The sequence below is a fragment of the Comamonas sp. genome, from assembly GCF_009360615.1.
Classification (GTDB): Bacteria; Pseudomonadota; Gammaproteobacteria; order Burkholderiales; family Burkholderiaceae_C; genus Comamonas.
On record NZ_SPEY01000084.1, the window covers coordinates 1 to 49412 of the forward strand.

Annotated in this window: 44 protein-coding genes and 1 pseudogene; 14 read left to right on the forward strand and 31 right to left on the reverse strand. The window is 63.8% G+C overall.

What is annotated here, in order from left to right:
• A partial coding sequence (locus E2583_RS19795) for a hypothetical protein (RefSeq protein WP_291597940.1) occupies positions 1-419 on the forward strand: 419 nt, incomplete at its 5' end.
• A 35-nt stretch (positions 420-454) separates the two neighbouring features.
• Here the strand turns inward: E2583_RS19795 and E2583_RS19800 are convergent.
• A complete protein-coding gene (locus tag E2583_RS19800) occupies positions 455-703 on the reverse strand; it encodes a hypothetical protein (RefSeq protein ID WP_291597941.1) in 249 nt (82 codons plus the stop codon).
• Positions 704-938: 235 nt separating this feature from the next.
• Between E2583_RS19800 and fusA the strand changes: the two genes are divergently transcribed.
• On the forward strand, positions 939-3071 hold the full coding sequence (fusA, locus tag E2583_RS19805; protein WP_291597943.1) for an elongation factor G: 2133 nt from the start codon (positions 939-941) through the stop codon (positions 3069-3071).
• Between the two features lie 64 nt (positions 3072-3135).
• Here fusA and E2583_RS19810 read toward each other — a convergent pair whose 3' ends face one another.
• The 10 genes from E2583_RS19810 to E2583_RS19855 all read right to left on the reverse strand — a co-directional run bounded on the left by E2583_RS19810 (position 3136) and on the right by E2583_RS19855 (position 13105).
• A complete protein-coding gene (locus tag E2583_RS19810) occupies positions 3136-3501 on the reverse strand; it encodes an STAS/SEC14 domain-containing protein (RefSeq protein WP_291597944.1) in 366 nt (121 codons plus the stop codon).
• Between the two features lie 122 nt (positions 3502-3623).
• On the reverse strand, positions 3624-5423 hold the full coding sequence (locus tag E2583_RS19815; protein ID WP_291597945.1) for a hypothetical protein: 1800 nt from the start codon (positions 5421-5423) through the stop codon (positions 3624-3626).
• Positions 5420-5875, reverse strand: a complete 456-nt coding sequence (locus tag E2583_RS19820) for a hypothetical protein (RefSeq protein ID WP_291597946.1) — start codon at positions 5873-5875, stop codon at positions 5420-5422. Before E2583_RS19820 ends, E2583_RS19815 begins: the two co-directional genes overlap by 4 nt.
• Positions 5876-6032: 157 nt before the next feature.
• Positions 6033-7082: an LD-carboxypeptidase gene (locus E2583_RS19825; protein ID WP_291597984.1), complete on the reverse strand. Its 1050-nt coding sequence runs from the start codon at positions 7080-7082 to the stop codon at positions 6033-6035.
• Positions 7083-7360: 278 nt separating this feature from the next.
• A complete protein-coding gene (gene tadA / locus E2583_RS19830) occupies positions 7361-8752 on the reverse strand; it encodes a tRNA adenosine(34) deaminase TadA (RefSeq protein WP_291597947.1) in 1392 nt (463 codons plus the stop codon).
• Between the two features lie 59 nt (positions 8753-8811).
• Entirely contained in the window at positions 8812-9999 is a 1188-nt protein-coding gene (locus tag E2583_RS19835) for a branched-chain amino acid ABC transporter substrate-binding protein (RefSeq protein WP_291597948.1), read from the reverse strand.
• A 460-nt stretch (positions 10000-10459) separates the two neighbouring features.
• Positions 10460-11371, reverse strand: a complete 912-nt coding sequence (locus E2583_RS19840) for an ADP-ribosylglycohydrolase family protein (protein ID WP_291597949.1) — start codon at positions 11369-11371, stop codon at positions 10460-10462.
• Positions 11368-11937 (reverse strand): NADAR family protein, encoded by a 570-nt coding sequence (locus E2583_RS19845; protein WP_291597950.1) that lies wholly within the window; start codon positions 11935-11937, stop codon positions 11368-11370. Before E2583_RS19845 ends, E2583_RS19840 begins: the two co-directional genes overlap by 4 nt.
• Positions 11934-12557: an HAD family hydrolase gene (locus tag E2583_RS19850; RefSeq protein WP_291597951.1), complete on the reverse strand. Its 624-nt coding sequence runs from the start codon at positions 12555-12557 to the stop codon at positions 11934-11936. The genes E2583_RS19845 and E2583_RS19850 overlap by 4 nt, the downstream gene beginning before the upstream one ends.
• Positions 12554-13105, reverse strand: coding sequence for an RNA 2'-phosphotransferase (locus tag E2583_RS19855; RefSeq protein ID WP_291597952.1), 552 nt, complete (start codon positions 13103-13105; stop codon positions 12554-12556). Before E2583_RS19855 ends, E2583_RS19850 begins: the two co-directional genes overlap by 4 nt.
• Positions 13106-13345: 240 nt before the next feature.
• Here E2583_RS19855 and E2583_RS19860 point away from each other — a divergent pair, with 240 nt between their 5' ends.
• Both E2583_RS19860 and E2583_RS19865 read left to right on the forward strand, forming a co-directional pair.
• Complete coding sequence (locus tag E2583_RS19860; protein ID WP_291597953.1) at positions 13346-14080, forward strand: NUDIX domain-containing protein; 735 nt, start codon at positions 13346-13348, stop codon at positions 14078-14080.
• Positions 14081-14139: 59 nt separating this feature from the next.
• On the forward strand, positions 14140-16146 hold the full coding sequence (locus E2583_RS19865; RefSeq protein ID WP_291597954.1) for a U32 family peptidase: 2007 nt from the start codon (positions 14140-14142) through the stop codon (positions 16144-16146).
• A 257-nt stretch (positions 16147-16403) separates the two neighbouring features.
• Here E2583_RS19865 and E2583_RS19870 read toward each other — a convergent pair whose 3' ends face one another.
• Genes E2583_RS19870 through E2583_RS19880 form a run of 3 tightly spaced genes read right to left on the reverse strand, consistent with a single transcriptional unit; the run spans position 16404 to position 19624 of the window.
• A complete protein-coding gene (locus E2583_RS19870) occupies positions 16404-17345 on the reverse strand; it encodes an alpha/beta hydrolase (protein ID WP_291597955.1) in 942 nt (313 codons plus the stop codon).
• A gap of 56 nt (positions 17346-17401) precedes the next feature.
• On the reverse strand, positions 17402-18865 hold the full coding sequence (locus E2583_RS19875) for an NAD(P)/FAD-dependent oxidoreductase (RefSeq protein ID WP_291597956.1): 1464 nt from the start codon (positions 18863-18865) through the stop codon (positions 17402-17404).
• A 9-nt stretch (positions 18866-18874) separates the two neighbouring features.
• Positions 18875-19624 (reverse strand): SDR family NAD(P)-dependent oxidoreductase, encoded by a 750-nt coding sequence (locus E2583_RS19880; RefSeq protein ID WP_291597957.1) that lies wholly within the window; start codon positions 19622-19624, stop codon positions 18875-18877.
• A 309-nt stretch (positions 19625-19933) separates the two neighbouring features.
• On the opposite strand from E2583_RS19880, the gene E2583_RS19885 reads away from it, so the two are divergent.
• On the forward strand, positions 19934-20731 hold the full coding sequence (locus tag E2583_RS19885; protein WP_291597958.1) for an SDR family oxidoreductase: 798 nt from the start codon (positions 19934-19936) through the stop codon (positions 20729-20731).
• A gap of 46 nt (positions 20732-20777) precedes the next feature.
• Here E2583_RS19885 and E2583_RS19890 read toward each other — a convergent pair whose 3' ends face one another.
• The 12 genes from E2583_RS19890 to E2583_RS19945 form a co-directional block, all read right to left on the reverse strand.
• Entirely contained in the window at positions 20778-22358 is a 1581-nt protein-coding gene (locus E2583_RS19890) for a class I adenylate-forming enzyme family protein (protein WP_291597959.1), read from the reverse strand.
• Between the two features lie 140 nt (positions 22359-22498).
• The gene (locus E2583_RS19895; protein WP_291597960.1) at positions 22499-22693 is read right to left on the reverse strand and encodes a hypothetical protein; all 195 of its coding nucleotides are present in this window, start codon (positions 22691-22693) and stop codon (positions 22499-22501) included.
• Between the two features lie 270 nt (positions 22694-22963).
• Positions 22964-24496 carry a class I adenylate-forming enzyme family protein gene (locus E2583_RS19900; RefSeq protein WP_291597961.1) on the reverse strand — a complete coding sequence of 511 codons (1533 nt, stop codon included), beginning with the start codon at positions 24494-24496 and terminating at the stop codon, positions 22964-22966.
• An 18-nt stretch (positions 24497-24514) separates the two neighbouring features.
• Positions 24515-25381, reverse strand: a complete 867-nt coding sequence (locus tag E2583_RS19905; protein ID WP_291597962.1) for a 3-keto-5-aminohexanoate cleavage protein — start codon at positions 25379-25381, stop codon at positions 24515-24517.
• A 101-nt stretch (positions 25382-25482) separates the two neighbouring features.
• Positions 25483-26625 carry an acyl-CoA dehydrogenase family protein gene (locus E2583_RS19910; RefSeq protein WP_291597963.1) on the reverse strand — a complete coding sequence of 381 codons (1143 nt, stop codon included), beginning with the start codon at positions 26623-26625 and terminating at the stop codon, positions 25483-25485.
• Positions 26622-28595, reverse strand: a complete 1974-nt coding sequence (locus E2583_RS19915; protein ID WP_291597964.1) for a biotin carboxylase N-terminal domain-containing protein — start codon at positions 28593-28595, stop codon at positions 26622-26624. The genes E2583_RS19910 and E2583_RS19915 overlap by 4 nt, the downstream gene beginning before the upstream one ends.
• Positions 28592-29425: an enoyl-CoA hydratase-related protein gene (locus tag E2583_RS19920; protein ID WP_291597965.1), complete on the reverse strand. Its 834-nt coding sequence runs from the start codon at positions 29423-29425 to the stop codon at positions 28592-28594. The genes E2583_RS19915 and E2583_RS19920 overlap by 4 nt, the downstream gene beginning before the upstream one ends.
• A gap of 10 nt (positions 29426-29435) precedes the next feature.
• Positions 29436-30614 (reverse strand): acyl-CoA dehydrogenase family protein, encoded by a 1179-nt coding sequence (locus E2583_RS19925; RefSeq protein ID WP_291597966.1) that lies wholly within the window; start codon positions 30612-30614, stop codon positions 29436-29438.
• Between the two features lie 53 nt (positions 30615-30667).
• Positions 30668-32311: an acyl-CoA carboxylase subunit beta gene (locus E2583_RS19930; protein ID WP_291597967.1), complete on the reverse strand. Its 1644-nt coding sequence runs from the start codon at positions 32309-32311 to the stop codon at positions 30668-30670.
• Positions 32308-33189 (reverse strand): SDR family oxidoreductase, encoded by an 882-nt coding sequence (locus E2583_RS19935; RefSeq protein WP_291597968.1) that lies wholly within the window; start codon positions 33187-33189, stop codon positions 32308-32310. Before E2583_RS19935 ends, E2583_RS19930 begins: the two co-directional genes overlap by 4 nt.
• A complete protein-coding gene (locus E2583_RS19940) occupies positions 33189-33836 on the reverse strand; it encodes a TetR/AcrR family transcriptional regulator (RefSeq protein ID WP_291597969.1) in 648 nt (215 codons plus the stop codon). The genes E2583_RS19935 and E2583_RS19940 overlap by 1 nt, the downstream gene beginning before the upstream one ends.
• 126 nt (positions 33837-33962) lie before the next feature.
• Positions 33963-34976, reverse strand: a complete 1014-nt coding sequence (locus tag E2583_RS19945) for an AraC family transcriptional regulator (RefSeq protein WP_291597970.1) — start codon at positions 34974-34976, stop codon at positions 33963-33965.
• A gap of 108 nt (positions 34977-35084) precedes the next feature.
• Between E2583_RS19945 and E2583_RS19950 the strand changes: the two genes are divergently transcribed.
• The 8 genes and pseudogenes from E2583_RS19950 to E2583_RS19985 all read left to right on the forward strand — a co-directional run bounded on the left by E2583_RS19950 (position 35085) and on the right by E2583_RS19985 (position 42318).
• The gene (locus tag E2583_RS19950; RefSeq protein WP_291597971.1) at positions 35085-36269 is read left to right on the forward strand and encodes a lipid-transfer protein; all 1185 of its coding nucleotides are present in this window, start codon (positions 35085-35087) and stop codon (positions 36267-36269) included.
• Positions 36270-36279: 10 nt separating this feature from the next.
• Positions 36280-36720: a MaoC family dehydratase N-terminal domain-containing protein gene (locus tag E2583_RS19955; protein ID WP_291597972.1), complete on the forward strand. Its 441-nt coding sequence runs from the start codon at positions 36280-36282 to the stop codon at positions 36718-36720.
• Positions 36721-36732: 12 nt separating this feature from the next.
• Positions 36733-37146 (forward strand): MaoC family dehydratase, encoded by a 414-nt coding sequence (locus E2583_RS19960; RefSeq protein ID WP_291597973.1) that lies wholly within the window; start codon positions 36733-36735, stop codon positions 37144-37146.
• Between the two features lie 19 nt (positions 37147-37165).
• A complete protein-coding gene (locus tag E2583_RS19965) occupies positions 37166-37996 on the forward strand; it encodes an SDR family oxidoreductase (protein ID WP_291597974.1) in 831 nt (276 codons plus the stop codon).
• Between the two features lie 2 nt (positions 37997-37998).
• Positions 37999-39150, forward strand: coding sequence for an acyl-CoA dehydrogenase family protein (locus tag E2583_RS19970; protein ID WP_291597975.1), 1152 nt, complete (start codon positions 37999-38001; stop codon positions 39148-39150).
• Between the two features lie 54 nt (positions 39151-39204).
• Positions 39205-40762 (forward strand): annotated as a pseudogene (locus E2583_RS19975) (long-chain fatty acid--CoA ligase).
• Entirely contained in the window at positions 40762-41544 is a 783-nt protein-coding gene (locus tag E2583_RS19980) for an enoyl-CoA hydratase/isomerase family protein (RefSeq protein WP_291597976.1), read from the forward strand. Before E2583_RS19975 ends, E2583_RS19980 begins: the two are co-directional and overlap by 1 nt.
• Before the next feature lie 129 nt (positions 41545-41673).
• The gene (locus E2583_RS19985; RefSeq protein WP_291597978.1) at positions 41674-42318 is read left to right on the forward strand and encodes a 3'-5' exonuclease; all 645 of its coding nucleotides are present in this window, start codon (positions 41674-41676) and stop codon (positions 42316-42318) included.
• A gap of 72 nt (positions 42319-42390) precedes the next feature.
• Here E2583_RS19985 and E2583_RS19990 read toward each other — a convergent pair whose 3' ends face one another.
• Positions 42391-43587 carry a diguanylate cyclase gene (locus E2583_RS19990; RefSeq protein WP_291597979.1) on the reverse strand — a complete coding sequence of 399 codons (1197 nt, stop codon included), beginning with the start codon at positions 43585-43587 and terminating at the stop codon, positions 42391-42393.
• Positions 43588-43799: 212 nt separating this feature from the next.
• On the opposite strand from E2583_RS19990, the gene E2583_RS19995 reads away from it, so the two are divergent.
• Entirely contained in the window at positions 43800-45077 is a 1278-nt protein-coding gene (locus E2583_RS19995) for an aminotransferase class V-fold PLP-dependent enzyme (protein ID WP_291597980.1), read from the forward strand.
• 27 nt (positions 45078-45104) lie between these two features.
• Here the strand turns inward: E2583_RS19995 and egtB are convergent, their stop codons facing one another.
• The 4 genes from egtB to E2583_RS20015 form a co-directional block, all read right to left on the reverse strand.
• On the reverse strand, positions 45105-46421 hold the full coding sequence (gene egtB, locus E2583_RS20000; protein ID WP_291597981.1) for an ergothioneine biosynthesis protein EgtB: 1317 nt from the start codon (positions 46419-46421) through the stop codon (positions 45105-45107).
• The gene (gene egtD / locus E2583_RS20005) at positions 46408-47286 is read right to left on the reverse strand and encodes an L-histidine N(alpha)-methyltransferase (RefSeq protein ID WP_291597985.1); all 879 of its coding nucleotides are present in this window, start codon (positions 47284-47286) and stop codon (positions 46408-46410) included. Before egtD ends, egtB begins: the two co-directional genes overlap by 14 nt.
• 814 nt (positions 47287-48100) lie before the next feature.
• A complete protein-coding gene (locus E2583_RS20010; protein ID WP_291597982.1) occupies positions 48101-48715 on the reverse strand; it encodes an OmpW family outer membrane protein in 615 nt (204 codons plus the stop codon).
• Positions 48716-48927: 212 nt separating this feature from the next.
• A partial coding sequence (locus tag E2583_RS20015) for a DUF808 family protein (RefSeq protein WP_291597983.1) occupies positions 48928-49412 on the reverse strand: 485 nt, incomplete at its 5' end.

The following is a 49412-nucleotide window of genomic DNA, read 5'->3' on the forward strand; positions in this document are numbered from 1 at the left end:
TGCGTCAGTCCCAAGGAATTCAACGCATGTGGCCCTTCAGTCTGTTCAAGAAACTCAGCCAGGACCCGGCCGTGGGTCAGCCCCGGGGCGACTATATCGGCTGCTATCTGCTGGGCACGCATACCAGCGGGCGCGACGATGACATCAGCTATATCTCGCTCGCGACTACGCGCGAGCAGCTGGAGCAGGATGCACGCCAGTATCTGCAGGAGTTCCTGGAGCAGCATCCGCAGCTGAACGAAGCGGAGCGCCTTGCCCTGCAAGACCTGCTGGAGCACTGGAATGCGCGCGCCGATGCCCACCTGGCCCAGGACGGCGGCAAGCCTGGCCAGCCCCTGGCCGTGCAAGGCGGCAGCGAGCTGTTCCTGCGCACCGGCATGCGGGCACGCAAGAAGGAAAAAGGCGTCTATCTGGAGTAGACGCCGAGGCGGCGGCCGCTGCCCGACGCCTGCCGCTACTGCGTGAAATTCATGTCGAAGCCGGCTTCGGTCAGGCGTACCTCGCCGCCTTCGGCTTTTTCCAGCCAGCCCTTGCCGACGGCCCAGTCCAACGCAGACTGGCGCTCGCCTTCACCGATGCCATGCTTTTGCAGGTCGGCGGCAAGCACTTGCTCGCTCATGCCTTCGCCGGCGCGCAAGCTTTGCTCCACCACGAGGATGTAGACCATTTTGTGGGCCGCTGTCTGAATGCTCTGCTCTGACATGTTCACAAGTCCTTTGTGCATAGGGTTTCCGATTCAGGGGCAAGCCCGGCGAGCTCCGGAATCGAGGCCCGGGGCCATGGCCTGCCGATGCTGTTGCATGCCCCACACCATACCCACGCTGGCAGTGAGCTTGTAGCCATCTCTCTAGTATTTCCCTTGGGTTTTCTCTGCCTGCCGGCACCGCAGCCGTGGTGCCGGCGTTTCAGTTTCAGAACTGTGTTTCAGGGAGGTCATCATGGCTCGCCACACGCCCATAGAACGCTATCGCAATATCGGCATCTCCGCGCATATCGATGCCGGCAAGACCACCACGACCGAGCGCATACTGTTCTACACCGGCGTCAACCACAAGCTGGGCGAAGTCCATGACGGCGCTGCCACCATGGACTGGATGGAGCAGGAACAGGAACGCGGCATCACCATCACCTCGGCAGCCACCACGGCTTTCTGGTCGGGCATGGAGCACAACTTCCCGGCCCACCGCATCAACATCATCGACACCCCCGGACACGTGGACTTCACCATCGAGGTCGAGCGTTCCATGCGCGTGCTCGACGGCGCTGTGATGGTCTACGACTCCGTGGGCGGCGTGCAGCCGCAGTCGGAGACCGTCTGGCGCCAGGCCAACAAGTACAAGGTGCCGCGCCTGGCCTTCGTCAACAAGATGGACCGCATAGGCGCCGACTTCTTTCGTGTGCGCCAGATGATGGTGGACCGTCTCAAGGCCCACCCTGTGCCCATCGTCATTCCCATCGGCACCGAGGCCGATTTTCACGGCCTCGTCGACCTCATCAGGATGAAAGCCATCTTCTGGGATGACGAGTCGCAGGGCGTGAAGTTCGAGTACCAGGAGATCCCCCCGGCACTGCTGGCCAGTGCCCAGGAATGGCGCCAGAAGATGGTGGAGGCTGCCGCCGAGGCCAATGAAGCACTGACCGAGAAATACCTGGACAGCGGCGACCTCGGCGCCGAGGACATCATCGCCGGCCTGAGGCTTCGCACGATAGCCACCGAAATTCAGCCCATGCTCTGCGGCTCGGCCTTCAAGAACCGGGGCGTTCAGCGTCTTCTCGACGCGATTGTCGAGCTGATGCCCTCTCCGCTCGATGTGCCTGCCGTCGAGGGCCATAGCGAAGACGACAGCGCCAGCACGATGCTGGTACGCCACGCCAGTGATGACGAAAGTTTCGCTGCCCTGGCGTTCAAGCTCATGACCGACCCCTTCGTGGGCCAGCTGACCTTTGTGCGCGTGTACTCCGGCGTATTGGCCAAAGGCGACCTGGTCTACAACCCGATTCGGGGCAAGAAGGAGCGCATCGGCCGCATCGTGCAGATGCATGCCAACGCCCGTCAGGAGATCGACGAGATCCGCGCCGGCGACATCGCGGCCTGCGTGGGCCTCAAGGATGTGAGCACCGGGGAGACGCTGTGCGATCCGCAGGCACCCATCGTGCTGGAAAAGATCTCCTTTCCCGAACCCGTGATCGCCCAGGCTGTGGAGCCCAGGAGCAAGGCAGATCAGGAAAAAATGGGACAGGCGCTGGCGCGCCTCGCCGCCGAAGACCCGTCCTTCAGAGTCACCAGCGACGAGGAGTCGGGCCAGACCATCATTGCCGGTATGGGCGAGCTGCACCTTGAAATCATCGTCGACCGTATGAGGCGCGAATTCAACGTGGCCGCCAACGTGGGCAAGCCCCAGGTGGCGTACCGCGAGACCATCCGCCAGACAGTCCGCGACGTGGACGCCAAGTTCGTGCGCCAGTCCGGCGGCAAGGGGCAGTACGGCCACGTGGTGCTCACCGTGGAGCCGCTGGAATCGGGCCAAGGCTTTGAGTTCGTGGACGAGATCAAGGGCGGCGTGATTCCGCGCGAATTCATCCCCGCCGTGGAAAAAGGTCTGCGCGAAGCCACGAACTCCGGCGTTCTGGCCGGCTACCCGGTGGTCGATGTCCGGGTGCGGCTGACCTTCGGCTCCTACCACGAGGTGGATTCGTCGGAGCAGGCCTTCCGCATGGCCGCCATCCTGGGCTTCAAGGATGCCTGCAAAAAGGCCCAGCCGGTGATCCTCGAGCCCATCATGGCCGTCGAGGTCGAAACGCCCGAGGAATACGCGGGTGCCGTGATGGGCAACCTGTCCTCGCGCCGCGGCACCGTGCAGGGCATGGACGATATGGCGGGCGAAGGCAAGACCATCAGGGCCGAGGTGCCGCTATCGGAAATGTTCGGCTATGCCACGCACCTTCGCTCCATGACGCAGGGCCGCGCCACCTACACCATGGAGTTCAAGCGCTACGCACAGGCCCCGCAGCAGGTAGCCGCCGGTGCGACTGCTTCGAGCGCGACAACCGGCCACCGAAAACAGGGCTAGGCTGATCCAGGCAACTCGGCCGCAGCTCGGCGGCAGAGTTGCCGGACTGGTTCAGACAGGCAGCTCAGGCTGCATGCAGCCACTGCATGGCCATGGCATCGTCGGTAAACGGGAAATGCCTGACCTCGGCATGCGTGAGATGCCTGCCGACGAATTCGGCCATGCCCGCCAGATGACTGTCGGTCACCAGAGCGATCTGCTCCACCTGATGACGATGCTCTCTGACAAAGCCCATGTGGGCGCTGAAGCCGGCCCAGTTTTCCCAGCCGGGGAAGTCCTTGGACTGAATCATCACGCCATGGAGTTTGGGGTGCTCGGCCAGGAAATCGTCCACGTCCTGGCTGACGCCGTCGAAATCCTGCTCGGTCAGGGGCCCATGGGGCTCCAGCAGCAAGATGCCTTCGGGTTTCATGAGGGAGTAATTGAGCATATGCAACTCCTGCAGCGAGACTTCACTGTACGCCTGCGCCCGACGGAATGCAGCCCAAGGCAGCACCCTCAGCACAGGTTTTCGCGGCTCCTGACCCCGCATCGGGCCGGCTGCGAGGTCGACTAGGGACAGCCCATGGCCCGGCTCAGGCCCTGCAGCTGCTCGCCCAGCGAGGCACGCAGATCGGCGCGCATGGCATCACGTGTCAGCAGTTCTTCGGCATAGAGAGCTGCCCAGTCGATCCCCACGCCCAGCACCACACCGGCAACCGCTCCCGCCACCGCGCCCACGGCCGTGCCGACACCAGGAACGACGGAGCCCACGGCCGCACCGGCTACCGCTGCCCCGGCCTTGCCCAGACCCTGCTTGGCAGCGGCCTTGGCCAGCACCTTGCCGGCGGCCTTCATCGAGGCCTTGGCCATGGCTTTGCCTGCAACGGCCGCGGCAAAAGCACCGCCCCCCGTGCCCACCAGGGCGCTGGCCGTCAGCCGCTGGCGTGCATCGCCCAGAAGCTCCAGCGCAGGCAGGCTGGCCACCTCGGCACGCACCAGACATTGCTCGGGACTCAGCGCCAGATGATGGCGCGCCAGGGTTTCCTCGATGCGCTGCTGGCCCTCGGCCAGAGCAGCGCCGCTGCTCAATGCCTGCTTTTGCAGAGTCTGCACCCAGCCCTCCAGACCTGGCGTGGCTCCCAGGGTTTCGCTGAGCTTGTTCTGCAGAAACTGGCTCACGTCGCCGGTGAGCAGACTGAGGATGCGGCCCCACTCCGCCCCCAGACTGAAATACCAGTCCAGATAGCGCTCGACGGCGGCATCCAGCTGCCGGCCCATCTCCGGGATGCTCTGGCACAGGGCCTGTCCGGCCTGGGCCCGGCCTAGCAGCTGCAGAACCTGCTGGCGTGTGGCGTCCAGCGTGCCGAGACTGTAGAGTTGCGGCCCAATGCGCTCGCACTCGGGCAGACGCCTGAGTGCCAGAGGACTGTCGTGTGCACGTGCCAGCCCGTCGAGACTGGCGGCGGTCTGCACCAGAATGCCCAGCACCAGCACTGCCAGCAGGGCCCGCAAAGGCGCTGCGGACGAAGACACGCCGTTGCACTCCGTCCCGGAGGGCCTGGCCTGCTGCAGGAGGGCCGAGGAAGCCGATGCCCCTTGCATGGCGCGCCCCAGGCACAGCAGCACGCCGACCGGGCCAAACAGCGCCAGCAACAACAGGCGCAGCACGGGCATCTGAGGCAGGTCGGCCATGGCCCCACTCGCCAGTTGCACGGCCAGAAGGGCATCCAGCCCCCAGCGCACCAGCCCCGAGGGCGCAGCATGAATCCGGGCCAGCGCAAGATCCAGCGATTCGGGCTCCATGCCGGCCGACAGCGCCCGCCCCAGATCCTGCTGACTCGCCATGCCATAGAGCCAGCCACCACCCAGCAACACCAGCAGCAGCCAGGTCGCAGCACGCTGGGTGAAGGCCCAGGCAAAGGCCGTCGATGAGAACTCTCGCTTCAGCCCCGCCTGCATGCCCGAGGCCAGCAAGACATGGAGCAAGGGAGCCAGTGCCAGCAGCCCCCACTCCCAGGGCGCCAAAAACCATGACTGCCAGAGTGCGCTGGTGCACAACAGCAAGGCCAGCGCCAATGCCTTGCAGCCTGACCACCAGCCCCCGGACAGCCAGCGGCCCATATGCCCGTGTGGCGCAAACTGCAGGCGCAGCAGCTTTTTGCGCAGCATCAAGAGCAGCCAGTGTCCCCAGGCGGGCAGCAGCACCAGCAGCAGGACGGCGAGCAGCCAGGCCCAGGGCGGCAGGCGCGTCAGCCAGTGGGAAAAGCCCGCAAGCACCGCCAGCCATACCCAGCCCAGCAATACCGCGCGCAGAGGGGTCTGCGGCCATGTCGGCCCCGGCCCGGAGGCCGGTGCGCCAGCGAAGCTCATGGCTCGCGGCGCTTGCCGGCTCCCCGGCCCGCAGCCGCGATCCCTCGGGCGATGCGAGCGTTGTAGACCGTCAGGCGGCTCAGGCCCAGTTGCTCGGCAATCCTGGCATCGGACGCGGTGCCCAGCAAGGCCACCGCCTCGTCGCACCAGTCAAAAGCACTGCTGGCAACAGCGCCCGTCACCGAGGCAATACCCAGCTCGGTACGCCTGGCCACCACGCTGGCCTTGCTGATGCCCAGCTGCCTTGCCACCTCGGCATCAGCCTCCTGGCCCAGCAGAGCAAGCGCTTGAGGGGTCCACTGGAAATGCCCGTAAGCCGGGATGCCCAGCGCATTGCGCTTGAGGTTGACCGTCTTGGCCGATGTGCCCCAGCGCTCGGCCAGCACGGCATCTTTCTCCCGGCCCAGGCAGGCCAGCATTTCCTCGGTCCACTGCAGTGCAGCCTTGCCCATGCGTGCGTCCTTTCCGATCTCCAAAATTTCAAGCCAGATTGGCTTTCAGCCCATATGCGGCCTACGCCAACAGCTATCAGATAGAGAGCCATCGGGCGCAGCACAAGGCGCAGGCCATGCTGGTGACGCTAGCGGCGTCCGCGGCGGAAGACCGCCCTCAGACATGTCCCCAGTAGATCAGCGCATCGCGTCCTTCCACGGACAGCGACACCTGCGCCCCCACAGGCAGCAATACCTTGGTGGGCACATGCCCGAAGGGCAGGCCTTGCAGCACGGGGCGCTTGAGCTGCATGCGCAGCCAGTCGATGACGGTCTGCAGCTTGAAGCCCTTGTCGTGCGCGGTGAGCTTGAATTCGGTGAACTGGCCGAAGACGATGGCTTTCTGCTTCTGCAGCACGCCCGCCAGCAGCAGCTGCGTCAGCATGCGCTCGATCCGGTAGGGATGCTCGCCCACGTCTTCGATGAACAGAATGCCGCCATCGACCTGCGGAAAGTAGGGCGTCCCCAGCAGGGACACCAGCACCGCCAGATTGCCGCCCCACAAGGTGGCTGCGCCGGGAACATAGAAGTCCTTGAGCTGGGGTTTGCCATTGGGCAGCTCGCCAATCCGGGGCATCTGCCAGCCTGCGCCTTCCCCCTGGCCACTGAGCAGGTCCTCGAAGCAGTCCAGCATGATGTCGTCCACGGGCTGGCCGGTCTTTTTGCTGTCCACACCGAAGTCGGCGTTGAGCGCAGGGCCGGCCCAGGTGACCGAGCCGGTCTGCGCCAGCACGGCCAGCTGAAAAGCCGTGAAATCGCTGAGGCCGACAAACTTGGTGCCGCCCGCAATCGCCTTGGCCACGGTCTTGTACTTGATGCCCGGCAGGATGCGCGTGAGACCGTAGCCGCCGCGCGAAATCAGCGCCACATCGGCTCCGCTGGCGGCTGCGCGATGGATGGCGGCCAGACGGGTGGCGTCGTCCCCCGCAAAGCGCTGGCTGCTGGCCAGCGCATCGGTGTCGACCTCCACCTCATGGCCCAGAGCCTCCAGCTGCTTGATGCCGCGCTGGAAGGCCGCCTTGTCGCGCACCGCCCCCGAGGGGGAATAGATATAGATGTGCTTGGCGCCAGGGCGGTGATCATGGCCGCAGCAGCTGCCATCGGCGCTGTGCACATGGTCGTGATGATCGTGGTGGCCGTGCTCATGGCTGCAGTGCTCGTCATGCACATGTGCCTGTTGGGCAGGCTCCTGCCCGTGCGAATGGGCGTGGTGCTGGGCCGTTGTAGTGGATGCAGGGGATTTGCGCGAGGTTGCCAAAGCCTTTTCATGCGGCCACCGGCCGCATGCTCCGTGAAAAGTGGGTGAATCCGCAGATTCAGAAGTTCATGCGACTTGCGCAAAACAGGTTCAGGCCGGGCGACTGCCTCGGAAGGCGGGCCCTTGTTGCATTCTTGTTTGCATAAGTCCTGGTTCAGATGCTTGCTCCGCCGGCCTGGCCGATCGGGCTACGGCGCAAAGTATTCCACAGCCGCAGCTCCGCCGCCCTGCCCTGCTGCAGGAACCGGAGCACCAGGCCGGGTTTGCCGCCAGGCACCTGCATGCGCAGCCAGTTGCGGCACGGCCTGCAGCCAGGCCGCGTGCCATTGCGCAGCAGACACGGGCTGCTGCGCGGCAGCGGGCTGTAGCCACAGCCTGCCGGCCTTCGCCCACTGCTGCAGCAGTCCGGCGGGCGGCGCTGCCAGCTCGGTCTGCAGCCGCGGCCAGGCCCTGAGCGCGGCACGATGGCCAGGCTGCGCAAACGGGGCATTCCAGGCCCGCAGCTCTTCATGCCTCTCGGCTTCCCCGGCATTGCTCGGCCCTTCCAAGGCGGCCATGGCCCTGGCCACATTCCAGGCCGGTTTGCGCGCAGCCTGTTCAAACCATTGCCGACGCTGCTCTGGCTGTGCGTTCAGCGGCCAGGTATCGATGAGCCATGCCCCGGCGAACCGCTCAGGCCGGGCTTGGGCTGCGGCCAGACCCAGGCGGCCGCCATCGCCCTGCCCGACCAGCACCAGCCGCCGCAGGTCGAGCGCTTCGATCAGTTCTGCGAGGACCTGCGAATGCCATTGCGCGCTGTGCCGTTGGTCTTTCTTGGGCTGGTCGCTGCGGCCGAAACCCGGCAGATCGGGCACCACCACACGATGACCGGCGGCCAGCAATTCGGGCATCAGATGCCGGAAGCCATAGCCCCAGCCCGGGCAGCCATGCACACACAGCCAGGTCAGCGCGGCGTCCTCGGGTCCTTCATCGACCACGGACAGTCGCAGCCCCTGCAGCGCCGGCAGGTCGCTGCGCCAGTGCGCACCCCAGGGCCAGCCGGGAAGGTCGGCGAACGCCTCATCGCCATTGCGCAGCGCCCAGTCCCTGAGCGGATGCGGCTGCTGCGCCTTCTGCTCCCGGCGGCGACGCTGAAAGAATTCGGCCATCAGGGCTGCGCATTCCCCGGCGAGCACGCCACGCAGCACCCGTGTCCGGTGATTGATGGCGGCGTAGCCGAACACATCGAGCACCGATCCGGCCGCCCCCGTCCGAGGCTCGGCCGCACCATAGACCACGGCGTCCACGCGCGCATGCAGCATGGCACCGCTGCACATGGTGCAGGGCTCCAGCGTCACATACAGCGTGCAGCCTTCGAGCCGGTAGTTGCCAAGAGTCCGTGCCGCCTCGCGCAGGGCCTGCACCTCGGCATGGGCTGTCGGGTCCTGGGCCGACAGCGGGCTGTTATGGCCTCGGCCTATGACGTTCCCGTCCTTGACGACCACGGCCCCCACCGGCACCTCGCCGCAGGCGGCGGCGCAGCGCGCCTGCTCCAGCGCCTGGCGCATGAAGTGCTCATGCACGGAAAGATCCAGATCCATAGCTATATGCGTCCGACGGACAAGTCGCGAGTGGCCATTGCTTGAACAACCTGTTCCGCTCAATGGCCGCTGATCACCAGTTCCCTGCGCTCCCCGGAGTCATAGCCATACAGCGTGACACGCGGACTCTGCAGCTCGCCCTGCGAATCAAAGGCAATCGTGCCGGTCACGCCCTCGTGACGGATCTGGCGCAGGCGCGGAAGATACGCCTCGGCCTGGGCTGAATCGGCGCTCAGCATGGCCTTGGCCAGCACCATGGTCGCGTCATAGGCGTAAGGGCTGTAGACCTGATACTGGCCGGGAAAGTGCTGGTCGTATCTTTGCTTCCAGTGCAGCCCCCCCGGCATATTGCCCAGGGAGCTGCCGCTCATCACGCAAACCACATTCCTGAGCGCCGGCACCCTGTCCGCCAGGGCTGGCAGGCGCTCCGAGCATTGCGCATCGCCGCCCAGGAACTTCACCTGATTCATGGCAAGCTGCGACATCTGGCGCAGCATGAGCCCGGCCTGGGCGTCGAGTCCGCCGAAGAAGATTGCATCGGGTTTGCGGCCCTTGATGGCGGTGAGAATGGACGAGAACTGCGTGACCTTGTCGCTGGTGTACTGCTTGTCGACGATCTGCACATCGCGCTCGGCCGCTGCGGCTTCAAACAGCTTGACGATACCCTGTCCATAGGCCGTGCGATCGTCCACGATCGCGATGCGTCTGACACCCTGATGCTTGACGGCATAGTCCAGCAAGGCATTGACCATGGCACGGTCATTGGCGATGACGCGGAAGGTGTCGTCATAGCCGGCCTCGGTGATCGCGGGATTGGTGGCTGCAGGGGTGATATTGGGAATACCGCAGTCGTTGTAGATCTTGGCGGCGGGCAAGGTCGTGCCTGACTGAAGATGCCCCACCACGGCCGCCACCTTCTTGTCGCAGAATCGGCGTGCCAGCGCCGCGGCCTGACCGGGGTCGCCCGCATCGTCACCGGCCTCCAGCTTCCACTGCACAGGCCGCCCGCCCAGTTGCAGCTTGCGGGCGTTGAGCTCGTCAATCGCCATGCGCACGCCGTTCTCCTCATCCTTTCCCAGGCCTGCGATGGGGCCCGAGACCGGGCCGCCATGGGCGATGCGCACCACCAGCGGCTTTTCCGCGTCCGCCGCAAAAGCAGCCGACAGGGACACGGCGACCAGCGCCAGGCTCAGGACAGACGAGGTGAGAACACGGCGGCCCTGGGACGAGCGATCATTCATGGACATGCTTTCTCCTTGATGAAGCGGAAGGCTGTGGCATGCAAGCCTACGCCAGACCGGAGCCTGCAGCGTGTCGGCAAATCTTGCGTGCCACGTCAATGTGCAACCGAAGACCCGTTCCATGCAGCAACGCTGCATGAAAAAAGGCTGCCGGATCGGGATCGGATCTTCCGGCCTTGCGCGCAGACGGCGATTGCTGACGACAGGGCTGCGGAAGCTGGCAAGCTCGCTCGCGCACCGCCACACCGCCAGCGCATATGCCGAGGACAGCGATGTCGCCTGCCATGTCGGATTTTACGGGCCGCCGCACCCGCTTTTCACGGAAAAAGCAATCCGTCACGTTCGCAGGCACCGCAGCCCTGACAGGCCAGGTGCAGCATGCCGCCATGATTGTGCGACCTCCGGGAGCCTGTGGCCCGATTGCAGGAGCTGCACAGGCCCCACGTTCAAGAGATGGCCGTGCCAGCTATGGGGCAAGCGCCTGGTTGAGCGCATGGAGGGACTGCGCCAGCGCCCGGATATCGGCCTGCTGATGCAGTCTTTCCAGCCAATGCACCGGAATGCCGCTGCGCCCCCAGAACGCCCCCGCAATCTGGCCGACGATGGCCGCCGTGGTGTCGGCATCGTCCCCCAGATTGGCAGCCTCCAGCACGGCAGCTTCAAAGCTCTCATGTCGCTCGAAACACCACAGGGCGGCCTCCAGACTGTGCACCACATAGCCTGAGCTCCGGATCTGCTCGCGGTTTTTGCTGCGCCAGCGGCCCTGTGCAATCTCGGCGATGCCTGGGCTGCCCAACGGCAGCGCGGCCAGGTCCAGCACCTGAGCCTTGTCTGCGCCCCGCAGGGCGCGGCTCAATGCCACGGCAAACAGGCGGCAGGCATCCAGGCACTCCGCTGCCGCATGGGTGGTGCGCGAGCTCAACACCGCCTGCTCCTGGGCCGCGCGCTCGTCATGAGCGTAGGCCATGGCCACGGGAGCCAGCCGCATCAGCGAGCCGTTGCCGGCGCTGCGCGCATCTTCGCTGCCGGCCAGTGCGTTGCCGGTGCGCAGATAGTGCTGTATCGCCTCGCGCGTTGCCATGCCGATATCGAAGCAGTGACCGGTGGAGCTCCAGTAGCCCCACTGATACCAGTTGGCATAGCGTGTCATCTGGTCACCGGGGTCGCAATCGCCCTTGACGAGCAGGCTCTCGGCCAGGCACAGAGCCATGGACGTGTCATCCGTCCATTGTCCGGGCTTCAGCGAAAACGGCCCGCCCCCGACCATGTCGGTCAACGGGAGGAAGCTGCCACGCGCCTGAAACTCCAGCGTCGTGCCCACGGCATCGCCGCAGGCCAGCCCCAGCAGAGCGCCTTCAAAGCGGTCCGGCGTCCTCATTGCCCGGCTCTCAACTGAGCGCGCGCGGCCATCAGCGCAAAACCCAGCAGGTTCTGTCCGAGCCATTTGCGCGGCTGCTCGGCGTCGGGGTGGGCTGCGCCCAGGCCGATACCCCAGATTCGATCGCGCGGACTGGCCTCGACCAGCACACGCTCACCGGTTCTCAGCAGAAACTCCGCCATGGCCGGGTTCTGCACGAATTTGGCGACATTGGCACGCACCACAATGTCGAAGCACTCCGCCTTCCAGCGTGCCTCGTCGAAGTTGCGCACGCTGCGCCCGATCTGCTTGGCACTGGCTGGAGACGGCGCAGCCAGCACCTGGGCGCGAGCCACTTCATCGCCGAACAGCCGCGCCTTGCCGGCCATCATGAAATGCTCCGCCGTGGCAAAGCGGTCCCCATCGACGATGAATGGGGCAGGAAACCACTGGCTCAGGCAGCCTTTGCCCGCCGAGCCATTCTTTTCAGCCTGATGGCCCCAGAAGCAAAGGTATTTGGGGCGGTAGCCCTGATCGAGCAGGGCCACCAGGTCGGCGACGGATCGAATGTCGTAATCTCGGTTCATGTCTGTTCTTCTTGATAAGGGTTCAGCCACCAGCGGGCAAATCCCGCCAGATTGGCATGGGTGGAGTCAATGCGCTTCAGGCCCGGCCCGGCGTTCGGCGATCCGCCCTGCTCGCGCAGCACCAGGGCTTTGTGAATCCGGGCACCCACGCCTTCGAAATACGGCAGGAAATCATCGACAAAGGCCAGGGGCTGCAACTGCGCCAGGACTTGGGCCTTGGGACTGAGGCCAGGAGCGGCACGGCCGCTGGTGGCGATCACGCGCGCGATGGGAAAGCCCAGCCGCCGCAGATTGGCCTGCCGGGCCTCGGCGAACTGTGGCTTGATCGCCGACACGCAGACTAGCTCGTAGCCGGCGCTGCACAGCTGCTCGCACGCATGGAGCGCCCCCGCAATCGCGGGAATGCTGGACCAGAACTGCGCATCAAGGCTGGCGCGAAAGCGGCCCAGGGCCTCCTCCTGCAGGCTGGCAACACCCCAGCGATCCATGGCCCAGTAGGCGTCGGGCCGCCTCAGCACGGGCCGCTCGCCAAAGACCTGCTCCCAGGCGGATGCATATGCCAGGTTGTAGTCGAGCAATACGCCGTCCGCGTCGAGCGCGATGAGGCTCGAGGACGTCATGGCGTCAGCTTCTGCAGATAGCGGACCGGCACGGCATCGGTCAGCCACACGCCGTTGTCGGAGCGCAGGAACACATGGCCCTCGCTCTGCATGCGCGCGGCGTCCACCTGCAGCAGCGCCAGCTTGCCATGGCGACTGCCGACCTGAGAGGCCACTTCCACGCTTTCGGACAGATGGACATGGTGACGTGACTGCCGGTTCAGGCCCTCATGAAAAATCGCATTCAGAAAACGCGTGGCCGTGCCGTGGTAGAGCACTGCCGGAGGGCTGCTGGCTTCAAGACCCAGTTCGACCTTGATGGAGTGGCCCTGATTGGCGCGTATGCGCTTGCCATCCGCGCTGAAGGAATAGCGCTGCTTGTTGTTGTCCGCCACGATGCGCTGCAGCTCTTCGAGGCGGGTCGGCCGGCCCGAGCGTGCCAGGCAGGCCAGCAGTTCATCGGTCCGGGCCCAGCCGGCCTCGTCGAGCTGGAGACCGATGGTCTCGGGACTGTGCCTGAGCACCAGGCTGAGGAACCTGCTGCGTGCGGTGGTCTGGCGATCATTCATTTTCTTGTTCTCTTTTCTCTTTCTATGCTCCAACCGGCCAACCCGGCTACCCGCAGCGGAATGCACTGCCGTGGCAGCCATCCATGCGGCGCGGGTCGCGACAAGCCAGTCGCGCCCACACTCGCTGGGCCTGACGGGCTGCAAGGCTTTGCTTCGGCGTGCCGAACCCAATAAGTTGCACTAAACAACTTATGCAAGTTGTACAATACAACCCATTCTTCATCCCGTCAAGCCTGATTCATGACCGTTACACAGCGTCACGCCAAGCCAGCGCCGGACTTTCCCCGTCCCTACACCACGGTGGATGTGGTGATCTTCACGGTTGCGCAAGGCCGCTTGCATGTCTTGCTGGTGCAACGCCCAGGGAACGAAGATGATCCATTCCCCGGCCTCTGGGCCCTGCCCGGCGGATTTGTGAATGTGGATCTGGATGCCGATCTGCAGGCCTGCGCCGCACGCAAGCTCAAGGAGAAGACGGGCGTGGCCAGCCCCTATCTGGAGCAGCTCGGCAGCTGGGGCAGCGCACAGCGCGACCCGCGTGGCTGGTCGGCCACCCATGTGTACTTTGCGCTGATTCCTGCGCATGAGCTGCAACTGACCAAAGGCGCGAATGCTGCCGATGTGGACTGGTTCGACGTTGATGAATTGCTGCGGCGGCCCGCACTGGCATTCGATCATGGCCACATCCTGCAAGCAGCAGTGGAGAGGCTGCGCAGCAAGGTCGAATACACCTCGCTGCCCGCTTTTCTGCTAAGCGAGCCTTTCACCCTGCCGCAGCTGCAGCAAGTCTATGAAACCGTGCTGGGACGCAGCGTGGACAAGAGCGGCTTTCGTACCCGCATGCTGGCCGCGAACTTTCTGCTTGAGGCCGGACATGTGGAAGGCACATCGAACCGTCCCGCCATGGGCTACCGGCTGGCGGACCGCAGCGGGCCCGTGGTTTTCCCCCGAACCTTCAGTCCGCGCGGAGTCTGAGACGGGCGATTACCCGCCGCCGTGCCGGAACCGGGGCTTGCTGAGATAATCCTGCCCCTATGTCTCTCCTGCCCCACCAGCTCGAACTCCTGTCCCCGGCGCGTGATGCCGATATCGGCATCGAAGCCGTCAATCATGGCGCGGACGCCGTCTACATCGGCGGCCCGGCCTTTGGCGCGCGCGCGACGGCAGGCAATGACATCCGCGACCTGGAGCGGCTCATCAAGCATGCCCACCGCTTCGGCAGCCGCATCTTCATCACGCTCAACACCATCTTGCGCGACGACGAACTGCAAGGTGCCCGCGACATGGCCTGGCAGATCTACCACGCCGGCGCCGATGCACTGATCATCCAGGACATGGGCCTGCTGGAACTCGATCTGCCGCCCATCCAGCTGCACGCGTCCACCCAGACCGATATCCGCACGCCCGAAAAGGCCCGCTTTCTGCAGGACGCCGGCCTGTCGCAGATCGTGCTGGCACGCGAGCTGGATCTCCAGCAGATTGCCGCCGTGCGCGCCGCGACAGACCCGAGCCGCACCACCATCGAATACTTTGTGCATGGCGCACTGTGCGTGGCCTACTCGGGCCAGTGCTTCATCAGCCATGCCCATACGGGACGCAGCGCCAACCGCGGCGACTGCAACCAGGCCTGCCGTCTGCCCTATGAGGTGACGGACGCCAGCGGCCGCATCATCGCGCATGAAAAGCATGTGCTGTCCATGAAGGACAACAACCAGAGCGACAACCTGCGTGCGCTGATCGATGCCGGCGTGCGCAGCTTCAAGATCGAGGGCCGCTACAAGGACATGGGCTATGTGAAGAACATCACGGCCCACTACCGCAAGCTGCTCGACGAAATCATCGAGGAGCGCGAGTTCTCCGATCAGCCGCTGGCGCGCTCGTCGTCAGGCCGCACCACTTTCTCGTTCGAGCCCGACCCGGACCAGAATTTCAACCGCGAGTTCACCGACTACTTCGTCAACGGCCGCAAGGACGACATCGGCGCCTTCGACACGCCCAAGACTCCCGGTCGCGCCATCGGCTGGGTAACCCAGGTTGGCGACAAGTGGTTCGAGATCGAGACCAGCGACAAGGCCGCCGAACTGCACAACGGCGACGGACTGTGCTACTACGATCTGCAAAAGGAACTGGTGGGCGTGCACATTAATCGTGCCGAATGCGTGAGTGCCAGAAAAGGCATCTGGCGTGTCTTCCCGAAGAACGAGATTGCCGAGTTCAAGGATCTGCGCAAGGGCCTCGAAATCAACCGCAACCGCGATATGGACTGGGTGCGCACGCTGGAGAAGAAGTCCAGCGAACGCCGCATCGGGCTGTGGGCCGAGTTCAAGGAAACGGCTTGCGGCTTTGCGCTGACGCTGACCGATGAAGACGGCTTCGTCGGCACGGCCGCCATCGAGCATGTGCACCAGAGCGCTTCGGATGCTGCAAAGGCGCAGGCATCGTTGCGCGAGCAGCTGGGACGTTTTGGCGCGACAGTGTTCTCAGTGAACGATATGTCGCTGAATCTGAGCCAGCCCTGGTTTGTTCCGGCATCGGTGCTGAACCAGCTGCGCCGCGACGCCGTAGCCGCATTGGAGCAAGCCCGCGCCGACGGCTTTGTGCGACTGCCCCGCGCCAAGCCCGTGGAGCCCCCCGTGCCTTTCCCTGAAGACACGCTGACCTACCTGGCCAATGTCTACAACCAGAAAGCCCATGACTTCTACGTCAAGCATGGCGTGAAGATCATCGACGCCGCCTACGAGAGCAAGGAGGAGGAAGGCGAAGTCTCGCTGATGATCACCAAGCACTGCGTGCGCTTCTCGATGAGCCTGTGCCCCAAGCAGGCCAAGGGCGTGATCGGTGTCAAGGGCACCATCAAGGCCGAGCCGCTGCAGCTGATCAACGGCAAGGAGAAGCTCACGCTGCGTTTTGACTGCAAGCCCTGCGAAATGCATGTGGTGGGCAAGATGAAGAAATCAGTACTCAACCAACATGCCCGGGAAATGAAGGAAACCCCCATGCAGTTCTACCGCACGCGCCCCACACCGCAGCAACCTTCCTGAGCGCACGCCCGCCCCGATGAAGCCCGCCACCGGCAACGGTGGACGGGCTTTTCTATTGCCTCAGAACCACTAGTGAAAACCCTTGATTTAATCCCTTCACGCAAATCGTCTATTTTTTAGGCAATCCGTGCAAAGCGCCATCTGGCGCGGGTTTCAGGGCTTGAATGCGTAGTTTTCCACAAGAGCGTCCACATGATGCGGGGATAAAAGCTGAGGCTTCCATCACACACAACTGTACGCATGAACAGTTGCCAAATTCAGGACGGGTCCGCCACCATGGCCTTGGCCGGTGACAGCTTTGCGCAGGCCTCTTCGAGCAACCGCGCCACCGCCGGCACCAGGGTGCCGAAGTTGGCAAACCCGTGCGGCATCCCTTGCGCGCACAGACTGGCGACCGGCACGCCGGCCTGCTGCAGACGCAAGCCAAAAGCCTCGCCTTCATCGCGCAATATATCCAGCTCCGCCGTCACCAGCACCGCTGCGGGCAGGCCCGACACATCGGGGTACTCCATGACGGAAGCCAGAGGGTGGACTGGCCTGGAGGGGTGATAGTGGTGCCACATCGCAGCCATGGCTTCGGTGGTGAGCAGCGGCATCTGGCCGTAAAGCGCATGCGACGGCGCGCCCATGTGCGCATCGCAGACCGGATAGAACAGCAGTTGCTGGGCGATGCCTCTCCAGCCCTGCTCCTTCGCGCGCAGACAGGTGGCGACGGCCAGATTGCCACCCGCGCTGTCGCCCGCCACCATCAGCTGCCGCGCATCGCAATGCAGCTCGGCCGCATGCTGCGCCACCCAGCGTGTGGCGGCATAGGCGTCGTCAAGCGCGGCAGGAAAGACATGCTCGGGAGCCAGCCGGTAATCGACCAACACCAGGTTCATGCCGGTCATTCGCGCCAGCTGGCGGCACAGATTGTCATGCGTGTCCAGCGTGCCTATGCACCAGCCCCCGCCGTGGAAATACACCATGACCGGTGCCGCCCGAGCGGGACCCGGACGGTACAGGCGCAGCCTCAGCGACTGGTCATCACCGCCGGGAATGTGCAGCTCGCGCACCTCATGCATGGGCAGGTCGGCAGGCGGGAAGGCCATGTGGTCCATGAGCTTGCGGATTTCGGGCACCGGAGTGGCCCCAAAATCCAGGGTCGGAGCATCCTTGAACTGCTCCAGCACGGCAGCCATTTCGGGATGTATCTGCATGGGGTCTCCTTGAATTGAATGGAGCGCGCCCGCCAGGGCCGGGCGCAAGGGGATCGTCAGGCCTCGACCGCCTCGGTCTGGTGGTGGATATAGTCCTGCCAAACCGGCTTGCTCATCTCCTGCCTGAATCGCGACTGCGACCAGGGCCAGGTGTTGGGGACGCCGTTCTTGTCCAGATACCAGCTGTTGCAGCCCGATCCGAAGACAGAGCCTTTGGCGGCCTGCAGGCGCTCACGGTCGTACTGCGCCAGCGCCTCGGGACTGGCTGAAAGCCCTGCCACTCCCGGTTGCTGCCCGCGCTCGATCAGCTGCGAGATATAACCCCACTGCATTTCCGAGGTATCGATCAGCGAGAAGTTGCCCACGGGAGAGGTCGGCCCGTTCATGAAGAAGAAGTTGGGAAAGCCCGGCACCGAAATGGACTTGTAGGCCGTGGGTACGTCACTCCAGGCCTGCTCCAGCGTCGCAGCGTTCACACCTTTCACATGCATGGGGCGCACATAGCGGTCGGTCTTGAATCCCGTGGCCAGCACGATGATGTCTACCTCGTGCAACACGCCGTCGCTGGTTCTCACGCCGCTTTTCTCGACCTGGGCGATAGCTTCGGTGATCAGCTCGGAATCCGGCTGCTGGATCGCCTGGTAATAGTCGGGCGAGTAAATCAGACGCTTGCAGCCGGCACGGTAATGGGGCTGCAGCTTTTGCCGCAACGCGGCATCGGCCACCGAAGCATCGAGGTTGTCCTGGCAGATTTTCTGGATCTCCTGAATCTGCTCGGAATCGGGGTTCAGCACCCCCTCGGTAAAACGCTCCACATTCGCCAGATACGTGGGCTCGCGCTGCAGATACACCAGCAGGTCGCGGTTGCTGCGGAATTCGGCACGCTGCTCTTCACTGAAGGCCGGGTTCTCGACCGGGAAAATCCATTGGGCCGTGCGCTGAAAATGCCGCACCTTGGCCCGTCCCGCAAGCGCCGAGACGATTTGCACGCCCGTCGAGCCTGTGCCGATGATCCCGATCCTCTTTCCGTCCAGGGATACCGAATGATCCCAGCGCGCACTGTGGATCGTGTTTCCCTCGAACGTCTCCAGGCCCTGGATATGAGGGTAGTTGGGATGATGCAGCACACCGGTGGCGGCAATCACCACCTTGCCCTGGTATTGCCTTCCATGCTGATCCTGCAGCGTCCAGGCATCGCCCATCCATTCGGCACGCGTGACTTCGGTATCGAACTGCGAATAATCGGCAATACCGTATTTCCGGAACACGCCTTCGAAATACTGCTGAATCTCGGCTCCCGGCGGAAGCACCCGGGACCATTCGGGATTGGGCTCGAAAGAATAGGTATAAGCGTGCGATGGCACATCACAAGTCAAACCTGGGTAGGTATTATCTCTCCAGGTCCCCCCCAATCTATTCGCTTTTTCCAGAATAATGAATTTCCTTCCACTATTCTTCAGATGAATACCTGCCAGAATGCCGGACATTCCGCATCCAATCACGATGACATCATATTTCATGGGGAATCCTCAAATAGCAATGACCTTGGCCGCGGAAAAACCGCCATCGACCGGGAGATTGACCCCGGTAATGAATGAAGAGATATCGGAAAGCAAGAATGCCACGGCATTACCGACCTCTTGCGGCCTGCCCGCCCGCTTGAGCAGGTGCATGGATGCGAAAGCCTGACCGACGGGCAGTTCATCGAGCATCGTCGTCATGGGCGTGTGGATGTAGCCGGGACTGATGCTGTTGACCCGCACACCGCTGGGACCGAGTTCCGCTGCCAGACTGCGCACCATCTGGATCACGGCGCCCTTGGAGGTGCAATAGGCCAGATTGTTCGGGTTGCCCAGCATGCCGTTGATGCTGGCGATGGTGACGATGGAACCCTGGCCTCGCCGTTTCATGGGGCCAGCCACGGCACGGGCACTGAGCATGGTTCCTGTCAGATTGACCTGCAGCACCTGCTCCCAATCCTGGAGCGACATGTGCTCCAGATCGCCCACACGGGAGATTCCTGCCGATGTCACCAGGCCATCGATCTGCCCGTAGCGTTCGATCACATCGGACACCAGTTCCTCGGTCAGCTTCTCGCTGCTCACATCGAGCCGGCGAAATTCGCAGCCTTGCGGCAGGTCCTGGCTTTGCTGCAGGTCGGCGCAGACCACCCGGGCACCGCTGGCGGCCAAAGCCTCGGCACTGGCCAGGCCGATGCCCGACGCGCCGCCCGTGACCAGGACCACTTTGTCTTTCAAACCACTGATGAATGGATTCATTGTCAAACCTCAATACTGACTGACCGCCACCGATTGGCGATGAGTATGGAGATTCTTGGTATTTTTCATATTGAAATCACTCTGAATTTTCCTCTTTACAAAATCAGATTGTGTTTACAGTCCCTAGTGAAAACCATTAATCCATTCGGACGTACTGTGCCCCAGATTTTTATATGTCAAGCAGGTTTTTCGTCGAATCAATCAATACAGACTGTTAACAGCTCCAATCCATGTCAAGCGGGAATTCGTGGTCAATATCAAAGAGCAGGCAGTGTTTTAATCCACTCATATTCAGCCAATGGGGAAATCATGAAAGTTGCTGTCATCACGGGCGCAGCCAGTGGAATCGGTGCAGGCCTTGCCAGAAAGGCTGTCGCTCTTGGAATCAGGGTCGTGCTTGCCGACCGCGACCAGACGGGTCTGGAGAAAATCGCCCAGGAACTTGGAGATCAGGCCCTGGCCGTGGCCACCGATGTCACCAGTCAGGCGTCGCTGGATGCCCTGGCCGAGAAGGCCTATGCCGCTTTCGGCCAGGTCGATCTGCTCTTCAACAACGCGGGCGTGCTCAGCACCGGCAATAGCTGGGAGATCAGTGACGCCAGGTGGCAGCAGGCCTGGCAGGTCAATGTGAATGGCATCGTCAACGGCCTGCGCGCTTTTGTTCCGCGCCTGCTCCAGGCCGACCGGCCCGCCCGCATCATCAACACGGCATCCGTGGGCGGCTTTCTACCCAGCGCCATGATGACGCCTTACTCCGCCACCAAGTTCGCGGTGGTCGCACTGACCGAGGGACTGGCAGGGGAACTGGCCGCGCTCGATCCGAGGATCAAGGTCTCGCTGCTGGCTCCCGGCCCCGTGAAAACGGCCATCTTCCGGGAAGCGCCTGGCACAGCGTCGGCGCAGTTTCACGGGATGATGACCCATATGCTCGATGAAAACGGCATGGACGCCGAGGCGTTTGCCGAGCGTGTCTTTGCAGCCATCGAGCGCGGCGAATACTGGATCGTGCCCCAGCCCGAGATGCTGGACCCGCTGCTCAAGGCCCGCAACAAGCTCATCGAAACCCGCGCCGACCCGGTCCTGAACTGGGCGCGCGAGAGCGCGTGAAAGCATGGCCTGCCCGGGGCAGGCCATGCCGTATACACGCCAGAGGTCAACTGCCCCACAATTGCCTGGCCAGTTGCTCGAACTGGCGGCGCATCACGTTTTTCTGCACCTTGCCGGTGGCGGTTGATGGGAATGCCTCCACAAAATGCACCAGCTTGGGCATCTCGAACCCGCTGAGATGATGGCGGCAATGGGCCAGAATCGACTCCGAGTCGACATTCGAGCCCGGCTTGCGCATGACGAAGGCACAGACCGCCTCGCTCCAGTGCGGATGCGGCAGGCCGAACACGGCAGCGGCGGCCACCTCCGGATGAGCCAGCACTACCGCTTCGACCTTCACGCTGGCGACATTCTCGCCGCCGGACTTGATCATGTCCTTCTTGCGGTCGATGAACTCCATGCGCCACTGGGCGTCCCACCTGCCCAGGTCGCCGGTATGGTGCCAGCCGAACTTCTGCGCCTCAGCCGTCGCCTTGGCATCCTTGAAATACCCCAGCATGGCATTGGGGCCGCGATGCACGATCTCGCCGACCTGACCGGGCCCCAGCAGATTGCCATCGTCATCCATGACGGCGGTCTCGCAAGTGCTCAGTGATCGGCCCCAGAAATTGGCATCGCATTCGGCATGGAGCAAGGGATGGAACGTCATGGTGGCCGGATAGATCTCGGTCTGCCCGGTGGCCAACGCGATATCGCGACACATGCGCTGCGCAATCTGGGCGATCAAGGGCTTGGGGATGGGCGCCATGGCATAGATGCATTTCCGGATGGTGGTCGGCAAGAAGTCAGGATCGGCCAGTACTGCCGCATACATCAGGGGCAGCCCGACAAAAATCGTCACCCCTTCCCTGACGACCAGCTGCCCCACCTCGGCCGGTACGAACTGCCGCGTGAGCACGGTGCATGCGCCTGCCGCCAGCGCCGTCTGCACCAGCGAGTGCTGGGCACAGTGGAACAGGGGCAGCCAGCCACTGAGCACATCGGCCTCGTCGTATTTCATCTCGTCGATATTGCCCTTGACTGCTGCATACACCGACAGATGCGAATGAACCACTCCCTTGGGATGGCCCGTGGTGCCGCTGGTGTACATGAGCAAGGCGGCCTGGCTGTCGTCGATATCGACCTCGGGCAGCATGTCGGCCTGCCCTGCCTCGGCCTGCGCCAGAGAGATGCCCGGCAATGGCTGCGGCAGCCGCGCACGCGTGATGACGAGCGGCACTTGCAGCTGCTGCAAAAGCCCGGCCAGTCCGGGCAGGTCCAGCAGCTCCTGATCGACCACCACTGCCGACACCTCGGCATGCCGCAGGATGTAGTCGATGCTCGATACCTCCAGCCTGATATTGACGGGCACCCACACCTGAGCCGCTTTGTGAATGGCATTGCAGGCCACCACCATGTCTATGGAGTTGGCGCACAGCATGCCGACCTGCTTGCCCGGCCCCAGCGTTGACAGCAGATAGTGCGCGAAGCGTGAACTTCGCGCATCCAGGTCGTCATAGCCGATGCGTTCGGCACCATCGACCAGCGCCGTGCGGCTGCCGAACTTGCGCGCACTACGATAGAGCAGGTCACCCAGCGCAATGCGCCGGATGCGCCGAGCCTCTTTCGTCAGACTCATCTCGATCATGGTTTGTCTCCTTGATAGTGTGCAACCCGGAACCCATAACCCACGCTTTTTCTTGTTGTGTCTCTAATCCTGCTGCGGCATGGCCATCGCGGCGGCAGCAACCATGGGCGAAAGCTGGCCCTGCGGCCCTGAGCCCTGCGTCAAAGGCCCTGGCCGTGCCGGCGGTCGCCGGCCACATCGCGGCCCGAAGACAGGGCCCGCGGGGCCATATCTGCGGTTGTGCCCATGCGCCCCAGCGGCACCATGGAGCGCACCAGTGCATCTGCAGGGCCTGGCACTGCGCGGCGGCGCAAGCCTGCCTTGGCCGCGATGGAGCCGTGCGAGCGTGCATTCACACAGATGCCCCTGCCCGCCCCGCTCCTGCGCCGGCCCCCGCGCCAGATGGTGCACTGCGCCCCTGCCAGCCCGGCCATGGTTCCAGGGCATCGTGGCGAGGGTGGACTGCGGCGCGCCGAGGAAGATCAGGCGGGACCGGGGTTGCCGCAGAGGCTCCCGCGCCCGATGCGCGACAGGACCGCTGCGGGCACCCCACGGGCGGATGCCGTGGATGCCGGCGCACGCCATCACCTGGAGATCCGAGAAGCCTGGCGGCACCATCACGGACCTCACTCCTCTGCCCGCAGACGGGCTTTCTCGATCTTTCCTGCCGGGGTCAACGGCAACTCGGTGCGGAACACCAGCTGGCGCGGCAGCTTGTAGTCCGCCAGTTGCTGGCGGCAATGCGCGAGCAGCTCCTCCTCGTTCACGCTGGCACCGGGCCGGGTCACGATGTAGTAGCGCCCCACCTCGCCCAACACAGGGTCCGGCACGCCGATGCCGGCGACCATCAGCACGCCTGCATGACTGGCGATCACGCTCTCGACCTCGCTGGGATAGACGTTGAAACCGCCCTGTATGAACATGTCTTTTTGCCGCCCCTTGAGGTAGATCAGGCCCCGCTCATCGACAAGCCCCAGATCCCCAGAATGCAGCCAGCCGCCGGCAAACGCCTCTTCGTCCTGCTGCTGCCCCACATAGGCCGGAATCACCCCAGCACCACGAAACCACAGCTCCCCCACCTCGCCGCTGCGCAGTTCCTCTCCGTCAGCCCCGGCCACGCGCAGCTGTACCCCTTGCAGCGGCTTGCCGATGCTGTGCAGCAGGGCCTGCTGATCCGCCTGCCAAGGTGTCATCGCGATGGCACCGGAAGTCTCGGACAGACCGTAGAGATTCATGATGTTCACGCCCGGAAACTGCTGCTGCAGCCGCTGCAGCAACACCGGCTCCACATTCGATCCGCCCACCACAATCAGGCGCAGCCGGCTCATATCCACCTCGGCCAGAAGCGGATGCATGAGCAGCAGCGTCAGCATGGTGGGCACGCCCACCAGCCAGGTCGGCCGATGCTCTTGCGCCATCCTCAACACGCATTCGGGGCTGAACATGGGCACCAGCTCGCAGCAACCGCCCGCCAGCAGCATGGTCAGCACGCCGCAGGTAATGCCGCCCACATGGTTGAGCGGCATGGCCAGTTGCACCATATCCTCCGCCACAGCCTTCACATGCGCATGCTGCGCCAGCGCTGAGCCCAATTGAGAGCGATGCGTCAGCCCTGCGGCCTTGGGCCTGCCCGTGGTGCCCGAGGTGTAGATGATCATCAGCAGGTCATCCGGTGCAGGGCCGGGGCCTGCAGGCGGGACTTTTGCGCCCGGCTGCAGCGACTGCTCAAAGCTCTCGTCCACCCACAGCAGATGCTCCAGCGCCGCCAGACGCCGACGGGCCTGCGCCAGAGTGTTCTGGTAGTCGAAGCCGGCAAACTCGCGCGGAGCAAGCACGGCCTTGACCTGGCTGTCCTGCAGCATGAAGTCCAGCTCGGCATCGCGGTATCGGACGCTGAGGCCCACCACGACCAGCCCCGTCTTCGCCGCAGCCAGATAGCTCAGCACCCAGGGCAGACCGTTGGGCAGGATGATGCCGATGCGATCACCGGGCCGCAGACCCAGCGAGGACAGATGGGCGGCCCAGGCGCCGGCCATCACATCCACCTGCTGCCAGCTGTAGCTGCGCCCCTGGTCGATGTAGGCGGTCCTGTCTGGATGCGCGGCCACGGTCTGCGCCAATGCCTGGGCCACGGTCTGGGGAGTAGTACAAGCGTTCATCTGCAAGCTCTCCCCGATTCAGGCCGCCAGATGCAGCATCTGCCTGGCTTCCCTGGGAGTGGCGACCTCACGCCCCACATCGCGCGCATAGCGCGCCAGCTGCTCGATCAAAGGAGCGTTGGATGCAACCTTGCTGCCGTCGGGCAGATAGAAAGTGTCTTCCAGTCCGCTGCGCAGATGTCCGCCGAGCTCGGCTGTGCGCAAATGCGTGGGCCAGATCTCGCTGCGCCCGATCAGCGTGGTCTGCCAGGGCGCATCCTTGATCTTGAGCCTGAGCAGTATGGGCAGCAGATCGGGGTCTGCCGGCATGCCGGACTCCACCCCCATCACGAAGTTGTATTCGGGCAGGCCTCGGTACATGCCGGTTTCCACATACATGCCCACGCAGCGCACGATGCCCACGTCAAAGCACTCGAACTCGGGCAGCGTGTGGGTCTCGGCCATCACATCGAGAAAGTCCTGCACCTTGGCGGGCTGGTTGTCGAACAGCATGGGGGGCCAGGCCCAGCTTCCGTTGCTGCGGGTCTTCAGATAGTTGAGCGAGCCCGCATTGCAGGCCGCCATCTCGGGACGCGTGGCACGTAAACAATCCAACGGTCCCTGGTAGTCGGGGCCGACCACGCCAGTGGTCTGATTGATGATGAGCTCGGGGCAGGCTGCACGCATGGCATCCACGCAGGCCCTGGCCACTGCCGGATCCCAGCTGGGCAGATGACCCTTGCCCTCCTCCTGGCGCCTGAAGTGGACATGAACCACCGATGCGCCTGCGTCGTAGGCTCGGCGCGCCTCCTGCGCCAGCTGCTCCGGCGTCACGGGCACATGATGCTGATTCGGATCGGTCAGTACCCCGGTAATGGAACAGGTAATAATGGCTTTGTCGGACATATCGCTCCTTGGATAGAAGCTGATAACGCTTCATTCACAAGCGTTTCAGGCTGATTCGCTCAAATTTCCCGGCAACGGCTGAGGCCGCTGCAACAGCCGCGCTAGATACGCCACTGGCGCGCGGCCAGCTCTTTCATGATTTCCTCGGTGCCGCCGCCAATCGTCAACACCTTGACTTCGCGGTAGATGCGCTCGCTCAGCGTGCCGCGCATGAAACCCATGCCACCCAGAATCTGCACCGCCGTGTCGGCACAGAACTGCATGGTCTGGGTGGCGTGGTTCTTGAGCACGCAGACCTCGCCCACCCAGTCCGCCCCGTTATCGCCGCCGTCGGCACGTGCGCAGACGGCGTTGATCCAGGCTTCGGTGCTGCGCAGGCGCTGCTGCATGTCCACCAGCTTGTGCCGTATGACCTGATGCTGGTTGAGCGTCACGCCGAAGGTCTGGCGCTGCTGCGCCCAGGCCAGCGCCTCGTCATAGCAGGCCTGGGCAAAGCCCAGCGCAGCGCAGGCAATGCCCAGGCGCTCGCCGTTGAAGTTGTGCATGATGGCTCGAAAGCCTTCACCTTCGACCCCTAGCAGATGAGCGGCGGGCACGCGCACGCCGTCAAAGAGCAGGTGGGCCGTGTCCGAGCATTGCCAGCCCATCTTGTGCAGCGGCCTGCGGAGCAGTCCCGCGCTGTCGCCCGGCACGAGGATCAGGGAGATGCCGCAAGCACCTCTGTCCTCGCCCGTGCGCACCGCTACCGTGATCCAGTCGGCACGCATGCCCGAGGTGATGAAGGTCTTCTCGCCCTCGATCACATACTCGTCGCCCTCGCGCCTGGCCCGGGTGCGCAGTGCCGCCACGTCCGATCCGCCACCGGGTTCGGTAATCGCCAGCGCCGCGATCCTGCGCCCCGCCAGCACATCGGGTACCACCTGCTGCTGGAGCGCATCGCTGCCCAGAGCCACCACAGGCGGCAGGCCGATGTTGTGCGACAACAGGCTGGCCAGCACGCCGCCGCTGCCGCCGTGGCGGCACAGTGCCAGCCACAGGGCGGCGCGCAGGCTGTGTGTGGCCGCGGTACCACCAAGCGCCTCGGGGTAGCCGATGCCGAGCAGCCCCAGCTCGGCGGCCTGGCGATAGAGCTGGCGTGGGAACTGGCCGGCCTCGTCCCAGGCCGTGACATGGGGAGCGATATGCTCGCGCGCGAAGCGGCGCACCAGGTCATAGAGCATTTCGCGTTCGGCGGCATCCGTCATGGGGGTCCTCCAGGCATGGGCACCAGTTTCAGCAGCACCTGGCCTGGCGCCACCTGCTGGCCGGCATGGACCAGCACTGCCTCCACGCGGCAGTCGGCCTTCACGCTCAGGCCGTGCTCCAGCTTCATGGACTCAATGACCACGACCACATCGCCGGCCTTCAGCACCTGCCCGTCCTGCACGCCCAGCTGCACCACACGCCCGTTGAACGGGGCGCGCAGCTCTGCGGTCTGGCCCGCTGCCGCCGCATTCTCCGGCGGTGCATAGCTTGCATCTTCGACCCACCAGTCCACGTCGCCCGCCTGCAGATGCCAACGCTGCCCGCCCTGCCCGGCGGGCAGCTCCACGGCCTGCACGGTCTGGCTCAGGCCCGCAGCTCTCGCTCGCCAGCCATGGGCCAGCAGCGCGTCGACCTGCAGCAGCGCAGGCTCGGCGCCGTGCCGCTGCAGCAGCCAGCTGTCTGCGGTCTCGGGCCGAAGCATCAGTGCCTGCGTCCGGCCCCGGTGCTGCAGCTTGCGCAACTGGGCATAGCTGCAGGCCAGCGGCCCCGGCCTTTGGCCCACGGCGCACAGCGCTCCCCAGTGCTGGTGCGCCAGGACCTCCTTGTCCCGCAGCAGCTGCTGCAAGCGTGGCGCATCGCTCGCCAGATAGGAGATCAGAGCCTGGCCCCGCCTGAACACCTCGTCGTTCAGGCACTCAATCAGAAAGGCGCGATTGGTCGGCAAGCCCAGCACCGAGAGGCTGCCCAATGCATGAATCATCCGGTCGATGGCTTGCTCGCGCGTTGGCGCATGGACGATCAGCTTGCCCAGCATGGCGTCGTAATAGGGAGTGACTTCGCTGCCGGTGTGCAACGCGTGGTCAAAGCGCAGCGGCGCGCGACTGAAGACGGCGGCCTCGGGTGCCGAGAAATGCCGCACCACGCCTGTATGGGGCTGAAAGTTCTCGTCTTCGGCGCACAGCCGCACCTCGATGGCATGGCCGTCGAGCCGAACCTGCTGCTGTGTCAGCGGCAAGGCTTCGCCGCGCGCCACGCGAATCTGCCACTCGACCAGATCCAGGCCCGTCAAGGCCTCGGTCACGGGATGCTCGACCTGCAGTCTGGTGTTCATCTCCATCAGATAGAACTGCCGGCCTTCAACCAGGAATTCCACCGTACCTGCCCCCTCATAGCCTGCGGCCTTGGCCAGGGCCACGGCGCAGCGGCCCATGTGCTCGCGCTGCTCGGCACTGACGGCCGGACTGGGGGCTTCCTCGATGATCTTCTGGTGTCGGCGCTGAACCGAGCAATCGCGCTCCCCCAGATGAATCACATGGCCGTGCCCGTCCGCAAACACCTGCACCTCCACATGGCGCGGATGCATGACGGCACGCTCCACCAGCAAGTCACCGTTGCCGAAGCCAGCCAGAGCCTCCGAACGTGCGCTGCTCAGAGCGGCATGCAGCTGCTGGGCACTCTCCACCAGCCGCATGCCGCGCCCACCCCCGCCAGCCACGGCCTTGACCATGACGGGGTAGCCAATCATGGCGGCTTCGTCGGCAAAGCGCGCGTCACACTGGTCGTCGCCTTCGTAGCCCGGCAGACAGGGCACGCCATGGGCCTTGGCCAGTTGCTTGGCGGCGGCCTTGCTGCCGAGCTGGCGGATCGCCGCCGGCGGCGGGCCGATCCAGATCAGGCCCGCTTCCTGGACGGCCTGGGCAAAGCCCGCATCCTCGCTGAGAAAGCCGTAGCCGGGGTGCACGGCATCGGCCCCTGTTGCCTTGGCGGCCGCCAGCAGCTTGTGCATGTCCAGATAGCTCTGTGCCGATGTCAGCCCGCCCAGTGCATAGGCCTGCGTGGACTGTTGCACGTGAAGGCTTTGCGCATCCGCATCCGAGTACACCGCCACGGTCTCTATGCCCATGCGCCGGGCCGTGGCCATGATGCGCAGCGCAATCTCGCCACGATTGGCAATCAGGATGCGCTTCATGATGTGCCTCCTGCCTTGCAGGTCCAGGGAGCGGGCTGCTTGCTGGAAAAGGCCTTGAGCCCCGCCCTCGCTTCGGCGCTGCGCAACGCGCTGGCAAAGACCTGCGCACCCTGGTTCAGCGATGCATCCAGACTTTGCCCCCCAATGGCTGCCAGCAGCTTTTTGGTGGCGGCCATCGCCTGTGGTGCGGCCTGCGCGCAGATCTCGAGCTGCTGCTGCAGCTGGCTCTGCCAGTGGACAGCGTCTGTGGCCTGGATCACGGCCTGCACCAGTCCGGCCTCCCGCGCCTGGCTTGCGGACCAGCGCTGACCGCCCAGCAGCCATTGGCGCGCCACGCCGTCGCCCAGCCTGCGCAGCACAAACGGCGCAATCTGCGCGGGCACGATGCCCAGCGTCACCTCGGGCGTCGCAAAGACGGCCTGCTGATCCGCCACCACCCAGTCGGCCACGCAGACCAGTCCCACACCGCCGCCCATGGCAGCGCCCTGCACAGCAGCGATCAGCAACTGGGGCAGCTCCGCGAGCTCCTGCAGCAGCTGACCGAACTCGCGGTTGACCTGAACCAGCGGGTCCTGCGCCCCCGCAGGCAGCGGCGAGCCTATGCTGCTGGCAAAGCCGCCCAGGCTGCCTCCGGCACAGAAATGCCCGCCCGTGCCGCACAGCACCACCACGCGCAGCTGCGCATCCGTCTGCGCTCTTGTGGCCTGTTCGCGCAAGGCCTGCACCAGCTCGTCGGTCAGCGCATTGCGGGTTTGCGGCGAGTTCAGCCGCCACCATTCCACAAAGCCGTTGCCCAAGGGCTGGCGTTCGATTTCAAGCACCTGAGTCATGCGCCGCTCCTCAGTGTGCCTGGCGCTTGATCAGCCCCATGGTCTTGCCGATGATGCCCAGCATGACCTCGTCGGCACCGCCGCCTATCGAGCCCAGACGCCCGTCGCGGTATAGGCGCGAGACGCGGTTGTCCCAGGTAAAGCCCATGCCGCCCCAGAACTGCAGACAGGTGTCGGCCACTTCGCGCGTCAACCGCCCCGACTTCAGCTTGGCCATGCTGGCCAGCTGCAGCGCATCCTGGCCCGCCATATACATCTGGGCGGCACGGTAGGTCAGCGCGCGCAGCGCCTCGACTTCGGTCTGCAGCTCGGCCAGCTTGAACTGCACCCATTGCTGATCGATCAGGGTGCTGCCGAACATCTGTCGCTGCTGTGCCCACTCGATGGTCTGCTGAATGCAGTCCTCCATGGCGAGCAGGCTGCTGGCAGCGGCCCAGAGCCGCTCCTCCTGGAACTGCTGCATCTGATAGATGAAGCCCTGCCCCTCCTGGCCCACCAGATAGCGCCGCGGCACGCGGACCCCGTCAAAGAACAGCAGGCCTGTGTCCGAGGAGTTCATGCCGATCTTGCGCAGCTTCTGCGCCACTTCCACGCCTGGGGTCAGCCTGCCGCGCGGGCCCTCCCGCAGCGGTACCATGACGAGACTCTTGTTCTTGTGCACCGGACCTTCACTGGTGTTGACCAGCATGCACATCCAGTCCGCCTGAATGCTGTTGGTGATCCACATCTTCTGGCCGCTGATGATGTAGTCGTCGCCATCCTTGCGGGCATGGCTTTTGATGCCGGACACATCGCTGCCCGCACCGGGCTCGCTCACGCCGATGCAACCGACCATATCGCCCGCAATGGCCGGAGCCAGAAACTGCTCGCACAGGGCGTCGCTGCCAAAGCGCGCCAGCGCGGGCGTGCACATATCGGTCTGAACGCCAATGGCCATGGGCACGCCGCCACAGCGGATATGCCCGAGAGTCTCGGCCATCATCAGGCTGTAGGAATAGTCCAGCCCCGAGCCGCCATAGGCTTCGGGCTTGGTCAGGCCCAGCAGGCCCAGGTCGCCCAGCCCCTTGAAGACCTGGTGTGCGGGAAAGATCTCCTCTTCCTCCCATGCGTCGACATAGGGATTGATCTTCTCGTCGATATAGCGTTTGAGGGTCTTGCGCACTTCCAGATGTTCATGGGTCCATTGCATGGCTTGTCTCCGTCGAGTTCTGTTTGGAAGAAATGGGGGAAAGAGGCGCGGCACTACATGCGTGCGACCCCGAACTGCATGGGGCGCACCGTTCGCTGCTGCGCTTCGTGCAAGGTCTGCAGGCAGAACGAGAGCACTGCGCGCGTGTCGCGCGGATCGATCACGCCGTCGTCCAGCAGCAAGCCGCTGGTGACCAGCGCATCGGCCTGGGCTTCGAACATGGCCACGATCTGCTCGTACTGCTTTTGCATCTGCTCGGCATCGACGGGCAGGCCCTTGCGTGCCATGGCGGCCTCGGTGACCTGACGCATGGTGCTGGCTGCCTGCTCGCCCCCCATCACCGCCGTCTTGGCACCGGGCCAGCTGAAAAGAAAGCGCGGCGCATAGCCTCGGCCGCACATGCCGTAGTTGCCCGCACCGAAGCTGGCGCCGCACTGGATGGTGATCTGCGGCACGGTGGCGTTGGTCACGGCCTGGATCATCTTGCTGCCGTGCTTGATCATGCCGGCCTGCTCGCTGTCCTTGCCCACCATATAGCCCGTGGTGTTCTGCAGATAGATGATGGGGTGGCCCAGCTGGCACATCCATTGAATGAAGTGCGCGGCCTTGCTGGCACCTGCCACATCGATGGGGCCGTTGTTGGAGATCAGGCCCACGGCGTGGCCTCCGATATGCGCCTGCGCACAGAGCGTGGCGGCTCCGTAGCCGGACTTGAACAGCAGCAGCTCGGAACCGTCCACCAGCCGCGCCATGACCTCATGCATGTCCACCGGCTCGCGGTGGTGTGCCGGCATCAACCCCAGCAGTTCATCGGCGTCATAACGCGGCTCTGAAACTCCTGAATCAATAGCTTTATTCTTATATGCATCAACCGCTTCAGGCGTCTTCCATGAAGATAGCTGAGACACCACGGTGCGTGCCAGGCCCAGGGCGTGGCGGTCGTCCTCCGCCAGATACTCGCCCAGCCCCGAGATACTGGTATGCATTTCGGCACCGCCCAGCTCTTCCTCGGTCGCGATCTCGCCAGTCGCCGCCTTGAGCAGGGGCGGCCCGGCCAGAAACGCACGCGAGCGTCCGCGCACCATGATGACCACATCCGACAACCCGGGCATATAGGCACCGCCGGCCGTGCCCGAGCCATGCTGCACGGTGATCACAGGAAGACCCGCCGCGGACAACCGCGCCAGGTTGCGAAACAAGGCCCCCCCCATCACAAAGCCCTCGACGCGGTAGCGCATGAGATTGGCACCCGCGCTCTCCACCAGATGGATGAAGGGCAGCTTGTTCTGCAACGCGATCTCCTGCACGCGCAGCATCTTGTCCAGGCCTTTTTCCTGGATGGCCCCGGCCTCGATGCCCGAGTCGCTGGCCACCACCATGCACCGCACACCGCTGACAAAACCGATTCCCGCCAGCATTCCGCCCCCGGGAACCGACTTGGCCGGGTCGTCCTGGTCCAGCATGAAGCCCGCCAGCGTGCACAGCGGCAGCCATGGCCTGCCCGCATCCAGCAGCAGCGCCACTCTCTCTCTCGGCAACAGCTGGCCACGTTTTTCAAACTGCGGCTTGGCCCGCTGCGATGCCAGAGCCGCCCGCTGCTCCAGCTCGCGCAGTGCGGCGATGCGCCCCAGCATGGCGACCCGGCGCTGCTGCGCCAGCTCGCTGCCGGAATTCCACTGGGATGCAAAGACGCTCATGACTGAAACACCTTGGGAGTCCGATAGAGGGAAAATCCGTCAAATGCGCGCACCGCAACGCGCTGCTGCACTTCGGCACTGGCAGCCACCGGCCCCATGCCCATGCGCGCCTGAGGACGGGCACCATCGACCCGCAGAACCGTTCCGCTGATGAAGCTGGCCGCCGGGCTGAGCAGAAAGACCACGGCGGCAGACACTTCGGCCTCGTTGCCGAAGCGACCCGCGGGCACGGTTGCCGGCATCTTGCGCAGCATGTCCGCAGCCTCGGGCGGATAGTGATCCATGCCGCTGGAGGCGATGTAACCCGGTGCGATCGCGTTGACGCGCACACCCTGCGCAGCCCATTCAACGGCAGCGGTTTCGGTGAAGCTGACCATGCCCGCCCGCGCAGCGCCGCTATGCCCCATGCCCGGCATGGAGCCCCACATATCGGCCACCATGTTGACGATGGAGCCACCCTGCCGTGCCATGTGCTGTGCGTGGCACTCGCGTGCCATGAGAAAGCCGCCGGTGAGATTGGTGTCCAGCACGGCCTGCCAGCCCTTGGCGCTGATGGACGCAAGCGGCGAGAGATACTGTCCGCCCGCGTTGTTGACCAGGGCGTCGATACGCCCGTGCCGGGTCAGTATCTCTTCGACTACGACCTTGACTGCCGCCTCTTCGCGGATGTCGCAGCTGTGACTGCTGGCTTGCGCTCCCTGCTGCGACAGCTCGTCCTGCACGCTGTGCAGCCTCTGCGCATTGCGCCCCACCAGGGCCACATGAGCGCCCAGCGCCGCCAGCTCATGCGCTATGCAGCGGCCTATGCCCGAGCCACCGCCGGTCACCACCACCACCTGCCCGGCAAACAGCGCAGGGCGAAAAACGGATCGGTACATCAGCGCTCTCCAATGAACAGTGCCAGAGATTGATCGGTCAGCGCATCCAGGCTCAGGCGGCCGTCCTCGGAAAACCACTGTGCGGTCCAGTTCAGTGCGCCAAAGATCAGCAGTCGCGCGATTTCGGGACGGGCCTTGAGCCTGCCGGTGCGGTACAGCGCCTGCAGCACGGGCATCCATTGCGCCTCGTAGGCATCCTTCTGCGCGCTGACCTGCCTGCGCTGCACATCGCTGAGCAGGCGCCATTCGTAGAGCATCACGGGGATGAAATCGCTCTCGCCACCCACCATGATCTGCAGGTGATTGCGCACCAGGGCGCGCAGCCGTTCCACGCTGCTGGCACGTGCTCCCAGCGCTTGCAGCGCGGCGTTCTGGCTCTCTGCAGCCTGTGTCATGCCATCCTGCATCACCGCGTGCAGCATGGCCTCCTTGCTCTCGAAGAAATAGAAGATGGACCCCGGCTGCATGCCTGCCGCAGCAGCGATCTCGCGGGTGCTGCTGCCGTGAAAGCCGCGCAGGCGAAACTGCCTCGCTGCGACACGGACCAGTTCGCTGCGGCGAGCGCTCTCATGGCGCTCCTCGGTGGACTTGGGCGGCCTGCCGCGTCCGCGTTTGACGGTCGGAATTTCTCCGTGAACTGCTTGCATGAGATGCAGCATATCGGCGTCTTTTATTTTTACCAATCACTTGATCGGCAAAAATATCTGGGACTTTCACCCAAGGGTTTTCCGCAGCCCGAGAGCGCCCCCCCGAGTGCACCCGAACACCGTTTTCTAGGGCGCCCTGGCCCGATAGAGACCCGGCGGGCTCCCTGTCCAGCCTTTGAAGGCACGCTGGAACGCGGCCGCATCGGCAAAGCCCAGATCCGCCGCCAGCGTGGCAAAGCTGACCGTGCTGCTACCCAGACGGGAGATGGCGATATCGCGGCGCATCCCATCCTTGATGGCCTGAAACGAGGTGCCTGCGGCACTCAGCTTGCGCTGCAAGGTGGGAGCCGACATGTGCAGCGCCGCTGCCGTAGCCTCCAGCCCGTCCCAGACCGGACGGCGTTGCTGCAGATGCGCATGCACCAGATTCGCAATGCCGTTGGCAGCGCGCGCAGGAATGACAGCGGCCGCCGGCCAGCTGGCGACGAAGCTGCGCAGCGCGCTTTCGTCGCGCCGGCATGCGCGCCGCAGCAGGCCTGACTCGAACCAGAACGCCGACACTGCCTGTCCGAAGCGCATGGGAGCAGGGAAGGCCTCGCCATAGTCCCGGGCGTAGTCGGGCTGGGCAAACGCAAAGTCGAACCGTCGCACCCTGAGCCCTCCACCCATCAGCCAGGAAGAGACACGCCACAGTATGCGCAGCAGGTACTCGTACAGAAAATTGGCCTGAGGCCGGCTGCCCAGCGAACGCACGCAGATGGCAGCCTCTTCGGCCCTGAGCTGCAGACTGACCTCCACATCATCCTGCAGCAGGTTGTGCACCTCGCACATGCGCTCCAGCGCCCTCTGCGCCGTGTGCTCGGCAGAGGCCACGCGCGCGATCAGCTCCAGGCTGCCGCGCTTGAGCGGGCGCGTGAAGAGGCCCAGTGCCTCGTCATTGAGCGTCGTGATCACATGCCACATCAACGCAACGTACTGATCCGAGCTGACGCGCGCGCCAGGCTGCTCCAGCAACTGAGGTGCTATGCCGGCCTTCAGCAGGAAAGGCTGCGGCGCATGTCCGTTGCGCGCGATGGACTGCACAATTCCCCGCACCAGCTCCATCGACACGGTATAGGGAATGTTCTTAAGGGTCTTCATCCAATCAACATGAGGTCTTTTGACATGGCGACGATGTACTCCGCCATGGGCAAATGCAAGAGGTTTTCCTAGCATGGATACCGTAGCAATCCCTTGCAGGAGTCCCCCATGAGTCGCGATGTGTTTGTTGCCGGTGTCGGCATGATTCCCTTTGCCAAGCCGGGCAGAAGCGCTCCCTATTTCCAGATGGGATCGACCGCGACACAGCTGGCGCTTGCCGATGCCGGCGTGCTGTATGACGCAGTGCAGCAAGCCTATGTGGGCTATGTCTACGGTGACTCCACCGCCGGGCAGAGAGCGCTGTATGAGGTGGGCATGTCCGGCATTCCCATCATCAATGTCAATAACAACTGCTCCACCGGCTCCACCGCACTGTACCTGGCACGTCAAGCCGTGGCCAGCGGCGCTGCCGACTGTGTACTGGCCCTGGGGTTCGAGCAGATGAACCCCGGCGCACTGGGCTCGGTCTACACCGACCGACCCAGCCCTTTCGACCGATTCGAGGCGGAGACCGATGCCCTGGTCGGCGACAACGGCGTGCCACTGGCACTGCGCTACTTCGGCGGTGCAGGCAAGGCCCATATGGAACAGTACGGCACCCAGCTTTCCACCTTTGCCAAGATCCGCGCCAAGGCCAGCCGCCATGCGGCACGCAATCCATTGGCGCTGTTTCGCACCGAGGTGTCGGAGGAGGAAGTCATGGCCGCGCCCATGATGTGGGAAGGCGTGATGACCCGGCTCATGGCCTGCCCACCGACCTGCGGCGCGGCGGCGGCCCTGCTGGTGTCGGAAGCCTATGCACGCAGGCACGGACTGGACCACAGCGTGCGCATCCGCGCCCAGTCCATGACCACGGACAGCCCCAGGACCTTCGAGGCCCACGATATGCGCGAAGTGGTGGGCTTCAGCATGGCGCAGGACGCTGCCCGCCAGGTCTATGAGCAGGCCGGAATCACTCCCCAGGACGTTGATGTGGTCGAGCTGCACGACTGCTTTGCCCAGAACGAATTGCTGACCTACGAAGCTCTGGGACTGTGCCCCGTCGGCGGTGCCGAGAAGCTTGTGCTCGATGGCGACAACACCTACGGCGGCAAGTTCGTCACCAATCCGTCGGGTGGCCTGCTCTCCAAGGGCCACCCGCTGGGCGCCACGGGCCTGGCCCAGTGCACCGAGCTGGTCCAGCAGCTGCGCGGCAAGGCCGATCAACGGCAGGTGCCCGAGGCACGCCTGGCCCTGCAGCACAACCTGGGCCTGGGCGGCGCCTGCGTGGTCACTCTGTATGAGCGCGTCTGAGGAGCAACGCATGATAGACAAGCAATGGATTGGCTACGAGTCGCCGCCGTCCGAGCTGAACCTGGATCGCAGCCGTCTGCGCTTTTTTGCCAGGTCCATTGGCGAGACCAGCGCCATCTACACCGATGTGGAAGCCGCCCGTGCAGCCGGCTATGCCGACCTGCCCGCACCGCCCACGTTTTTGTTTGCGGCTGAATTGGACAGCCGGGCTTCGGATCTGCTTTTGCAGACGCTGGAGATTCCGATCGCCAAGATCCTGCATGGCGAGCAGAGCTTTTGCTACCACGGTACGGCCTGCGCGGGCGACAGCATCACCGTGCGCTCGCGGGTCGATGACATCTATGACAAAAAGAACGGCACTCTGGAGTTCGTTGTGAAGACCTCGCGCGCCACCAACCAGAACAACGATCTGGTGGCCGAGATGCGCTCCGTCATCGTGGTGCGCAACTAGGAAGGGCCGCCCATGAATACGCCCCGCTATGACAGCGTCCAGGTGGGCGATGCCCTTCCCACGCTTCAGCTTCCCGCCATCGACCGCACCACCCTTGCGCTGTTTGCCGGTGCGTCGGGTGACCACAACCCCATTCATATCGACATCGACTTTGCACGCAGGGCCGGCATGTCCGATGTGTTTGCCCACGGCATGCTGAGCATGGCCTGGCTGGGCCGCTTGCTGACCGACTGGGCTCCGCAGTCGCGGCTGCGCCGCTTTGATGTCCGCTTTCTGGGCATCACCCATCTGGCCAATGCCATCTCATGCAGCGGCCGCATTGCAGAGAAGCGTGATGCCGACCGCAGCGTGCGCATCGAAGTACAGAGCACCAACCAGCATGGTCAGACCAAGGTCGCAGGCGACGCCTGGATCAGCCTGCCCTGAATGCGCAAAGGAAGCCGCAATGACAGGAACGCTCGAAGGCAAAGTCGCCCTGGTCTCGGGATCGGGCCGAGGCATTGGCCGCAGCATCGCACTGAAGCTGGCCAGAGAAGGGGCGCGCCTGGTCATCAACGACCTGGATCAGGGGCCTGCCGATGAAACCATTGCCCTGATCCGGGAAATGGGTGGCGAGGCCGTGGCCTGCGTGGGCAATGTCACCCACACCGACTTTGCCGAGCGCTTTGTGGGCACCGCAGTCCAGGAGTTCAGGGGCCTGGACATCATCATCAACAACGCCGGCTACACCTGGGACAACGTGATCCAGAAGATGACGGACGAACAGTGGCATGCCATTTTGGACTGCCACCTGACTGCCCCGTTCCGCTTACTGCGTGCAGCCCAGCCCGTGATCAAGGCGCTGTCCAAAGCCGAGATGCAAGCCGGTCGGCGTGCGATGCGCAAGGTGGTCAATATCTCCTCGGTGGCCGGTCTGTTCGGCAATGCGGGGCAGAGCAACTACTCCGCCGCCAAGGCCGGCATCACCGGCCTGACCACGACCCTGGCCAAGGAATGGGGACGGCTGAACGTCAACGTGAACTGCGTGGCCTTTGGCCTGATCAAGACCCGGCTGACCCACTCCACCGCCAATGGCGAGACCGCCAATATCGGGGGGCGAGACATCAAGGTCGGCGTCAACCCCGGTTTGATGGCGGCCATGGAGCAGGCCATTCCGCTGGGCCGAGCCGGCACGCCCGATGAAGCCGCAGGCGCGGTCTATCTGTTTTGCCAGCCGGAGTCTGACTACATCAGCGGCCAGACGCTGATGTGCACCGGCGGACTGACTGGAATCTGAACATGCTGCCCAAACCTTTTCAGCATGCGTGGATGGATACGGACATCGGTGTCTTCCGCGATCAGGTGCGCCGTTACATCGAACGCGAACTCAGCCCGCATGTCCCCACCTGGCGCGCCCAGGGATATGTGCCACGCGAGACCTGGCGCGGCTTTGGCGAACATGGCTTTCTGCTGCCCGAGATGGACGAGCAATGGGGTGGTGGTGGCGGCAACCTGGCCTATCAGCTGGTGGTGCAGGAAGAGCTGACCAGGGCCGAGATTCACGCCATCACCAGCGTGCACACCATCACAGCCCATTACATAGACACCTATGGCACGCCCGAGCAAAAACAGCGCTGGCTGCCCCGGCTGTGCAGCGGCGAGATGCTGGCCGGCATTGCGATGACCGAGCCCAGCGTGGGCTCCGACCTGAAAGCCATGCAGACACGCGCTCGGCTTGATGGGGATCACTACGTCATCAATGGCTCCAAGACCTTTATCACCAACGGCTTCACCGCCAACCTGCTGGTGGTGGCCGTGCGCACGGGTGATGCGGGCAGCGCGGGGGTATCTCTGGTGGTGCTGGAGACCGAGAACCTGCCCGGCTTTCGCGTTGGACGCAGGCTGGACAAGATAGGCCAGCATATCTCCGACACAGCCGAACTTTTTTTTGAAGACGTGCGCATTCCCGCTTCTCAGTTGCTGGGCAGCACCGAGGGCCAAGGCTTCAAGCAGCTGATGAGCCAGCTGCCCTATGAACGCATGCTGCTGGGCGTGGGAGCAGCCGCTGCCATCGAAATGGCTGTGGCGCTGACGGTGGAGTACACGCAGCAGCGCAAGGCTTTTGGCCAGACGATTGCCGACTTTCAGAACACCCGATTCAAGCTGGCCGAATGCGCAACCACCGCCCATGTGGTGCGCAGCTTTGTCAACGACTGCATTCAGCGTCTGCTGGATGGCACGCTGGACAACGAGGCCGCCTACATGGCCAAGTGGTGGTGTAGCGAGCAGCAGTGCCGCGTCATCGACGAGTGCCTGCAGCTCTTTGGCGGCTATGGCTATATGGAGGAGTACCCGATTGGCCGGATGTATGCCGATGCACGCATCCAGAAGATCTACGGAGGTGCCAACGAAATCATGAAGGACCTGATCGCCAGACGCCTGTTTTCATGAGCGGGGCTCAAGACCCGCTCGTTTCTCCCACGTACTGACCTTGGAAGGCCTGTCATGTATCTCACGCAAAGTCTGCGGCGCTCCATACAACAGCAGCCCCACGCCCCGGCCACGATCTACAACGGTCGCAAACGCAGTTTTGCGCAACTGGGCGACCGTGTCGCCCGATTTGCTGGAGTCCTGCGCGCACTGGGTGTGCAAGCGGGCGACCGCGTGGCCATCCTCGCCCTGAACTCGGACTGGTATCTGGAGTACTACCTTGCCACTTACTGGGCGGGCGCTGCCGTCAACCCCATCAATATTCGATGGAGTGCTGCAGAGATCGCCTATTCACTGGACGACTGCGACACCCGTGTCCTGCTGGTGGACGACAGCTTTCTGCCTTTGATTCCTGAAATCCGAAAGAGTGCAAAAGCCCTGCAGACGCTGATCCACATCGGTGATGGCCCGGCTCCCGAAGGCATGCTTTCCTATGAGGCACTGGTTGCCGAGACCGCACCGGTGGAAGACGCCTTGCGTGGCGGGGATGACCTGGCCGGCGTGTTCTATACCGGCGGCACCACCGGTACGCCCAAGGGCGTGATGCTCTGCCATCGCAATCTCTACACCAACGCCATCTCCGGCGTCTGCGAGAACACGGCACGCCGCAGCAGCGTCGGGCTGCATGCTGCGCCGATGTTTCATCTGGCAGACGGTGCCTTCATGAATGCACTGCTGGCCGCCGGTGGCTGCCATGTCATGGTGCCGCGCTTTGATCCTGTGGCCGTTCTTCAGGCCATTTCCACTGAATCGGTCACCGACCTGCTGCTGGTGCCCACCATGATCCAGATGCTGGTGGACCACCCGGATGTCCATCAATATGACCTGAGCTCGCTGCAGAACATGCTGTATGGGGCGTCGCCCATCTCCGAAGGTCTGCTGGACCGGGCCATGAACACCATTCCCAGCGTCGGCTTCACCCAGGCCTATGGCATGACGGAGCTGGCCCCGATCGCCACGGTTCTGAGCCCCGAAATGCACCGACAGGAGGGACGGGCCCAAGGCCGCCATCGCAGCGCCGGGCGCGCCACGGTCTGCACCGAAGTCCGCATCGTGGACCCCGACGGCCAGGAGGTGCCACGCGGCGAGGTGGGAGAGGTGGTTGTTCGCGGCCCCGGCGTCATGCTGGGCTACTGGAACAAGCCTGCCGAGACCGCCGCTGCCATTCGCAACGGCTGGATGCATACGGGCGATGGTGGCCGCATGGATGACGAGGGCTATGTCTTCATCGTCGATCGCCTCAAAGACATGATTGTGACTGGTGGCGAGAACGTCTACAGCGTGGAAGTGGAAAGCGTAATCGCCACCCATCCAGGCGTCGCATCCTGCGCCGTCATTGGCGTGCCCAGCGAGCAATGGGGCGAGCTGGTGCATGTCTTCATCGTGCGCAAGGCCGGTGCCGAGCTGGAGGCCGATGAACTGATCCAGTTCTGCAAGAGTCGCATTGCCCACTACAAATGCCCGCGTGGGGTTTCCTTCATCGATGCCATGCCACTGTCTGGGGCAGGGCAAGATTCTGAAGACCACATTGCGCGCGCCCTTCTGGGTCAACCAGAAAAGAAAGGTCGCCTGATGTCCGAACTCGTCTTGTGGAAGCAGTGCAATGGCGTCGGCCATATCGTGCTGAACCAGCCTGATCAGGGCAATGCCATCAGCACCCCCATGGCCCATGCCCTGGCCGCTGCGGTGCAACAGGCTTGCAAGGCAGACATTGGCGCCGTGCTGATCTCGGCTGCAGGCAAGCAATTTTGCGTGGGTGGGGATATTCGAGAGTTCGTGCAAAACCGCGATCACCTGCCCCGCCAGATCGCGGAAATTCTGGCCCTGCTCAACCCCACCATGCACGCGCTGGTCACCATGCCCGTGCCTGTCATCAGCGCCATTCAGGGTGCGCTGGGCGGTGGCGGCATCGGCATCGGTCTGTGTGCCGACATCGTGCTGGCCTCCACCACGGTGTTCTTGCGCGGCGGCTACTCGGCCATCGGGTTGAGCCCGGATCTGGGCTCGTCCTACTACCTCAGCCGCAGGGCTGGTGCTGCCAAGGCCAAGTACCTGCTGATGAGCAACCGCCCTGCCTCTGCCCAAGACTGCTTGCGCATGGGCATCTTTGATGAGCTGCATGAGCCGGATGCTCTGGCAGCCCAGGCACTTCGGCTGGCCGAAGAGCTGGCTGCAGGTGCCCCCGATTCCCTGGCCCATATCAAACAGCTCTGCGACAGCGCCCACAGCCATGATCTGGCCACCCACCTCAAGGCCGAAAGCCTGGCCATCGCCGACTGCGCCAGCCATGCGAACAGCCGTGAGGGCGTGAACGCGTTTCTGGAGAAACGCACGCCCGCTTTTTCACGCCCCTGACACTGCCTCATATTTAAGCAGCACCTGTAAAACCTTTGTGGGCAAGGCTTTGAAGACATTTCCCCGGAATTACCCACAGAGCGGCCCACATGATCTGGGGACAAGCCAAGCTGATGTGTAATCACCCGCATGCCCCGATTGATTGCACCCAGCAAGGACGAAAGTGCCCTGCTCCCTCCGTTTCTGGAATTGCCCGACCATGCCATCCACCTTCCGCAGTCCGAAGCCGAATTTGAAGCCGCCTTCCAGGCCATGAATGCCGAGTCCGTGCTCGGCTTCGACACGGAAAGCAAACCCATCTTCAACGCGGGCCAGCAAGACAGCGGTCCTCATCTGGTGCAGCTCGCCACGGCCAGCCAGGTCTGGCTGCTGCAACTGCACAGACCGATGGCTCTGGAGGTGTCACGCATGGTTCTGGCGGCTGAACATATCTGCAAGGTCGGCTTCGGGCTCGATAACGACAAGCACGCCCTGCCGCGCAGACTGGGCGCTCCGCTGAACAATATCCAGGATCTGGACAGCCGCTTCAAGCGACTCGGCTATGGCCCATCGGTGGGGGTGCGCGCCGCAGCCGCGCTGGTGCTGCGACAGAGCTTTCGCAAATCCAAGCGCACCACCACCTCCAACTGGGCAGCAGCGGAACTCAGCGCGGCCCAGCGACGCTATGCCGCCAATGACGCCCATGCCCCGGCCGTGATCTATGCGCATCTGCCCGCCTGGGAAAGCGCCCTCACCGCCCTTCCAAGGCGCGCACCCAGAAGTCCGAGGTCCTGAGGTGTCGGGCCTCGGATCGCGAGCCGAAACCTGAAGGCAAGGCCTCATGGGATCTGGGCCTGATGGCAGGATTCAGGCAATCATTCCCCATTGCGGCTCGCTCTCGTCTTGCGCAGAGCTCATGACGCAATCCCGTCCTGCCTTCTTGGCCTGGTAGAGCAGCGCATCGGCCTGAGCCAGTGCCTGCTTGAAATCCTGCGCGGAACTGAGTGCAGCAATGCCGAAGCTGGCTGTCACCCTCAGAGGTGCAGGCCCCCCCCCGAGCTCATGGCTTTGCAAGCGCTCACGCACACGCTCCACAATGGCTTGCGCCTCGAACAGCTTCACCCGTGAGAGCAGCAAGACAAACTCCTCTCCTCCGAAGCGGGCAACCAGGTCACAGTCTCTGACCTGCTGAGTCAGCAGCTGTGCGAGTTGCTGCAGCACCTGATCGCCGGCGGCATGGCCCCAGTTGTCATTGATGTATTTGAAATGATCGATGTCCACGGCGACCACGGCCCAGGGCACCAGCCGCTGGTCGGCCAGGCGCGACTCGGCGGCCTCCATGAAGGCGCGACGGTTGAGCAAGCGTGTCAAGGAGTCCCGGTTGCGCTCTTCGCGCAACGTCGTCATCACATCCCTGACCGAGCACGCCAGCAACCCCACCGCAAACCACATCGCAAACAGAAGCGCTATGGCCTGCGTGAGCAGCCAGTATCCGGACCGGGTCAGCTCCTGCACTTCGTGCACGGGCAGCAGACCGACGGCCGCCGGCCTGAACAAGGCATAGCAGACATTGAGCCCATAGGCCCAGCGCACTCCGCGCTCAAGCCAGTCTTTTGACGAATCGACCCTGAGAAAGGCCGGAAGGGCCAGGGCCAGCTGAAAGGCCATACCCAGAGCCAGGCACTGCACGCGGACCCACAAGTCATCTTCGATCCGGGAAAAATAGAACAGAGCGGACAGCGTGGCGACGGCTACCAGGATGCCGCCAGGCACACTCGCCCCTGCGGCCCCATGCCTCAGGGAAACCCCTTGCGCCAGCGACCAGGTACCGAGCAGATACAGACATGCCGTGGCCAAGGCAAACTGGCCCAGCTGGGCATTGCTCATCAGGCTTTGGGCAGCCAGAGCCGTCGCGAGCAGCACATAGCCCCCCACCAGCCAGAGCAGAAACAGCGCACGCGGCTGCCGGCGCTGCACATACCAGCAGGCCAACAGGGCAAGCCCGAACAGCACCACGCAAGCCGGTGCGATCAAGGCGAAGTACAAATCTGCAGGCTGGCCCAATTTAGGTTCTCCGCGCAGGCAACTGCGAGTTCAACGTCATCCATTCTCCGGTGAGAAGTATCTCCATGTTTTCAATCCGTCGCTTGCTCTCAATCCGGCATAAGCACATAGCCATTAGGTCGTTCTCCTGATCCTGCGGCCTGCCCATAATCAATGGCGCCAACGCCCAGGCTGCGGCCTTCACACAACTTGCCAGAGAGAGACACAGACCTATGCGCTTAGAGACACTGGCCGTACATGCCGGCTATTCCCCCGATCCCACCACCAAGGCTGTGGCCGTACCCATCTACCAGACGGTGGCCTACGCGTTTGACAGCGCCCAGCATGGTGCAGACCTGTTTGACCTGAAGGTCCCGGGCAATATCTACACGCGCATCATGAACCCCACCACCGACGTGCTTGAAAAGCGCGTCGCGGCACTGGAGGGCGGCATTGCCGCACTGGCCGTGGCATCGGGCATGGCAGCCATCACCGCCGCCATCCAGACTCTGGCCGAAGCGGGTGACAACATCGTTTCGGCCAGCACGCTCTATGGCGGCACCTATAACCTGTTTGCCCACACCCTCCCTCAGCAAGGCATCGAAGTGCGATTTGCCGATCCGCGCAACCCGGCGAGCTTTGGCCCGCTGATCGACGCCAGGACCAAGGCAGTTTTCATCGAATCCATCGGCAATCCGCTAGGCAATGTGACCGACATCCGTGCGCTGGCTGATGTGGCCCACCAGCATGGTGTGCCGCTGATTGTCGACAACACCGTTGCCTCTCCCTACCTGCTGCGTCCGTTCGAACATGGCGCCGACATTGTCGTGCATTCGCTGACCAAATACCTGGGCGGTCACGGCACCAGCGTGGGCGGAGCGATCGTGGACAGCGGCAAGTTTCCCTGGGCCGAACACAAAGAGCGCTTCAAGCGGCTGAACGAACCCGACGTCAGCTATCACGGAGTGGTCTACACCGAGGCGCTGGGCCCCGCCGCGTTCATCGGCCGCGCGCGCGTCGTGCCGCTGCGCAATATGGGGGCCGCCCTCTCGCCACAGAATGCCTTCCAGATCCTGCAAGGCATTGAAACCCTGGCCCTGCGCATGGACCGCATCTGCGAAAACACGCAGAAGATTGCGCAAACACTGAAAGAGCACCCCAAGGTGGAATGGGTGCGCTACGCAGGACTCGAAGACCACCCCGACCATGCCATCGTGCAGAAACAGTCTGGCGGCCGCGCATCCGGCATTCTCTCTTTCAGCCTCAAAGGCGGCGAGGGCCGAGCGGCAGGTGCACGCTTCCTCGACGCCCTGCAGCTGTTCACGCGCCTGGTCAATATCGGCGATGCCAAATCGCTGGCCACCCACCCTGCCTCCACCACTCACCGCCAGCTGGACGCCGAGGAGCTGGCAAAGGCCGGCGTCACCGAAGGCATGGTGCGCCTTTCCGTAGGCATCGAGCATATCGACGACCTGCTGGCCGATCTGAACCAGGCGCTGGAGCAGGTCTGACGCGGACTCCCGGACTGGCGCGTGGCCTCAGGCATCGCGCGCCAGACGCAGTCCCGTCATCTGCCAGCGAGCTGTCGCGGGAAAGAAATTGCGATAGCTCAGCCGCGCATGCCCTGCCGGCGTGAGGCAGGAGCCTCCGCGCAGCACGTACTGGTTGACCATGAACTTGCCGTTGTACTCCCCCACCGCCCCCTCGGCCACACGAAAGCCCGGGTAGGCGGCGTAGGATGACTGCGTCCACTCCCAGACCTGGCCGATTGCGGCTCCCGCGCGGGAACCTGCGACCTCGGGGTGCAGACTGCCACGCTCGCCGAATCGTGACACAGGCCAGTCATGCCTGCCCATGGCGACCTCCCATTCCACCTCCGACGGCAGACGTGCACCGGCCCAGCGCGCATAGGCATCGGCCTCGAAATAGGAGAGATGACTCACAGGTCGCATCGCATGCAGAGCCGTCACGCCATACAGACTGAACTCCTGCCATCTCTCGCCACCTGCATGGCTTTCGGCATTCCTCCAGTACCAGGGGTGGCTCAGTTGCTGGGCCTGGCACCAGTCCCAGCCTTCGGCCAGCCACCATTGTGGCTGGCGGTAGCCGCCATCCTGCACAAAGCGGAGAAACTCGCCATTGTTCACCGGCCTCGATGCGATCTGAGCGGCATGCACATAGACGCTGTGCCTGGGCAGTTCGTTGTCAAAGGCGAAGTCATCGCCGCCATGGCCCAGGCTGTAGATGCCCGCCTCCAGCGGCTGCCATCCGGGGTCTGCGAGGAACGACCCGCAGTCCGGCTCAGACAGTGAATCCGGCGCATACGCAGGCCACAGCGGGTGGCAGGAGAGCAAATGCTTGATGTCGGTGAGCAGCAGCTCCTGGTGCTGCTGCTCGTGCTGCAGGCCCAGTGTGACCAGTTGGGCCACCGCCCTCTGCGTCACCGGATTGCTGCTTTTCATGGCCGCCATCAGCGCGAGCATCTGCTCATCCACCGCCGCGCGATAGTCCATGACCTGGGACAGCGCCGGCCTGGTCAGCAAGCCCCGCTGGGCTCTGGGATGGCGTTCTCCCACCTGCTGGTAGTAGGAGTTGAACAGCATGCGGAAACTCTCGTCGAAAGCCCTGTGTCCGGGCTGGTGCACGGCCAGCACAAAGGTCTCGAAGAACCAGCTGGTATGGGCCAGATGCCATTTGGCAGGACTCGCATCGGGCATGGATTGCACGCAGGCATCTTCCGCCGACAGGGACTCTGCCAGCTTTTGCGTACAGGCTCTCACCCGTTCGAACTGCTGCGCCAGCGCCAGCCAGTCCCAGGCGATGGGCGGCGCAGAAAAGGACTCAGCCATGGGCATGAATCACGGCAAACCATTGCTGCTCATCGGTCCAGACCCTGGGCCGGACAAACCCCGCGCAAGCGAGCAGATCGAGGAAATCGGACAGCGGGTATTTGTAGCTGTTCTCGGTATGGATGGTCTCTCCCTGGTCGAAATGGCGCTGGCCCTGGGGCCAGCGCACCATGACAGGGCGACGGGCGCGCAGATGCATCTCTATGCGTGACGCGCGGCTGTCGAAGCGCGCCTCATGCGCCCAGTCCTGAAGATTGAAATCGCTGCCCAGCAGACGGTTCACATGGCTGAGCACATTGAGATTGAATTCGGCCGTGATACCCTGCTTGTCGTCATAAGCCGCAATGAGCACCGGCACCGGCTTGGGCAGGTCGATACCGATCAGCAGCCCGCCGTCGCCAGCGACCAGGGAATGCATATGGCGCAGCATGTGCAGCGCCTGCTGCGTATCGAAGTTGCCGATCGAAGAGCCCGGGTAGAACAGCTCACGCCGCGCCTGCGGCACGCCCGTCGGCAAATGCCAGTCTGCCGTGAAATCGGCGGCAACCGCACGCGCGCTGAGTTGCGGGAAGTCCTGCCCCAGCCTGTCCACTGCGACCTGCAGAAAATCCACCGCAATGTCCACTCCCAGAAACTGCCGCGGCCCGAGGCTGCGGCACAGGCGTCTGACCTTTTCGCAATTGCCCGCCCCCAGCTCGATCAGCACCTGGCAGCCCGCCATGGCCTCGGCGATGTCACGCTCGAACCGGGTCATGATGGCCGCCTCGGTTCTTGTCGGGTAGTACTCGGGCAGCCTGGTAATCTGCTCGAACAGCGCGCAGCCATGCGCATCGTAGAGAAACTTGGGCGAAATCTGCGCCTGCCGCTGCATCAGTCCCTGGGCCAGCTCCTCGCAGGGCTGCGCCCGCCGGTAAGCGCCCGGCTTTGACGGCCTGACCGAAGGGGGCGCAGGCAGGGGAATACGCCCCGCGCGAGACAAAGATTCGATGGATTCTGCCTGCCTGTCCGGTATCGCGCGCATGCTGATTCTCCTGTTGAGGGGATCGCGCGACACAGCCAATGCCCGCGCCATCCTTGCCAAGCCTGCTTTAGAACGTGCTTGCGATTTCCACACCGCCTCGTTGGAGCGCCATCGGGAAGCGTTCGCACCAATGGCTCTCCGCGCGCACCGGCGTGCAGGCAGGAGACAGCGCTCGGCCGGTCGCCCGAATTCGCCTCCATCCTTCGGCCGGTGTTTTGCGGGTGCCCGGTCAGGGGCGGTCAGCGGCGTTGCCTCTCCGGTCCCGCGAATCCACGCAGCAGCATGGCTGTTGCTGCGGTATCGCGCGGGAGGCCCCCCCCGGTATCCGTCCCGCCAAACCCCTGTCGCAGTGCAAGGAGATCGTCAACACGTTCTTAGGCCCTCAGCCTAGCGCCGTCGACAAGCAGCGCAAGTAGGACTGCAGCCAGCGCTACTTTTACTGCATGCGCGGGCAGCCATGCTGACAAAGCCAATACTGGCAAAAGAGTTCGGACAAAAAAATCGGTATCCCGCACGAGCGGAATACCGATCAAACATACACCCTAGCCTCCAGAGTCATCAGGCCATTGAGGCCTGCCGACCCCGATGCACCACAGAGCCTGTGGTGCGTGCCTCGCCTGCGGGAAGAAGGCCGCTGACGAGAACACCCCTTGTCGTGGAGCTATCAGAAGCGATAGCCCACGCCCACGCCCACCAGCCATGGGTCAACCTTGAACTTGGTGTCCTGGAACACACCCGCACCGGTCACCTTGGTGCCCAGGTAGACCTTCTTGACGTCGAAGTTCAGCGACCAGTTCTTGTCCAGCGCATAGTCGAAGCCGATCTGCAGGGCACCGCCGAAGCTGTTCTTCTTCACGGTCACGGCACCGTCGAGAATGTTCACGTTCGAGAAGCGTGTGTAGTTCACGCCTGCACCCACATAAGGCTTGAAGGCACCCATGCCGGTGAAGTGGTACTGGGCCAGCAGGGTGGGGGGCAGATGCTTGAGCGTGCCGATCTTGTCTCCACCCAGGCGCACATCATGCTTCTGGGGATAGGTCAGGATCAGCTCGGCTGCAATATTGGGCGTGAAGAAGTAGGACACGTCCAGCTCGGGCATCCACTTGTTGTTGATGCTGACGCCGGCATCGCCGGCGGCGCCGCCGTTGTCGCTGTCCAGATGCACGGCACGCGCACGCACCATCCAGGGGCTTGTACCGTCAAACGAGGATTGGGCAAAAGCGGTGCCGGCAGTCAGGGCGCTGGCGACGGCGGCGATTGCGATCAGGGTCTTTCTCATGGGCTTTTCCTTGAAGCGATGGCAGAAAGCTGTGCGCTTTCCATGACAGTGATTGAAACAAAGCCACTGACTCGGGGCTTTGTCCCACATCAACCCGCCCGCCTGCATGCCAAAGAAAACGGCTGGCGTTGCCCTGCTGCCACGCCAACCCCAAGTCCTGATTCAGCGCAAAGCACCGTACCGCCAGCAGTGCTAGCCGCGCTTTGGACCTCTCAATGCGCAACCCCGGCCGGACGACACAGCCGGTGCCAGAGCGCCACACAGAGGACGACCGCACTTCCAATGGCGGCTCCCACCACCACATGCACCAGCAGCGGCCCCAGCGCTGCCGCCACGCCGCCCATGGGCGCAATCACCTGCTGTATCCAGTGCTCGACGGGCGTGATGCCATGCACCAGCAGGCTGCCGCCCACAAGGAACATGGCCGCAGTGCCGACAATCGACAGACCTCGCATCAGCCAGGGGGTGAATGCGATCAGACAGCGCCCCATGGTCCTGGCAACGCTGCTGCTCCTGCGCATCAGCCAGCCGCCCACATCGTCCATGCGCACAATGCCGGCCACCAGTCCGTAGACGAAGACCGTGATGCCCAGAGCCACCGCGATCAGCACCGCCGCCTGCTCCCAGATGGGCTTGGTCGCCACGGTGCCCAGCGCAATCGCCATGATTTCGGCCGACAGAATGAAGTCCGTGCGCA

What these genes read in the sequence shown, in the direction of transcription:
- E2583_RS19800 (WP_291597941.1), bottom strand. Translation starts at nt 703, where the DNA reads ATGTCAGAGCAGAGCATTCAGACAGCGGCCCACAAAATGGTCTACATC.
- fusA (WP_291597943.1), top strand. Translation starts at nt 939, where the DNA reads ATGGCTCGCCACACGCCCATAGAACGCTATCGCAATATCGGCATCTCC.
- E2583_RS19810 (WP_291597944.1), bottom strand. Translation starts at nt 3,501, where the DNA reads ATGCTCAATTACTCCCTCATGAAACCCGAAGGCATCTTGCTGCTGGAG.
- E2583_RS19815 (WP_291597945.1), bottom strand. Translation starts at nt 5,423, where the DNA reads ATGAGCTTCGCTGGCGCACCGGCCTCCGGGCCGGGGCCGACATGGCCG.
- E2583_RS19820 (WP_291597946.1), bottom strand. Translation starts at nt 5,875, where the DNA reads ATGGGCAAGGCTGCACTGCAGTGGACCGAGGAAATGCTGGCCTGCCTG.
- tadA (WP_291597947.1), bottom strand. Translation starts at nt 8,752, where the DNA reads ATGGATCTGGATCTTTCCGTGCATGAGCACTTCATGCGCCAGGCGCTG.
- E2583_RS19835 (WP_291597948.1), bottom strand. Translation starts at nt 9,999, where the DNA reads ATGTCCATGAATGATCGCTCGTCCCAGGGCCGCCGTGTTCTCACCTCG.
- E2583_RS19840 (WP_291597949.1), bottom strand. Translation starts at nt 11,371, where the DNA reads ATGAGGACGCCGGACCGCTTTGAAGGCGCTCTGCTGGGGCTGGCCTGC.
- E2583_RS19845 (WP_291597950.1), bottom strand. Translation starts at nt 11,937, where the DNA reads ATGAACCGAGATTACGACATTCGATCCGTCGCCGACCTGGTGGCCCTG.
- E2583_RS19850 (WP_291597951.1), bottom strand. Translation starts at nt 12,557, where the DNA reads ATGACGTCCTCGAGCCTCATCGCGCTCGACGCGGACGGCGTATTGCTC.
- E2583_RS19855 (WP_291597952.1), bottom strand. Translation starts at nt 13,105, where the DNA reads ATGAATGATCGCCAGACCACCGCACGCAGCAGGTTCCTCAGCCTGGTG.
- E2583_RS19860 (WP_291597953.1), top strand. Translation starts at nt 13,346, where the DNA reads ATGACCGTTACACAGCGTCACGCCAAGCCAGCGCCGGACTTTCCCCGT.
- E2583_RS19865 (WP_291597954.1), top strand. Translation starts at nt 14,140, where the DNA reads ATGTCTCTCCTGCCCCACCAGCTCGAACTCCTGTCCCCGGCGCGTGAT.
- E2583_RS19870 (WP_291597955.1), bottom strand. Translation starts at nt 17,345, where the DNA reads ATGCAGATACATCCCGAAATGGCTGCCGTGCTGGAGCAGTTCAAGGAT.
- E2583_RS19875 (WP_291597956.1), bottom strand. Translation starts at nt 18,865, where the DNA reads ATGAAATATGATGTCATCGTGATTGGATGCGGAATGTCCGGCATTCTG.
- E2583_RS19880 (WP_291597957.1), bottom strand. Translation starts at nt 19,624, where the DNA reads ATGAATCCATTCATCAGTGGTTTGAAAGACAAAGTGGTCCTGGTCACG.
- E2583_RS19885 (WP_291597958.1), top strand. Translation starts at nt 19,934, where the DNA reads ATGAAAGTTGCTGTCATCACGGGCGCAGCCAGTGGAATCGGTGCAGGC.
- E2583_RS19890 (WP_291597959.1), bottom strand. Translation starts at nt 22,358, where the DNA reads ATGATCGAGATGAGTCTGACGAAAGAGGCTCGGCGCATCCGGCGCATT.
- E2583_RS19900 (WP_291597961.1), bottom strand. Translation starts at nt 24,496, where the DNA reads ATGAACGCTTGTACTACTCCCCAGACCGTGGCCCAGGCATTGGCGCAG.
- E2583_RS19905 (WP_291597962.1), bottom strand. Translation starts at nt 25,381, where the DNA reads ATGTCCGACAAAGCCATTATTACCTGTTCCATTACCGGGGTACTGACC.
- E2583_RS19910 (WP_291597963.1), bottom strand. Translation starts at nt 26,625, where the DNA reads ATGACGGATGCCGCCGAACGCGAAATGCTCTATGACCTGGTGCGCCGC.
- E2583_RS19915 (WP_291597964.1), bottom strand. Translation starts at nt 28,595, where the DNA reads ATGAAGCGCATCCTGATTGCCAATCGTGGCGAGATTGCGCTGCGCATC.
- E2583_RS19920 (WP_291597965.1), bottom strand. Translation starts at nt 29,425, where the DNA reads ATGACTCAGGTGCTTGAAATCGAACGCCAGCCCTTGGGCAACGGCTTT.
- E2583_RS19925 (WP_291597966.1), bottom strand. Translation starts at nt 30,614, where the DNA reads ATGCAATGGACCCATGAACATCTGGAAGTGCGCAAGACCCTCAAACGC.
- E2583_RS19930 (WP_291597967.1), bottom strand. Translation starts at nt 32,311, where the DNA reads ATGAGCGTCTTTGCATCCCAGTGGAATTCCGGCAGCGAGCTGGCGCAG.
- E2583_RS19935 (WP_291597968.1), bottom strand. Translation starts at nt 33,189, where the DNA reads ATGTACCGATCCGTTTTTCGCCCTGCGCTGTTTGCCGGGCAGGTGGTG.
- E2583_RS19940 (WP_291597969.1), bottom strand. Translation starts at nt 33,836, where the DNA reads ATGCAAGCAGTTCACGGAGAAATTCCGACCGTCAAACGCGGACGCGGC.
- E2583_RS19945 (WP_291597970.1), bottom strand. Translation starts at nt 34,976, where the DNA reads ATGAAGACCCTTAAGAACATTCCCTATACCGTGTCGATGGAGCTGGTG.
- E2583_RS19950 (WP_291597971.1), top strand. Translation starts at nt 35,085, where the DNA reads ATGAGTCGCGATGTGTTTGTTGCCGGTGTCGGCATGATTCCCTTTGCC.
- E2583_RS19955 (WP_291597972.1), top strand. Translation starts at nt 36,280, where the DNA reads ATGATAGACAAGCAATGGATTGGCTACGAGTCGCCGCCGTCCGAGCTG.
- E2583_RS19960 (WP_291597973.1), top strand. Translation starts at nt 36,733, where the DNA reads ATGAATACGCCCCGCTATGACAGCGTCCAGGTGGGCGATGCCCTTCCC.
- E2583_RS19965 (WP_291597974.1), top strand. Translation starts at nt 37,166, where the DNA reads ATGACAGGAACGCTCGAAGGCAAAGTCGCCCTGGTCTCGGGATCGGGC.
- E2583_RS19970 (WP_291597975.1), top strand. Translation starts at nt 37,999, where the DNA reads ATGCTGCCCAAACCTTTTCAGCATGCGTGGATGGATACGGACATCGGT.
- E2583_RS19980 (WP_291597976.1), top strand. Translation starts at nt 40,762, where the DNA reads ATGTCCGAACTCGTCTTGTGGAAGCAGTGCAATGGCGTCGGCCATATC.
- E2583_RS19985 (WP_291597978.1), top strand. Translation starts at nt 41,674, where the DNA reads ATGCCCCGATTGATTGCACCCAGCAAGGACGAAAGTGCCCTGCTCCCT.
- E2583_RS19995 (WP_291597980.1), top strand. Translation starts at nt 43,800, where the DNA reads ATGCGCTTAGAGACACTGGCCGTACATGCCGGCTATTCCCCCGATCCC.
- egtB (WP_291597981.1), bottom strand. Translation starts at nt 46,421, where the DNA reads ATGCCCATGGCTGAGTCCTTTTCTGCGCCGCCCATCGCCTGGGACTGG.
- egtD (WP_291597985.1), bottom strand. Translation starts at nt 47,286, where the DNA reads ATGCAGCGGCAGGCGCAGATTTCGCCCAAGTTTCTCTACGATGCGCAT.
- E2583_RS20010 (WP_291597982.1), bottom strand. Translation starts at nt 48,715, where the DNA reads ATGAGAAAGACCCTGATCGCAATCGCCGCCGTCGCCAGCGCCCTGACT.